Source organism: Rhizobium sp. BK591 (assembly GCF_014195045.1).
GTDB classification, from domain to species: Bacteria; Pseudomonadota; Alphaproteobacteria; order Rhizobiales; family Rhizobiaceae; genus Rhizobium; species Rhizobium anhuiense.
In genome coordinates this window covers 1-55,487 of record NZ_JACIAZ010000006.1, presented here as the reverse complement: position 1 = coordinate 55,487, position 55,487 = coordinate 1, and the positions used below count along the sequence as shown (strand labels likewise).

At 62.0% G+C, this 55,487-nt stretch carries 53 protein-coding genes, 1 tRNA gene, 1 pseudogene and 1 other annotated feature (1 of these 56 running past the window's edge); of the genes and pseudogenes, 26 read left to right on the top strand and 29 right to left on the bottom strand.

The genetic code is table 11. The features are described 5' to 3' along the window. Positions 1-2,436 carry the 5' portion of an isoleucine--tRNA ligase gene (ileS, locus tag FHX10_RS24750; RefSeq protein WP_097595302.1) on the bottom strand. 456 nt of this gene lie to the left of the window's left edge, so the window shows 2,436 of its 2,892 coding nt (coding positions 1-2,436); its start codon is at positions 2,434-2,436; its stop codon lies beyond the left edge, outside the window. A gap of 249 nt (positions 2,437-2,685) precedes the next feature. Between ileS and FHX10_RS24745 the strand changes: the two genes are divergently transcribed. Then, on the top strand, positions 2,686-3,141 hold the full coding sequence (locus tag FHX10_RS24745) for an antitoxin Xre/MbcA/ParS toxin-binding domain-containing protein (protein WP_245433284.1): 456 nt from the start codon (positions 2,686-2,688) through the stop codon (positions 3,139-3,141). A 3-nt stretch (positions 3,142-3,144) separates the two neighbouring features. Beyond that, positions 3,145-3,579: an RES family NAD+ phosphorylase gene (locus FHX10_RS24740; RefSeq protein ID WP_047615331.1), complete on the top strand. Its 435-nt coding sequence runs from the start codon at positions 3,145-3,147 to the stop codon at positions 3,577-3,579. On the opposite strand, the gene FHX10_RS24735 is transcribed toward FHX10_RS24740, so the two are convergent. Both FHX10_RS24735 and FHX10_RS24730 read right to left on the bottom strand, forming a co-directional pair. Then, entirely contained in the window at positions 3,568-4,560 is a 993-nt protein-coding gene (locus FHX10_RS24735; protein WP_047615543.1) for a bifunctional riboflavin kinase/FAD synthetase, read from the bottom strand. The two genes, FHX10_RS24740 and FHX10_RS24735, sit on opposite strands and share 12 nt — an antisense overlap. 14 nt (positions 4,561-4,574) lie before the next feature. Beyond that, entirely contained in the window at positions 4,575-5,423 is an 849-nt protein-coding gene (locus FHX10_RS24730) for a TIGR01459 family HAD-type hydrolase (RefSeq protein ID WP_047615329.1), read from the bottom strand. A gap of 395 nt (positions 5,424-5,818) precedes the next feature. Between FHX10_RS24730 and groES the strand changes: the two genes are divergently transcribed. From groES to FHX10_RS24715, 3 genes are all read left to right on the top strand, one after another. Further along, entirely contained in the window at positions 5,819-6,115 is a 297-nt protein-coding gene (gene groES, locus FHX10_RS24725) for a co-chaperone GroES (RefSeq protein ID WP_004675403.1), read from the top strand. A 72-nt stretch (positions 6,116-6,187) separates the two neighbouring features. Further along, the gene (gene groL / locus FHX10_RS24720; protein WP_008529514.1) at positions 6,188-7,825 is read left to right on the top strand and encodes a chaperonin GroEL; all 1,638 of its coding nucleotides are present in this window, start codon (positions 6,188-6,190) and stop codon (positions 7,823-7,825) included. A gap of 780 nt (positions 7,826-8,605) precedes the next feature. Further along, positions 8,606-9,052, top strand: a complete 447-nt coding sequence (locus FHX10_RS24715; RefSeq protein WP_184390449.1) for a hypothetical protein — start codon at positions 8,606-8,608, stop codon at positions 9,050-9,052. 67 nt (positions 9,053-9,119) lie between these two features. Here the strand turns inward: FHX10_RS24715 and FHX10_RS24710 are convergent, their stop codons facing one another. Further along, positions 9,120-9,830, bottom strand: coding sequence for a glutathione S-transferase family protein (locus tag FHX10_RS24710; protein ID WP_047614411.1), 711 nt, complete (start codon positions 9,828-9,830; stop codon positions 9,120-9,122). Between the two features lie 211 nt (positions 9,831-10,041). On the opposite strand from FHX10_RS24710, the gene FHX10_RS24705 reads away from it, so the two are divergent. Beyond that, the gene (locus FHX10_RS24705) at positions 10,042-10,479 is read left to right on the top strand and encodes a DoxX family protein (RefSeq protein ID WP_047613788.1); all 438 of its coding nucleotides are present in this window, start codon (positions 10,042-10,044) and stop codon (positions 10,477-10,479) included. A gap of 81 nt (positions 10,480-10,560) precedes the next feature. Here the strand turns inward: FHX10_RS24705 and hisG are convergent, their stop codons facing one another. The 3 genes from hisG to hisS form a co-directional block, all read right to left on the bottom strand. Beyond that, the gene (gene hisG, locus FHX10_RS24700; protein ID WP_047613787.1) at positions 10,561-11,256 is read right to left on the bottom strand and encodes an ATP phosphoribosyltransferase; all 696 of its coding nucleotides are present in this window, start codon (positions 11,254-11,256) and stop codon (positions 10,561-10,563) included. Then, positions 11,253-12,374, bottom strand: coding sequence for an ATP phosphoribosyltransferase regulatory subunit (locus tag FHX10_RS24695; RefSeq protein ID WP_097595307.1), 1,122 nt, complete (start codon positions 12,372-12,374; stop codon positions 11,253-11,255). Before FHX10_RS24695 ends, hisG begins: the two co-directional genes overlap by 4 nt. A gap of 180 nt (positions 12,375-12,554) precedes the next feature. Further along, on the bottom strand, positions 12,555-14,126 hold the full coding sequence (gene hisS / locus FHX10_RS24690; RefSeq protein WP_097595308.1) for a histidine--tRNA ligase: 1,572 nt from the start codon (positions 14,124-14,126) through the stop codon (positions 12,555-12,557). 129 nt (positions 14,127-14,255) lie between these two features. On the opposite strand from hisS, the gene FHX10_RS24685 reads away from it, so the two are divergent. The 3 genes from FHX10_RS24685 to FHX10_RS24675 all read left to right on the top strand — a co-directional run bounded on the left by FHX10_RS24685 (position 14,256) and on the right by FHX10_RS24675 (position 15,875). After that, entirely contained in the window at positions 14,256-15,017 is a 762-nt protein-coding gene (locus tag FHX10_RS24685) for a hypothetical protein (protein ID WP_184390446.1), read from the top strand. A 57-nt stretch (positions 15,018-15,074) separates the two neighbouring features. Further along, positions 15,075-15,440, top strand: coding sequence for a hypothetical protein (locus FHX10_RS24680; RefSeq protein WP_097542878.1), 366 nt, complete (start codon positions 15,075-15,077; stop codon positions 15,438-15,440). 75 nt (positions 15,441-15,515) lie between these two features. Next, positions 15,516-15,875 carry a DUF305 domain-containing protein gene (locus FHX10_RS24675; protein ID WP_047613783.1) on the top strand — a complete coding sequence of 120 codons (360 nt, stop codon included), beginning with the start codon at positions 15,516-15,518 and terminating at the stop codon, positions 15,873-15,875. Positions 15,876-15,940: 65 nt separating this feature from the next. Here FHX10_RS24675 and FHX10_RS24670 read toward each other — a convergent pair whose 3' ends face one another. Continuing rightward, positions 15,941-16,990 carry an aldo/keto reductase gene (locus FHX10_RS24670; RefSeq protein ID WP_184390444.1) on the bottom strand — a complete coding sequence of 350 codons (1,050 nt, stop codon included), beginning with the start codon at positions 16,988-16,990 and terminating at the stop codon, positions 15,941-15,943. 236 nt (positions 16,991-17,226) lie between these two features. On the opposite strand from FHX10_RS24670, the gene FHX10_RS24665 reads away from it, so the two are divergent. Next, positions 17,227-17,931 carry an HAD family hydrolase gene (locus tag FHX10_RS24665; RefSeq protein WP_047613781.1) on the top strand — a complete coding sequence of 235 codons (705 nt, stop codon included), beginning with the start codon at positions 17,227-17,229 and terminating at the stop codon, positions 17,929-17,931. 4 nt (positions 17,932-17,935) lie between these two features. Here FHX10_RS24665 and FHX10_RS24660 read toward each other — a convergent pair whose 3' ends face one another. Both FHX10_RS24660 and FHX10_RS24655 read right to left on the bottom strand, forming a co-directional pair. Continuing rightward, on the bottom strand, positions 17,936-18,439 hold the full coding sequence (locus FHX10_RS24660; RefSeq protein WP_047615319.1) for a hypothetical protein: 504 nt from the start codon (positions 18,437-18,439) through the stop codon (positions 17,936-17,938). Further along, positions 18,436-19,065, bottom strand: a complete 630-nt coding sequence (locus tag FHX10_RS24655) for a DNA-3-methyladenine glycosylase I (protein ID WP_184390441.1) — start codon at positions 19,063-19,065, stop codon at positions 18,436-18,438. The genes FHX10_RS24660 and FHX10_RS24655 overlap by 4 nt, the downstream gene beginning before the upstream one ends. 246 nt (positions 19,066-19,311) lie before the next feature. Here FHX10_RS24655 and FHX10_RS24650 point away from each other — a divergent pair, with 246 nt between their 5' ends. The 3 genes from FHX10_RS24650 to FHX10_RS24640 all read left to right on the top strand — a co-directional run bounded on the left by FHX10_RS24650 (position 19,312) and on the right by FHX10_RS24640 (position 21,688). Continuing rightward, a complete protein-coding gene (locus FHX10_RS24650) occupies positions 19,312-20,061 on the top strand; it encodes a L,D-transpeptidase (protein ID WP_127430560.1) in 750 nt (249 codons plus the stop codon). 136 nt (positions 20,062-20,197) lie between these two features. Next, a complete protein-coding gene (locus FHX10_RS24645) occupies positions 20,198-20,890 on the top strand; it encodes a L,D-transpeptidase (RefSeq protein WP_047613777.1) in 693 nt (230 codons plus the stop codon). A 123-nt stretch (positions 20,891-21,013) separates the two neighbouring features. Beyond that, entirely contained in the window at positions 21,014-21,688 is a 675-nt protein-coding gene (locus tag FHX10_RS24640; RefSeq protein WP_047613776.1) for an outer membrane protein, read from the top strand. Between the two features lie 142 nt (positions 21,689-21,830). Here the strand turns inward: FHX10_RS24640 and FHX10_RS24635 are convergent, their stop codons facing one another. From FHX10_RS24635 to FHX10_RS24620, 4 genes are all read right to left on the bottom strand, one after another. Then, on the bottom strand, positions 21,831-22,271 hold the full coding sequence (locus FHX10_RS24635; protein ID WP_047613775.1) for a hypothetical protein: 441 nt from the start codon (positions 22,269-22,271) through the stop codon (positions 21,831-21,833). A gap of 107 nt (positions 22,272-22,378) precedes the next feature. Beyond that, positions 22,379-23,689, bottom strand: coding sequence for a glycolate oxidase subunit GlcF (gene glcF, locus FHX10_RS24630; protein ID WP_184390438.1), 1,311 nt, complete (start codon positions 23,687-23,689; stop codon positions 22,379-22,381). Positions 23,690-23,742: 53 nt separating this feature from the next. After that, on the bottom strand, positions 23,743-24,942 hold the full coding sequence (locus tag FHX10_RS24625) for an FAD-binding protein (RefSeq protein WP_184390435.1): 1,200 nt from the start codon (positions 24,940-24,942) through the stop codon (positions 23,743-23,745). Then, positions 24,939-26,378, bottom strand: a complete 1,440-nt coding sequence (locus tag FHX10_RS24620; protein ID WP_097542881.1) for an FAD-linked oxidase C-terminal domain-containing protein — start codon at positions 26,376-26,378, stop codon at positions 24,939-24,941. The genes FHX10_RS24625 and FHX10_RS24620 overlap by 4 nt, the downstream gene beginning before the upstream one ends. 160 nt (positions 26,379-26,538) lie before the next feature. Between FHX10_RS24620 and FHX10_RS24615 the strand changes: the two genes are divergently transcribed. Then, positions 26,539-27,435, top strand: coding sequence for a LysR family transcriptional regulator (locus FHX10_RS24615; protein WP_127430565.1), 897 nt, complete (start codon positions 26,539-26,541; stop codon positions 27,433-27,435). Between the two features lie 13 nt (positions 27,436-27,448). Here FHX10_RS24615 and FHX10_RS24610 read toward each other — a convergent pair whose 3' ends face one another. After that, entirely contained in the window at positions 27,449-28,300 is an 852-nt protein-coding gene (locus FHX10_RS24610) for a LysR family transcriptional regulator (RefSeq protein ID WP_047613770.1), read from the bottom strand. A gap of 131 nt (positions 28,301-28,431) precedes the next feature. Between FHX10_RS24610 and FHX10_RS24605 the strand changes: the two genes are divergently transcribed. Then, complete coding sequence (locus FHX10_RS24605; RefSeq protein ID WP_184390433.1) at positions 28,432-29,427, top strand: zinc-dependent alcohol dehydrogenase family protein; 996 nt, start codon at positions 28,432-28,434, stop codon at positions 29,425-29,427. Positions 29,428-29,441: 14 nt separating this feature from the next. Here the strand turns inward: FHX10_RS24605 and FHX10_RS24600 are convergent, their stop codons facing one another. Both FHX10_RS24600 and FHX10_RS24595 read right to left on the bottom strand, forming a co-directional pair. After that, positions 29,442-30,599 carry an adenosylhomocysteinase gene (locus tag FHX10_RS24600; protein WP_184390431.1) on the bottom strand — a complete coding sequence of 386 codons (1,158 nt, stop codon included), beginning with the start codon at positions 30,597-30,599 and terminating at the stop codon, positions 29,442-29,444. A gap of 98 nt (positions 30,600-30,697) precedes the next feature. Continuing rightward, the gene (locus tag FHX10_RS24595; protein WP_184390428.1) at positions 30,698-31,576 is read right to left on the bottom strand and encodes a LysR substrate-binding domain-containing protein; all 879 of its coding nucleotides are present in this window, start codon (positions 31,574-31,576) and stop codon (positions 30,698-30,700) included. 264 nt (positions 31,577-31,840) lie between these two features. Between FHX10_RS24595 and FHX10_RS24590 the strand changes: the two genes are divergently transcribed. The 4 genes from FHX10_RS24590 to FHX10_RS24575 all read left to right on the top strand — a co-directional run bounded on the left by FHX10_RS24590 (position 31,841) and on the right by FHX10_RS24575 (position 36,222). Next, entirely contained in the window at positions 31,841-32,389 is a 549-nt protein-coding gene (locus tag FHX10_RS24590) for an NUDIX hydrolase (RefSeq protein ID WP_184390426.1), read from the top strand. A gap of 62 nt (positions 32,390-32,451) precedes the next feature. Continuing rightward, positions 32,452-33,948: an inorganic phosphate transporter gene (locus FHX10_RS24585; protein WP_047615309.1), complete on the top strand. Its 1,497-nt coding sequence runs from the start codon at positions 32,452-32,454 to the stop codon at positions 33,946-33,948. Between the two features lie 16 nt (positions 33,949-33,964). Next, positions 33,965-34,702, top strand: coding sequence for a 16S rRNA (uracil(1498)-N(3))-methyltransferase (locus FHX10_RS24580; RefSeq protein WP_028757085.1), 738 nt, complete (start codon positions 33,965-33,967; stop codon positions 34,700-34,702). Positions 34,703-34,848: 146 nt separating this feature from the next. After that, positions 34,849-36,222, top strand: coding sequence for a glutamate--cysteine ligase (locus FHX10_RS24575; RefSeq protein WP_028757086.1), 1,374 nt, complete (start codon positions 34,849-34,851; stop codon positions 36,220-36,222). A 31-nt stretch (positions 36,223-36,253) separates the two neighbouring features. Here FHX10_RS24575 and FHX10_RS24570 read toward each other — a convergent pair whose 3' ends face one another. Then, complete coding sequence (locus FHX10_RS24570) at positions 36,254-37,138, bottom strand: hypothetical protein (protein WP_184390423.1); 885 nt, start codon at positions 37,136-37,138, stop codon at positions 36,254-36,256. A gap of 230 nt (positions 37,139-37,368) precedes the next feature. Here FHX10_RS24570 and FHX10_RS24565 point away from each other — a divergent pair, with 230 nt between their 5' ends. Then, entirely contained in the window at positions 37,369-38,226 is an 858-nt protein-coding gene (locus tag FHX10_RS24565; RefSeq protein WP_028757088.1) for a DUF937 domain-containing protein, read from the top strand. Between the two features lie 90 nt (positions 38,227-38,316). Here the strand turns inward: FHX10_RS24565 and FHX10_RS24560 are convergent, their stop codons facing one another. Further along, positions 38,317-38,616, bottom strand: a complete 300-nt coding sequence (locus tag FHX10_RS24560; RefSeq protein ID WP_028757089.1) for a DUF1127 domain-containing protein — start codon at positions 38,614-38,616, stop codon at positions 38,317-38,319. Positions 38,617-38,872: 256 nt separating this feature from the next. On the opposite strand from FHX10_RS24560, the gene FHX10_RS24555 reads away from it, so the two are divergent. Continuing rightward, positions 38,873-39,829, top strand: coding sequence for a LysR substrate-binding domain-containing protein (locus tag FHX10_RS24555; RefSeq protein ID WP_003588350.1), 957 nt, complete (start codon positions 38,873-38,875; stop codon positions 39,827-39,829). 6 nt (positions 39,830-39,835) lie between these two features. On the opposite strand, the gene FHX10_RS24550 is transcribed toward FHX10_RS24555, so the two are convergent. From FHX10_RS24550 to FHX10_RS24535, 4 genes are all read right to left on the bottom strand, one after another. Continuing rightward, complete coding sequence (locus FHX10_RS24550; RefSeq protein WP_028757091.1) at positions 39,836-40,477, bottom strand: TetR/AcrR family transcriptional regulator; 642 nt, start codon at positions 40,475-40,477, stop codon at positions 39,836-39,838. 201 nt (positions 40,478-40,678) lie between these two features. Then, positions 40,679-43,732 carry an autotransporter domain-containing protein gene (locus FHX10_RS24545; RefSeq protein ID WP_246781255.1) on the bottom strand — a complete coding sequence of 1,018 codons (3,054 nt, stop codon included), beginning with the start codon at positions 43,730-43,732 and terminating at the stop codon, positions 40,679-40,681. Positions 43,733-44,111: 379 nt separating this feature from the next. After that, entirely contained in the window at positions 44,112-44,528 is a 417-nt protein-coding gene (locus FHX10_RS24540; RefSeq protein WP_028757093.1) for an MAPEG family protein, read from the bottom strand. A gap of 118 nt (positions 44,529-44,646) precedes the next feature. Further along, complete coding sequence (locus FHX10_RS24535) at positions 44,647-45,402, bottom strand: SDR family oxidoreductase (protein WP_028757094.1); 756 nt, start codon at positions 45,400-45,402, stop codon at positions 44,647-44,649. Positions 45,403-45,494: 92 nt separating this feature from the next. Here FHX10_RS24535 and FHX10_RS24530 point away from each other — a divergent pair, with 92 nt between their 5' ends. Beyond that, complete coding sequence (locus FHX10_RS24530) at positions 45,495-46,412, top strand: LysR family transcriptional regulator (RefSeq protein ID WP_028757095.1); 918 nt, start codon at positions 45,495-45,497, stop codon at positions 46,410-46,412. Positions 46,413-46,420: 8 nt separating this feature from the next. Here the strand turns inward: FHX10_RS24530 and FHX10_RS24525 are convergent, their stop codons facing one another. From FHX10_RS24525 to FHX10_RS24515, 3 genes are all read right to left on the bottom strand, one after another. Further along, entirely contained in the window at positions 46,421-46,975 is a 555-nt protein-coding gene (locus FHX10_RS24525; protein ID WP_028757096.1) for a hypothetical protein, read from the bottom strand. Positions 46,976-46,977: 2 nt separating this feature from the next. After that, on the bottom strand, positions 46,978-48,462 hold the full coding sequence (gene guaB / locus FHX10_RS24520) for an IMP dehydrogenase (protein WP_063476386.1): 1,485 nt from the start codon (positions 48,460-48,462) through the stop codon (positions 46,978-46,980). A gap of 278 nt (positions 48,463-48,740) precedes the next feature. Continuing rightward, complete coding sequence (locus FHX10_RS24515; RefSeq protein WP_028757700.1) at positions 48,741-49,733, bottom strand: MBL fold metallo-hydrolase; 993 nt, start codon at positions 49,731-49,733, stop codon at positions 48,741-48,743. Between the two features lie 251 nt (positions 49,734-49,984). Between FHX10_RS24515 and FHX10_RS24510 the strand changes: the two genes are divergently transcribed. Next, on the top strand, positions 49,985-51,409 hold the full coding sequence (locus FHX10_RS24510) for a DHA2 family efflux MFS transporter permease subunit (protein ID WP_063476385.1): 1,425 nt from the start codon (positions 49,985-49,987) through the stop codon (positions 51,407-51,409). 110 nt (positions 51,410-51,519) lie between these two features. Here the strand turns inward: FHX10_RS24510 and FHX10_RS24505 are convergent, their stop codons facing one another. From FHX10_RS24505 to FHX10_RS24495, 3 genes are read right to left on the bottom strand one after another with little or no spacing between them, the layout of a single operon-like run. Continuing rightward, positions 51,520-51,903 (bottom strand): VOC family protein, encoded by a 384-nt coding sequence (locus tag FHX10_RS24505; RefSeq protein WP_063476384.1) that lies wholly within the window; start codon positions 51,901-51,903, stop codon positions 51,520-51,522. Positions 51,904-51,959: 56 nt separating this feature from the next. Continuing rightward, a complete protein-coding gene (locus tag FHX10_RS24500) occupies positions 51,960-52,679 on the bottom strand; it encodes an RlmE family RNA methyltransferase (RefSeq protein WP_047613760.1) in 720 nt (239 codons plus the stop codon). Positions 52,680-52,687: 8 nt separating this feature from the next. Next, positions 52,688-54,253, bottom strand: a complete 1,566-nt coding sequence (locus tag FHX10_RS24495; RefSeq protein WP_132574217.1) for a Ppx/GppA phosphatase family protein — start codon at positions 54,251-54,253, stop codon at positions 52,688-52,690. A 244-nt stretch (positions 54,254-54,497) separates the two neighbouring features. On the opposite strand from FHX10_RS24495, the gene FHX10_RS24490 reads away from it, so the two are divergent. The 3 genes and pseudogenes from FHX10_RS24490 to FHX10_RS24485 all read left to right on the top strand — a co-directional run. Then, a tRNA-Gln gene (locus tag FHX10_RS24490) sits at positions 54,498-54,571 on the top strand. 311 nt (positions 54,572-54,882) lie between these two features. Continuing rightward, positions 54,883-55,038: a HipA family kinase gene (locus FHX10_RS35705; protein ID WP_409527298.1), complete on the top strand. Its 156-nt coding sequence runs from the start codon at positions 54,883-54,885 to the stop codon at positions 55,036-55,038. A 50-nt stretch (positions 55,039-55,088) separates the two neighbouring features. Next, positions 55,089-55,487: pseudogene (locus FHX10_RS24485) on the top strand (transposase); the annotation flags it as partial. Continuing rightward, positions 55,315-55,396 (top strand) — a sequence feature (AL1L pseudoknot). (Overlaps the previous pseudogene by 82 nt.)

Sequence of the window (55,487 nt, the reverse complement as noted above, 5' to 3'; positions counted from 1 at the left end):
GTTGCGCGACAGCCAGGCCTCCTCGGTGGTGAAGGGCAGCATCGGAGCGAGCCAGGTCACCATGCAATCGAAGATCTGCCGGATGACATGCAGGCTGGCGCGCCGGCGCAGGCTCGACGGCGCGTCGCAATAAAGCGCATCCTTGCGGACATCGAAATAGAAGGCCGAAAGCTCGACATTGGCGAAATCGATCAGCGCCCGGGCGATCTTCTTGAAGTCGAAGCTGTCATAGTTCTCGCGCACCAGCTCGTCGAGTTCGGCAAGCCGATGCAGCATCAGCTGCTCCAGCTCCGGCAGATCGGCGAGCGCGATCTCCTCGCCCTTGTCGTGGGCGAGCGTGCCGAGCATCCAGCGGATGGTGTTGCGCAGCTTGCGATAGGCGTCGACATTGGTCTGGATGATCGTCTTGCCGACGCGCAGGTCGTCGGCATAATCCGAGGTCATCACCCAGAGGCGCAGGATATCGGCGCCGGCATCCTTCATCACTTCCTGGGGTGCGGTGACGTTGCCCTTCGACTTCGACATCTTCTCGCCCTTCTCGTCCATGGTGAAACCATGGGTGAGGACGGCGTTGTAAGGCGCACGGCCGCGGGTGGCGGCCGATTCCAAGAGCGACGAATGGAACCAGCCACGATGCTGGTCGGAACCTTCGAGATAAAGGTCGGCCGGCCACTTCAGGTCCGGGCGGTCCTCGAGCGTGAAGGTGTGCGTCGAGCCGGAATCGAACCAGACGTCGAGGATATCCATGACCTGCTTCCAGCGGGAATGGTCGTGGTCATTGCCGAGGAAGCGTTCCTTGGCGCCTTCGGCAAACCAGGCGTCGGCGCCTTCATGTTCGAAGGCTTCGAGGATGCGGGCGTTGACGGCGTCATCGACCAGGACCTCGCCATGCTCGTCGGCAAAGACGGCGATCGGCACGCCCCAGGCGCGCTGACGCGAGAGCACCCAGTCCGGGCGACCTTCGATCATGGCGCGCAGGCGGTTCTGGCCGGCGGCGGGCACGAAACGGGTGTCGTCGATCGCGCTCAGCGCGCGCGACCGCAGCGTCGTGCCGTCGGCAAGGGTCTTGTCCATATAGACGAACCATTGCGGCGTGTTGCGGAAGATCACCGGCTTCTTCGAACGCCAGGAATGCGGATACTGGTGCTTCAGCCGGCCGCGGGCAAAGAGCGCGCCGCGGGCGATCAGCTCCTTGATGACGCGGTCATTGGCATCGCCCTTCTTGCCGTTGTCGTCGATGACGCGGGCGCCTTCGAAGCCGGGGGCATCCGATGTGTAGAAGCCGCCATCGTCGACCGGGAACGGGATCTTGGTCTCGATGCCGCGCGCCTCGAGCGTGCGGACAGCCGACATCCAGGCATCGAAGTCCTCGCGGCCGTGGCTGGGTGCGGTGTGCACGAAGCCGGTGCCGGCATCGTCGGTGACGTGATCGCCATCGAGTAGCGGCACATGGAATTCATAGCCGCCGTCGAGACCCTTGAAGGGATGGGCGCAGGTCATCGCTGCGAAGTCGGCCGCAGAGACATCGCTCAAGCGCTTGTACTGCAACTTGGCCTTGGCGAAGGATTCCTCGGCCAGCTTATCGGCAAAGATCAGCCTTTCGCCGGGACGCGGACCAAAGTCGTTCTCGGCCGCCGTCACTTCGTAAAGGCCATAAGAGACGCGCGCGGAAAAGGAGACCGCGCGGTTGCCGGGGATCGTCCAGGGCGTGGTCGTCCAGATGACCACGAACGCGTCCTTGAGCGCGGCCGGGCCTTCGACGACCGGGAATTTCACCCAGATCGTGTCGCTCTCATAATCCTGGTATTCGACCTCGGCCTCGGCCAGCGCCGTGCGCTCGACGACCGACCACATGATCGGCTTGGAACCGCGATAGAGCTGGCCGCTCGCGGCGATCTTCAGAAGCTCGCCGGCGATGCGCGATTCCGCGTGGAAGTTCATCGTCGTATAGGGATTGTCGAAGTCGCCCTCGATGCCGAGACGCTTGAACTCTTCCGCCTGGACCTTGATCCAGCCGGTGGCGAACTCACGGCATTCCCGGCGGAATTCGTTGACCGGGACCTCGTCCTTGTTCTTGCCCTTCTCGCGGTACTTCTCCTCGATCTTCCATTCGATCGGCAGGCCGTGGCAATCCCAGCCAGGCACGTAATTGGCGTCGTAGCCGCGCATCTGGAATGAGCGGTTGATGACGTCCTTGAGGATCTTGTTCAGCGCGTGGCCGATATGGATGTTGCCATTGGCATAGGGCGGGCCGTCGTGAAGGACGAACTTCTCGCGGCCGGCGGCAGAAGCGCGCAGCTTCTTGTAGAGACCCATCTCCTGCCAGCGCTTGACGAGTTCGGGCTCCTTCTGCGGCAGGCCGGCGCGCATGGGGAAATCGGTCTCGGGCAAATAGAGGGTCTTCGAATAGTCGATCTTTTCGGCTGTGTCGGTCATGTCTGACAATCGTTTTCTGGCAGCCCAGGAAGGGCGCAACGGGCGTGAAATAGCTGGTGACGGCAGCGCTCGTATCCAAGCGCCAAAAACCCGGACCTTCCGGCCGCTTAGCGCGCGCGGAAGGCCGGGCCGATAATTCGCATCGTCATCGCCAGCCGAAATTTCATCATCGCGCCGGTTCATAGGCGTTTTTGCCGGGAAAAGGAAGAGGCCGGCTGCCACAACGGAAGCAATTGAAGACTGAGCCAAATGCGCATATATATAGGGGCAATTGGCAAGAAGGTGTTCACGGTAATGCTCAGTTCTCTTCAGACGTCCGATCCGATGACCATACGCGAGCGCCTCGAGATCGCTTCGCACGGCTCCGTCCAGGTTTATGACGGAGCGATGGCATTGAAATTGACAGAGTTCGGCTTTTCCGTGGAGGAAATATATCGTTTCGTCGCACCGCGCCGAACTCTGGCGAGACGTAATGCGAACGGCGAGCCGCTGACGGTCGAGGAAAACGACGGCGCCTTACGTATCGTGCGGATCGCGGACATGGCTAAGCGCATTTTCGGCGACAGAGCCATCGCGTTCGATTGGCTGCGCAAGCCCAATCGCGGCATGGACGGCATCACGCCAATCGATCTCCTGGAATCGGAAACCGGCGCGCGCCTCGTCGAGCAGGCCCTGCAGCAGATCGACCACGGGATTTACGTCTAGGCGATGATCTTATGGCGTATCTCGAATTATGCCGATCTTTCCGGACGCGGCGGGCTGCTTGCACCGGGACGATGGCATCATCAGGGAATTCCCGTCGTCTATTGCTGCGATCACCCGTCGACTGCGCTCCTCGAAATTCTGGTACAGGTCGATCTGCATCAAATTCCGAGAGATTTTCAGCTCCTGAAAATCCGTTGCCCGGACGACATTGAAGCCTTCGATATCGGGATCGACCCTGCTGCGGTCAATCAGACCAGCCTGACGCGCGACCGTGGCAGCAAATTGCTGGAAGACAATGATTTCTGTCTGCTGCGCGTCCCATCGGCAATCATGCCGGAGGCCGCGAATATTCTCATCAATCCGCGTCATCCGGACGCGTCGCGGCTGACAATCGAAAAAACGATCCGCTATCCTTTCGACAGCCGGCTATTGCGCTGAGGAAAAGCACAATTTCCCATCAAGCGCACCGAGCGGCCTGACGCCCGATAGCAGCGCCCTCGCCTCCTCCTCGTCGCGTTTGATCTGGGCGACGAGCGGATCGAGGCCGTCGAATTTCAGTTCGGGTCTCAGATAGCCGAAGAAGGAGACGGAGCAGAGCTGACCGTAGAGATCGCCGCTGAAATCGAAAAGATAGGTTTCGAGCAGCGGTGCGCCGTTTTCCGTCACCGTCGGGCGGCGACCGTAGCTGGCGACGGCATCGTGGAGCGTGCCGTCTTCGAGGCGGAAGCGCACGGCATAGATGCCGGCGGCAAGATCGACCTCCGGCGGCAGGCGCATATTGGCTGTGGGAAAACCGAGCTGCCGGCCGAGCTTTTCGCCGTCGATCACTTCGGCTTCGACCGTATAACGGTAACCGAGCATGCCGGCGACTTCGCTGACATTGCCCTCCTTAAGCAGCGCGCGGATATGGCTCGACGAGACGACATCGGCGTTTTCATCGCGAAAAGCATCGATCAGGGTGACGCCGAAGCCGTAGGTATGGCCGGCATTCATCAGGAAGGCGGGACCGCCCTCGCGGCCGCGGCCGAAATGGAAATCGAAGCCGGTGACGACTTCGGAGGCGCCGAGCCAATCTTTCAGGATCGAATGGATGAAATCATCGGCCGAGCGCTGCGAGAATTCGTAGTCGAAGGGATATTCGATGACGGCGCTGAACCCCAGCGTTTCCAGGATGCGGGCCTTCAGCGGCGCCGGCGTCAGGCGGAAGACCGGCGTCTGCGGCCGGAAGACCGTGCGCGGATGCGGCTCGAAGGTCAGCACCAAAGCGGGGATACCGCGGGCCTTGGAGATTTCGAGCGCGCGGTTCAGCACCGATTGGTGGCCGCGATGCACGCCGTCGAAATTGCCGATGGCAATGACGCCGCCCTTCAGATGGGCAGGCAAGGGTTCGCGGGTTTCATTGCGGTGGAAGACGGTCATCGGCTGGCTTCTCTTCATGCAAGGCGGGGCATCCACCACTTCGGCGCGGCATTTTCCCGTTCGAGATAGGCGTGGAGGATCGCTTCGTCGGTCTCGCCGTTCAGGGTGTATTCCTTGGCGTGGATACCGCCGCTGATGTAGAGAAGGTCGAGGCCGTAATTCAAGGCGCCGCGCACATCGGTCGGCATGCCGTCGCCGATTGCCAGCACGCGCTCGACCGGGAAATCGCCGCGAAGCTCGCGAGCAGCGGCCATCGTCGCCTCGTAGATCGGCTGGTGCGGCTTGCCGGCGATGCGGGTGCTGCCGCCCAGCTGCTCGTAGTAGGCGGCCATGGCGCCGGCGCAGGGGATCATGCGATGGCCGCGCTCGACGATGAGGTCGGGATTGGCGCAGATCATCGGCACGTCGCGGGCTTTGAAGTCGAGAAGCATGTCGGTGTAATCCTCCGGCTTTTCCGTCTCGTCGTCGAAAAAGCCGGTGCAGACCAGCGATTGCGCTTCGCCAGCCGGCCGGCGCTCGACGCCAATGCCTTCGAGAAGCGCCTTGTCGCGCTCGGGGCCGAGCAGGAAGACCGTCTTCGGCCCTTCGGAGATCAGCCGGCGCGTGACGTCGCCCGAGGTAACGATCCGGTCATAGGCGCTGTCGGGAACGCCGATCTGGCGCAGCTGCTCGACCACCTGCCAGGAAAGGCGCGGCGAATTGGTGATGAGGACGACGGCGGCGCCGCTTGCGCGGGCCGCTTCAAGGGCGGCAGCCGCCTTCGGAAACGGATCGACGCCATTATGAACGACGCCCCAGACATCGCAGAGCACCACATCATAGTGACCTGTTATGTTAGAGAAGTTTTCTATCCGCTTGGCCATTCCGATTTCCCGATTTGCTTTAGTCACGGTGACATTGCAAAGGCGCAAGGCGATGGCAAGGCATTTTCTTCGCTGCCGGGCCAATGCGAAGATCGCGACCGGCAATCCGATGGCGCGGATGGGCAAAAGGTTTTGCCGACCCCATCCCGAAGCGGCAGATCGTCAAGGCAGACGGACTTCGCCAAAGCCCGGTCGCGCCATGGTTTCGCCTGCAATCTCCGACTATTCTCCGGTCTCTTCACAATTCCGGCACAAAAATTCGTGATTGCTCTCATTGACTCTTTTCGGAGCCATCCCTAAATGCTCGTCGCTAGCACTCACCGCAAGGGAGTGCTAACACCTATCCATGTGGGCCGCTCCGGTCCGCGAATGTCATTCGATCGAGGGATTAGACAATGGCAAGCACCAATTTCCGTCCGCTTCACGACCGCGTCGTCGTTCGTCGCGTCGAGTCCGAAGAAAAGACCAAGGGCGGCATCATCATTCCCGATACCGCCAAGGAAAAGCCGCAGGAAGGCGAAATCGTCGCCGTCGGTTCCGGCGCTCGTGACGAGTCCGGCAAGGTCGTTGCACTCGACGTCAAGGCTGGCGACCGCGTTCTGTTCGGCAAGTGGTCCGGCACCGAAGTCAAGATCAACGGCGAAGACCTTCTGATCATGAAGGAAGCCGACATCATGGGCATCATCGGCTGATCGGCCGACCTGCTTTCCCGAAATGGCTGACGGGCCTTTTGCCCGAACAACTCGAATTCAGGAGTCACAAACATGGCAGCTAAAGAAATCAAGTTTGGCCGCACCGCGCGCGAAAAGATGCTGCGCGGCGTCGACATTCTCGCCGATGCAGTCAAGGTCACGCTCGGCCCGAAGGGTCGTAACGTCATCATCGACAAGTCCTTCGGCGCACCGCGCATCACCAAGGACGGCGTTTCCGTCGCCAAGGAAATCGAACTCGAAGACAAGTTCGAAAACATGGGCGCCCAGATGGTCCGCGAAGTTGCTTCGAAGACCAACGACATTGCCGGCGACGGCACCACGACCGCAACCGTTCTTGCCCAGGCGATCGTTCGCGAAGGCGCCAAGGCCGTTGCTGCCGGCATGAACCCGATGGACCTGAAGCGCGGCATCGATCTCGCCGTCGCCGAAGTCGTCAAGGATCTCCAGGCCAAGGCCAAGAAGATCAACACCTCGGAAGAAGTCGCCCAGGTCGGCACGATCTCCGCTAACGGCGAACGTCAGGTCGGTCTCGACATTGCCGAGGCCATGCAGAAGGTCGGCAACGAAGGCGTCATCACCGTTGAAGAAGCCAAGACCGCCGAAACCGAACTCGAAGTCGTCGAAGGCATGCAGTTCGACCGCGGCTACCTCAGCCCCTACTTCGTGACCAACCCGGAAAAGATGATCGCCGACCTCGAAGACGTCTTCATTCTCCTCCACGAGAAGAAGCTGTCGAACCTGCAGTCGATGCTGCCGGTTCTCGAAGCCGTCGTCCAGACCGGCAAGCCGCTCCTTATCATCGCTGAAGACGTCGAAGGCGAAGCTCTTGCAACGCTCGTCGTCAACAAGCTGCGCGGCGGCCTCAAGATCGCTGCCGTCAAGGCGCCTGGCTTCGGCGACCGCCGCAAGGCCATGCTCGAAGACATCGCCATCCTGACCGGCGGCACCGTCATCTCCGAAGACCTCGGCATCAAGCTCGAATCCGTCACGCTCGACATGCTTGGCCGTGCCAAGAAGGTGTCGATCTCCAAGGAAAACACCACGATCGTCGACGGTTCGGGCGCCAAGTCCGACATCGAAGGCCGTGTTGCCCAGATCAAGGCGCAGATCGAAGAAACCACCTCCGACTACGACCGCGAGAAGCTGCAGGAGCGTCTTGCCAAGCTCGCCGGCGGCGTTGCCGTCATCCGCGTCGGCGGCTCGACGGAAGTCGAAGTGAAGGAAAAGAAGGATCGCATCGACGACGCTCTCAACGCGACGCGCGCTGCCGTTCAGGAAGGCATCGTACCGGGCGGCGGCGTTGCCCTGCTGCGTTCTTCCGTCAAGATCACCTCCAAGGGTATCAACGACGACCAGGAAGCCGGCATCAACATCGTTCGCCGTGCTCTGCAGGCTCCGGCTCGCCAGATCGCTGAAAACGCTGGCGACGAAGCTTCGATCGTCATCGGCAAGATCCTCGACAAGGATCAGGACAACTGGGGTTACAACGCCCAGACCGGCGAATATGGCGACATGATCGGCATGGGCATCATCGACCCGGTCAAGGTCGTTCGCACCGCCCTGCAGGATGCAGCTTCCGTTGCATCGCTGCTGATCACCACCGAAGCCATGATCGCCGAGCTGCCGAAGAAGGACGCTCCGGCTATGCCGGGCGGCATGGGCGGCATGGGCGGTATGGACATGATGTGATAGGCCAACGGCCTTTCACAGCATCGTTCATGAAACCACCCATCATCTAAGATGGTTCAGCGCGTCAAGCGCGCTGAACTGGCGGTATGGACATGATGTGATAGGCGAAAGCCTGCACTGACACCATTCCGGCATCCGGAACAGGAAGGGCGGCCCTTGGGTCGCCCTTTTCGTTTCCCTTACGGCACCGCCGATGTCTTTTCAGCCGCTTCCGATTTCAGGAATGATGCAGCGGCGATTCGACCACGCGGCACGCCCGATTCAGCTGATCAACCCATCTAACCAGCCGTCTATTGCCCGCCCCCGGGCCGAAGCTTGCGTGAAGCTTGCGTCGCTGCACCTTTGCAGTATGCCGACATCGGTGCGAGATCGCGGCGTTGCCGTGCCGTTTCCGGCCTCCGCATCAGGTGAAAACGCTTCCAATGCCCTCGAAGATGATCCTCCACCGCCGATTCTCCTGAAATGTCCCGGAAGCGCGGCCTCACGAGAAATGATCCCGATCCGAATACCCCTTAAAAAGCCGTTGCCGTTTGTCCAAAAGCTCCTATAAATCCGCGCTGCAATTAAAGTGCGCCCGGCGATAATTTTTCGCTAATAGACGAGGTCGGAGCGCGAAACGGCGATACGCGAATGTTCGGCTTCAACGGCTCCGCTTCCGGAGCCCCTGAACGCCATGGCGATTGCCGGATGGGCGGACATCATGTCCGCAGCGACATGATCCTGTTTCTTTGTGTTTGCCGAACGTGCGGCGGAGAAGCCGCATGCGAACGGGAGAACGCCTTGTTTAAGATCGCCAAAGCCAATGCAGCCCTGCCCCTGATGCCCGGCTCGCTTGAGGACGCCAATCAAAATCACGAGATGCTGGCGCAGTTTTCCATCTCCGAAAGCTGGATCGGAGATTTGTCGAGCGGCATGCTCCGCCTCGGCGAATGGAGCGGCATGCTGCACGGCCTCTCCGCACAGGAATGCGGGCTGTTAAGCCTGATCCGCTGCTACGATACCAAAGACCGCAGCCACATATTGGAGCTGTTCGAACAGGCGGCGACGCTCAATTCCTCCTTCTGTTTTTCGACGACGATCATCATGCGGAATGGCTTCCGCCAGCCGCTGTTCTGCATGGGCGAGTCGAACGGGCTCGAAGAGAAATACAGCGGCAGCATGTCCGGCGTCTTCATCTTCCCGCGTTTCAAGCTTGAAGGCGCAAGGCAGATCACAAGCCGCCGATAAAAACCGCCAGCGCAAAGAAAAGGCCGCTCTCAAGGGCGGCCTTCGGCATTTCCGGTCGGCCTCTCCGTTATTCCGGCTTGACGGGTATGTTGAGGCCCTTCGCACTTGCCGGACGGGCGATGCAGCGCTCCAGCCAATCCGAGACGGCGGGGAATTTCGCATATTCCAGAACCTCGCGGCCGCCATAGAAGATATCGGCGCCGCGAACCCAGGTGAAGGTGGTGATGTCGGCGATCGTATAGAGATCGCCCATGATCCACTGGCGGCCCTTCAGCCGGTCTTCGAGCACGCCGAGCAGACGTTTGGACTCGTCGCGATAACGCTCCACCGGGTAGGAATTGTTGGCGACCTTGTCGGCGGCGAATTTGTAGAAATGCCCGAACTGGCCGAACATCGGACCGATGCCCGCCATCTGGAAAAACACCCATTGGATGGTTTCGTAGCGGCCGGCAGCATCGGCAGGGATGAGCTTGCCGGTCTTTTCCGCGAGATAAAGCAGGATGGCGCCGGATTCGAAAAGGCCGATCGGCTTGCCGTCCGGGCCATTCGGATCGATGATCGCCGGGATGCGGCCGTTCGGGTTGAGAGATTCGAATTCCGGCGACTTCTGCTCGTTGGCGGCGAAGGAAACATAATGCGGCTCGTAGGCGAGACCGAGTTCTTCGAGGGCGACGGAAACCTTCACCCCGTTCGGCGTCTGCAGCGAATAGAGCTGGATGATGTCGGGATTTTTCGCCGGCCAGCGCGTGGTGATCGGAAATGCGGAAAGATCTGCCATCGGAATCTCCATGTTGGGCGCCGACCATAAAAGACCGGGCTCGGTAAAGGCAAGCCGCGGCGACCAGGAGATCGTTCCATATTGTTGAACGATCTGTCCGCTTCCGTTTATCTTTCCACAACGAAGGAAAAGAGCGACATAGAAGCATCCGAGGTCCAACCGGTGCCGGGGCACCAAGATCTCCAGAGCCAATCAAACGGAGACAACGTCCATGTCAAACAACGTCATCATCCTGATCGCCCGTATCCTTCTTTCCTTCATGTTCATCTTCGCCGGCTTCGGCAAGCTGACCGATCCGGCATCGACCGCCGGCATGATCGCCGGCGCCGGCCTGCCGGCTTCCACCGCGCTCACCTATCTCGCCGGCCTGTTCGAGCTTGCAACCGGCCTTGCCGTGCTCGTCGGCTTCCAGGTCCGCATCGTCGGCTGGCTGCTTGCCGTCTTCTGCGTCTTTACCGGCTTCGTCTTCCACTTCTCGCCGATCAACGTTCCTGATTTCCCGGCCGCCGCTAACGCCTGGCTGAGCGGCCTGAACTTCGTCAACTTCATGAAGAACATCACGCTCGCCGGCGCCTATATCATGCTCGCCACCAATGGCGCAGGCGCCTACTCGCTCGACGCCCGCCGCGGCGCCTACGCAACGGCCTGACACCAGCAGACATCCTCCCAGAAACAGAAAACCCGCCGTCATCCGACGGCGGGTTTTTCTTGTGCCGTTATGTAGCCGAGATCAGAGGGCGGCGCGCACCGCATCGATGATCGCCTGCACCGCCGGTTCGTCGGCATGGCTCTCCTTGCGGGCGCGCACGAGGCAGGCCTGCGAATGCAGGATGACGCCGTCCTGGAGCACCTTCAGGTGGTTGGCGCGCAATGTCGAGCCGGTGGAGGTGATATCGACGATGATGTCAGCCGAGCCTGCGGCGGGAGCGCCCTCGGTGGCCCCCAGGCTTTCGACGATGCGATAAAGCTGGATGCCGTGCTGGCTCGAAAAGAACTGCTGGGTCAGCCGCCAGTATTTGGTGGCGATAGCAAGCCGCCTGGAGTGGCGGGCGCGGAAATCGGCGGCGACATCGACGAGATCGGCCATGGTGTCGACATCCAGCCAGATCTCCGGCACGGCGACGACGACATCGGCATGGCCGAAACCGAGCCGGGCGCAGAATTCGACGCGCTTGTCGATCTCGGCAAAACCCTCCCGCATCAGATCCTCGCCGGTGACGCCGAAATCGACGCTGCCGTTGCCGATTTCGCGAGAGATTTCGGAAGCCGACAGGAAGGCGACTTCCACATCGTCCCAGCCTTCGACGCGGCCGCGATAGGAGCGGTCGTTACCAACAGCCGAGATCGGCATGCCGGCACGCTCGAAGATCGCCGAAGCGTCGTCCTTCATCCGGCCCTTGGAAGGAAGCGCAATGGTGATGGTCATGCGGCTGCCCTTTCGGTTTCGATACGGTCGAGCCAGAAGGAGAAGCCGACGGCCGGAATGCGGTCCGTGGCGCCGAGGAAGGTCAGCAGCCGATCGAAGCGACCGCCGCCGGCGAGCACCGCGCTCGAGCCTTCCACCGTCACCTCGAAGACGAGGCCGGTGTAATAATCGAGCGGCCGTCCGAAGGCGGCGCGGTAGTCGAGGCAGGAAAGATCGACGCCGGCATTGGCAAGGGCTGCGACCCGGCCATTGAAGCGGGCGAGCGCGTTGCCGAGTTTCAGGCCAGCAGCATCGGCGAAACCGGCAAGGGCCGCGGACGCGTTGATGAGCGGCACGTCGAGCGACAGGAACTCTTCCAGCACCTGGAAGGCCGCATCGTCGAGGCGGGTTTCGGAGAGGATCAGCTTTTCCTTGAGGCGCCGGGCGATCTCCAGGGGCGAGCGGCTGGCATTCGTCGAATAGCCGGTCTTCTGCATCTCCCGCTCGAGATGGACGACCAGCGCCTGCTCGTCGCCGGATGCGACCAGCCTGGCAATATCATCGTCCAGGCCAGTGACGAATTGCGGGCTGACGAGGCTGGCCAGCAGCGCTTCCAGCTGCGTCATGTTGCCGAAGGCATGGATCAGGCGCTTCTGCCAGCCGAGCGGCAGGCCGAGCGCCTGGACGACGGCCTCGAACACTGCCTGGTCGCCCAATGTCACCGACAGTCGCCGGCCCGGCAGCAGGCGGGCGAGGATGCCGGTGGCATCGCCGATGGCGCGGGCGTCGGCGTTTGACAGGTCGATATCGCCGAGATCCTCGATGCCGGCCTGGTAGAATTCATTGGCGCCGTCACGGCGCTGGCGGAAAACCTCGCCGAGATAGGCATAACGCTTCGGCGTACCGGTCGCCGTCTCGATGTGGCGCAGACAGACGGGAATGGTGAATTCTGGACGCAGGCAAAGGCTGGCGCCGGTTTCACTCTCCGTCATGAAGATGCGGCGGCGCAGATCCTCACCGGCGATGTCCAGGAAAGGTTCGGCCGGCTGAATGACAGGCGTATCGATGCGCTCGGCGTTGCGCGCGGTAAATTCGGCCAGCAGGTCGTTGCAGAATTCAGGGAGGTTGATCAGGGGCATCGGCTTGACTTCCCTCTTCTCCCCAGCGGGGAGAAGATGCCCGACAGGGCAGATGAAGGGGATGAGGAGTGTAAACGACGAATGTCCTGGGCGGCGAGCGAAGAACAGCTTCTACCGTGGCGCGCCCTCATCCGACCCTGCGGGCCACCTTCTCCCCGAGGGGAGAAGGGGAGATCTCTCTCAAATGTCGTCATCTGTGTCACCGGCTTGAGCGGGATCATATGAAGTTTCTAAGCCGGAGCTAGCCCTCTTCCGATCCTCAGCCTGCGCAGCAAGGATTTCCTTCACCTTGGCCACAAGGTCGGCTTCCGGCACCGTCTCCTGCGCCACGCGCGCTTCGCGCCAGCTGGCATTGTCTTCGATCTCGCCGGAGAGCCGCTTGCCTTCGATCAGATCCTTGATCTGCACGACGCCTTCGGCGCGCTCGTCGCCGCCCTGGATGATGGCGACAGGGCAGCCGCGGCGGTCGGCATATTTCAGCTGATTGCCGAACTTCTTCCAGTTGCCCTGGAACATCTCGGCGCGGATGCCGGCGGCGCGCAGTTCCTGGGTCATGCGCTGGTAGCGGCCCATCGCTTCGACATCACCGTCCATGACGGTCACCAGCACCGGCTCGATGACTTCGCTGGCGCCAAGCTTGCCGAGGTTCTTCAGCGCCGTCATCAGGCGGGAGACGCCGATCGAAAAGCCCGTCGCCGGAACCGGCTGTCCCATGAAGCGGGAGACGAGGCCATCATAACGGCCTCCGCCGCCGACCGAACCGAAGACGACCTTTTCGCCCTTTTCATTGGTGACGTCGAAGCTGAGTTCGGCCTCATAGACCGGGCCGGTATAATATTCGAGGCCGCGCACGACCGAGGGATCGATCTTGATCCGGTCGGCTTGATAGCCGGCGCTGGTGACGAGCGCTGCTATGAAATTCAGCTCCTCGACGCCTTCGCCACCCCTCGAGGTTCCCGCAACGAGCTCGGCGAGGCGTTGAGCGCTTTCGGCATAATCCTTGATGCCGACGAAAAACAGCACCTTGTCGATCTGCTCCTGATCAAGCCCGGCGCCCTTGGTGAAATCGCCGGATTCATCCTTGCGGCCGGGGCCGAGCAGCAATGCCACGCCTTCCGGGCCGAACTTGTCGAGCTTGTCGATGGCACGCAGCACGTTGAGCCGCTGGCCGGCCTTGTCGTCGCCGCCGAGGCCGATCGCCTCGAGCACGCCGTCCAAGACCTTGCGGTTGTTGACGCGGATGACATAGTCACCGCGCTTGATGCCGAGGGCCTCAAGCGTGTCGGCCATCATCATGCACATTTCGGCATCGGCCTGAACACCCGGCGCGCCGACCGTATCGGCATCGAACTGCATGAACTGGCGGAAGCGGCCGGGGCCCGGCTTCTCGTTGCGGAAGACGTAACCGGCGCGATAGGTGCGGTAGGGAAGCTGGATCTCGTTGAAATTCTCGGCGACATGACGGGCGAGCGGCGCCGTCAGGTCGTAACGCAGCGACATCCATTGCTCGTCGTCATCCTGCAGGGAGAAGACACCCTCGTTCGGCCGGTCGCTGTCGGGCAGAAACTTGCCGAGCGCATCGGTATATTCGAACAGCGGCGTTTCGAGCGGATCGAAACCATAATGCTCATAGACTTCCCGGATCTTTGCCGTCATCTCGTTGACGGCGCGGATATCGGTGGCCGTGCGGTCGACGAAGCCGCGCGGCAGGCGGGCCTTGAGCTTTTGCGGTTTCTTCTGCTTGTCGTTCATTTCCGGGAATTCCGCTGACTGTGACAGTGGCGGTTTCCTAACCGATCGGGCGGGGAGCGGCAAGGGCGAAGGGTCTTGATGCCGCAGGGAGTATCGATTGAACCGGAGGCATCCATCAGAAATGCGGATATGCTCATGATCGCTGAAGCGCTTCTCTATGCCGCGACCTTGCCGCTGACCGGCAAGCCGCATCGAAAGTTCATCCGCTATTCCGTCAATCTGTGGTCGCGGGCCGGGCGCTGTGCGGCGGATTGGGCCGAACATGAGGAAAAGAGCCGGACTGCGATCCGCGCGGCTGCGGCCGGTCTCAGTCAGAAGCGGACCGCCGTCGTGCTCGGTTCCGGTCTGTTGCGGGACGTGCCGATCGAGGAACTGGCGCGCGATTTCGATACCGTCGTGCTGGTCGATCTCGTTCACCTCGCATCGGTGCGCCTGTGGCTGTCGGCCAAGGGCTATCGCAATGTCCGACTGATCGAGCGCGACCTCTCCGGCTATGACGACCTTGCCGCCGGCCGGCAGCCCGAACCGCTCGGCTTCCTCAGGAGCGTGCCCTATCTCGATCTGGTGGTTTCGGCCAACCTCTTGTCGCAGATCGGTCGCGGTGTGAAACGGCGCTCGGAGGCCGAGGCCGGGCGAATGCCCGAAGACACGGTGGAAAGGCTGATCGCGGCGCATCTGACCGGGCTTTCGGGCCTCCCCTGCCGCGGCTGCCTGGTGACCGACATCGCCTATGCCGTCATCGACCGCAACGGCAGGACGCATGAGGAGGCCGACCTGCTGCATGGCGTATTGCCGCCGCCGGCAAAAGCTACCTGGACATGGCCGGTGGCGCCGCTCGGCGAAGAGAGCAAGGATTACCGGATCGAGCACAAGGTCATTGCCAGCTGGTGATCAGGATGTGATCGCCGGTCGGCTTGGCTTGCATCAGTCATTCGCCTATAAAACAGCATGCGCATGCTCGCCCTCATCGTGATGTTTCTCGGCTGGCTGGTCTACAGCGCCATGTCCGCATGGGCAGGCTGTCCGACCTGCGCATCGATGAATGCACCGGTTGCCGTCGAAACCGGCATGCATCACGAAATGCACGGCATGGCTATGTCCGAGGCGGCGGGCAAGACTGAACCCTCGAAAGGCCCCTGCGCCGGCGGCAATTCCGCGCATATGCCGCTTTGCGCCGCCTGCCTGCTGTTGCCACCGGCGGTGACGGTCATGGCCAGCGGTAAGTCCATTTTCGGTTATCCCGACCCCGCGCTTGCCCGCGCCCTCGACGACGACAAACCGACACCACAGTCGCCGCCTCCGCGATTGTCCTGACACCATAGCAATCCATGCCAATCGGGTGGCTCAGCCGCCCGGCAAACCTATTGTCAGACAGAGGAAGGAACTCTCATGTCTTTGAAAATCATCGCCCTCACCGCCATGCTCGCCATCATTGCCGCTCCCGTCCTTGCCGAAGACAAACCGATGGATATGAGCAAGCCGATGGGCAATCACGATGCGGCAAGCCACGCCTTCAGCGAGGCCAATGCCAAGATGCACAAGGATATGATGATCGAGTATAGCGGCGATGCCGATGCGGATTTCGTCCGCGGCATGATCCCGCACCATCAGGGCGCGATCGATATGGCCAGGATCGAGCTTCAATATGGAAAAGATCCCGATATCCGAAAGCTCGCCGAAGCCGTCATCAAGGCACAGGAAGCCGAGATCGCTGAGATGACCGCCTGGCTCAAGGCCCACGGCAAATAATCGATCGTGGATGAAAAGGGGAACGCCGGGATGTCAGGCGTTCCCCAAGACTTATGTTGGCGAGGTCAGTCCTTCGGCTCGAAATCGGCCGGGCGGCGGCCGGCGCCCTGTCGGGCCAGCATCCAGCCGGGATATTCGGGCGCAAGCGCGCTCACCTCGTCGAGCTTCTTCATATCGTCTTCATCGAGCTTCAGCTTGACGGCGGCAAGGTTCTGGTCGAGCTGGTCGACACGCTTGGCGCCGATGATGACTGTGGTGACGAAGGGCTTGGCGAGGATATAGGCGAGTGCCACGGTGGCGACGCCGACGCCGTGCTTTTCGGCGACTTCGCGCATGACGGCGACGCAGGCCCAGGCCTTGTCCTTGTCGACCGGCGGGAAATCAAAACTGGCGCGGCGGCCCTCGCCGTTGCCGGGCGCGCCGGGACCATACTTGCCGGAGAGCAGTCCGCCGGCGAGCGGCGACCAGACCATCAGGCCGAGCTTCTCCTCCTGCATCATCGGCACGATGTCGCGTTCGAGGTCACGGCCGGCGATGGAATAATAGGCCTGCACGGTTTCGAAACGGGCAAAGCTGCGGCGTTCGGACAGGCCGAGCGCCTTGGAGATGCGCCAGGCCTGCCAGTTGGAGACGCCGATGTAGCGCACCAGGCCGCGGGAGACGAGATCGTCGAAGGCGCGCAGCGTCTCATCGATCGGCGTCACCGTATCGGTCGCGTGGATCTGATAGAGGTCGATGTGATCGGTCTGCAGGCGCTCGAGGCTCGCCTCGACGGAATCCATGATGTGGCCGCGCGAGGCGCCGCGGTCGTTCGGCTTGTCGCCCATCACACCATAGACCTTGGTGGCGATGACGACGTCCTTGCGTGGGATGTCGAGGTTCTTCAGCGCCTGGCCGAGCAGCCTTTCGGACTCGCCGGCCGAATAGACATCGGCCGTGTCGATGAAATTGACGCCCGAAGCAAGCGAGCGTTCGACGATCCGGTCGGCGGCATTCTGGTCGACATCGGCGATGGCGCCCCACATGCTGCCTTGCTTGGCTTCACCGAAGGTCATGGTGCCCAAGCAGATTTCCGAGACGAAAAGTCCCGTATTTCCGAGCTGGTTGTAACGCATGGTGGAAAAATTCCTTTGTGTCTGCCGCAAGAGGGCTTGCGAACCGCTGAACTTCATTTTTTGATTATTGGCCTGCGCGCGACAGGCACAGCCGTGGCTGGCTGCAGGGTGAGGCAAAGTGCATTTAGTGCGGCAGCGGCGCTTTTCAACGCTGCGCCCAACCGTGCCGAAGACGACGCCCTTGTCTCGACACAGGCAGCCGATAGATTGCCGGCCATATTTTAAGAGGTGCGCATATGACGACGCGACCACTGACGACGATCGGCTTCGATGCCGACGATACACTCTGGCAAAACGAACAATATTACCGACTGACGGAAGCGCATTTCACCAGGCTTCTTGCCGATTTCGCCGAAGGACCGAAGATTTCCGAGCGGCTGCTGGAGGCCGAGAAACGCAATCTTCGCCACTACGGCTTCGGCATCAAGGGTTTCACGCTGTCGATGATCGAGACGGCGATCGAAATCACCGAGGGCAAGGTTCCCTCGGGCGTGATCGCCAAGATCCTTGATATCGGCCGCGAACTCCTCTCCCATCCCGTCGAAACCATGCCGCATGTGCGCGACACGCTGGAGGGGCTTGCCGGCAAGTACCTGCTTGTCATGATCACGAAGGGCGATCTCTTCGATCAGGAGCGCAAGCTTGCCCAATCCGGGCTCGGAGATTTCTTCGATGCCGTCGAGATCGTCTCCGACAAGACCGCTGTCACCTATCGGCGCATCTTCGCCAAGGTCGGCGACGGGCCGGAGCGGGCGATGATGGTCGGCAATTCGCTGAAATCGGACATCGTGCCGGCAATCGCCGCCGGCAGCTACGGCGTCTTCGTGCCGCACGAACTCACCTGGGTGCTGGAGCATGTCGATGAACCGAAAGAAGCGCCGCGTTTCCGCAAGATCGGCCATCTCGGCGAATTGCGCGAACTGATCGACCGGCTCGGCTAGAGCCTCATTGCTTGGCAGGCGCCTTCGGAAACAGCGATGGGCGTTCGGGCTCGGCCGGCGGTTGCGGCGGTTGTGGGGCGGCCGCCAAGGGCTCGATCAGGATGCTGAACGGAGCGCCGAGGCCGCGGCGCGGCGAGACCTTGGAATAATAGGGACGCAGCAGCCAGGTGGCGTCTTCCTTGACCGTCGTCTCGAAGCTCATGCCATCCTCGTCGGTGCCGAAGAAGGCCTCGTCATCCGGCTTCGACAGGTCGAAGATCGCCAGGAAGGCAAATTTGCTCTTGGTGGAAAAACTGACCTTCACGTGCTGGCCGGTGCGCACCGGCAGCGTATAGACATGGCTATTGCCGAACTTCGTCCAGCCCTTCAGCTGCATGGTGACGGCCGGGAATTGCAGCTTCTCCAGCTTCTCGCCGGGATCGAGCTGCGGTGTCTGCGCCATGGCGGAGACCGGCAGGAAAAACAGGGCAGCGGCTGTTATCAATATTCTCACGGACAGATCTTTCATGGACGGACCAGGGCGCAGCGCATCGCCTCGACCTCGGGCCGGCAGAAGCAGCCTTCCAGATGATCGTTGACGAGACCCATCGCCTGCATGAAAGCATAAACTGTGGTCGGGCCGACAAAGGTCCAGCCGCGTTTCTTCAGATCCTTCGAAATAATGACCGATGTCGGCGTCGTCGGATTGGCGACGATATGCTCGCGGTCGACCACAACAGGCCGCTCGTTATGGCCCGGCTCGTAGCGCCAGAAATAATGGGCGAGCGAGCCGAACTCGTCCCTGAGGGCGATCGCGCGCTTGGCATTGTTGATGGTCGAGACGATCTTGCCGCGATGGCGGATGATGCCGGCATCGCCAAGGCAGCGAGCGACATCCTCGTCGCCGAAGAGAGCGACCTTGTCGAAATCGAAGCCTGAAAAGGCGGCGCGGAAATTCTCGCGCTTGCGCAGGATCGTCAGCCAGGAAAGGCCGGACTGGAAGCCTTCGAGGCAGATCTTCTCGAAGAGGCGGATGTCGTCAGTGACGGGGCGGCCCCACTCCTCGTCATGATAGCGGAGGTAATCGGGCAGATTGGCGTGCCAGTGGCAGCGGCTCCTGCCGTCCTCGCCGATGATGATGCCTGTCGCGCTCATGATCCTTCATTCTGCGGGGATCCGCTTCGTTCACCGTGCATGATTCCGGCTTTACCATTTGCAAACCGTCTTTCCAAACCGAACGGTAACCCTGACGAAAAGTTTATCCGGTCGGTCGGCTTTTCATGAATCGATCTTTACCATTCGCTGGCGGATAGAGTGGCAGCGTCTTTGCGGGCGGAACATGTCCGCCCGGGCGGAGAAGTCCCGCCAGCCATTTTCGGTCATTTGTAGAGAGTTCGTCCGATGATGAAACAGCTTGTTCTTGCCGCAGCCCTCTTCGGCATTGTCTCCACGGCCGCCCTTGCAGACGACCGCTACGCCACCCGTCCGCCGGTCGTGCTCAGCCCGGATCTGACGGCGCCCTGGATCAACCAGCTCGGCGGCGGCGCGGTTCGACCCGTCGTCTATCAGCGGCCGGTCATCCGGCAGCCGCAGCGCGGAATCTTCCAGCGCCGCGCGCTGCGCCAGGCGCCGCAGGCCGCACCGCAGACCGTTTCGGCGATCAATCCCGGCATCCCGTCGATCCGCCGTCCGATCGAGCCGCAATTCCTGCCGCAGATGGTCGATTACGATACCACGGAAAAGCCCGGCACGATCGTCATCGATACCAACAACCGCTTCCTCTATCTGGTGATGGAAGGCGGCAAGGCAAGGCGCTACGGCGTCGGCGTCGGCAAGCCCGGCTTCGAATGGGCCGGCGCCCACAAGATCACCCGCAAAACGGAATGGCCGGACTGGACGCCGCCTTCCGAAATGATCAGCCGCGAAGCCGCCAAGGGCCATTACCTGCCGGCGCGCATGGACGGCGGCCCGGAAAACCCGCTCGGCGCCCGCGCCATGTATCTCGGCTCGACGCTTTACCGCATCCACGGCACCAACGCGCCCTGGTCGATCGGCAGCGCCGTCTCCTCGGGCTGCATCCGCCTGCGCAACGAAGACGTCGTCGACCTCTATGACCGCGTCAGCGTCGGAACCCGCGTCATCGTCATGTAACGACCGGACAAATACCTGGGGAGCCGTAGAGAATAGCCGGCTCCCTTCTCCAAAAGAGCTTTATCCGGCCACGCCGATCTTGAATCGGGGAGAAGTTCATGTAGCTTCGAGCGAATTTGCTTGAGGGGAATCGATCATGATCAAATTGATGCCGGGTCTGGCTGCCGCCGGACTTGTCCTGTCCTTGATGTCCACATCCGCCTTTGCTGCACCCGCCGGCTCCGCGCCGGACAATACACGAGCCCCGGCGCAGATCGTGCGCGTGGCGCAGATGCCGAAATACGTGAAGCCGCAGTTCAAGCGCAAGAAAGTGCGCCTGGTGACGACGGAAGCGGCCGGCACCGTGATCATCGATACCAACAACAAATATCTCTATCTCGTCGAAGGCAACAACCGCGCCACCCGCTACGGCATCGGCGTCGGCCGCGACGGCTTCGGCTGGTCGGGGATCGTCAAGATCGGCCGCAAGGCCGAATGGCCGAGTTGGACGCCGCCGGCCGAGATGCGCCGCCGCGAAGCCGCCAAGGGCCACATCATCCCTGCTTTCCAGGAAGGCGGCGAGGACAATCCGCTCGGCGCCCGCGCCATGTATCTCTACCAGGGCGGCCGCGACACGATCTTCCGCATCCACGGCACCAACCAGCCCTGGACGATCGGCCTCAACATGTCTTCCGGCTGCATCCGGATGATGAACGAGGATGTGACGCACCTCTACGACCGCGCGCCTGTCGGCACCAAGGTGATCGTCATCGGCCCCGGCAACCGGCAGGGCAAGGTGGCTTTCGAGGACCGAGGCATCGACGTGCTGCGCACGATGTTTGGCGGCTGAGCAACACTGACGAAAAAAACGAAAGGCGCATTTCGACGCGCCTTTTGTTTTGCTTAGACTTTGCGGCCGAAAGCTGGCACATCTGCCTAAGAGTCGACATATTTACAATATCGGGGCTATTCAATGACATATGCGCTGCGTTCCTCCGCTTCGCTACTTGCGGGCATCGCGTTTTTGACAATCTGTTCAGCAGTTTCCGCCTCGGCGGAAGATCTGCAATTCTCTGTCTATGGCGGTTATCAGACCGCACCGCACAGCGGCGTCGATCTCTCCGACGGCACGCATTTCACCGCCGGCTGGGAAGGCAAGTCCTTCGGCAGCCCGCCTTATTACGGCGGCCGCGTCACCTGGTGGCTCGAGAACTTCAACAAGCCGAACTGGGGTATTTCGCTCGATTATACCCATGACAAGGTCTATGCCGACGACGATACGCTGGCCAAGACCGGCTGGTCGCACTTCGAATTCACCGACGGCCTGAACTTGCTCACGGTGAACGGCCTCTACCGCTTCCAGGATCCGACCCGCCGCTGGACGCCCTATCTCGGCGCCGGTATCGGCGTGAACATTCCGCATGTCGAAGTGATTCGCCCCGAGGGCAAGACCTGGGCATATGAATTCGGCGGCGTGACGCTGCAGGCCCAGGCCGGCGTCGACTTCAAGGTGACCGAGCGCTGGTCGACCTTCGTCGAATACAAGGGCACCTATTCACGCATCGACGTGCCGATCGACAACGGCGTGGACCTGAAGACCAACATCTTCACGAATGCCGTCAACGTCGGCGTTTCATTCCACTGGTAAGAACAAATTTCGGCTGCGACGTGAGAGCGGTTCAGCGCATAAAAGCGCAAAACCGCTCTAACCTTTTATCGTTACGCAATTCCCGGGCAAAACCGCCTTGCGCTTTGCCTGGGAAAACCGCTTCGTACTTCCTGAAATTGCTCTATTTCGTGCCGCAGCTGACCTTGCCCTGGACGGCATAGGGCTTTTCACCGCCTGCGATCGTCAGGGAATAGGTGCCGCTGAAATTTGCCGACGGCTTGCCGCGTTCACCGGCAACCACGACGAGATCCAGCGTTGCTCCGCCGGTGTCGTCATCACCACCGTCGAGAACCTCCAGGAGCAGTTCGCCGTCACGCGACCAGTGATTGGTCAGATGCTGCGATTCGAAAACACGTTTTCCGAATACCGTCGATTGCGCCTGGTCCTTGACAACAAGTGCACCGCGGAAATGGTTGAGCTTGTGGCCGGCATCGCTTTCGAAACCGCTTTCGAGCGTGAAACGCGCTTCCTTGTCGTCGGCGGAACAGAACAAGCGACTATCAGCATGGGCGGCGCCTGCCGCTCCGAGCAGTCCCGCAAGCACGATCATTCCCCGCCACATCGCCCAACCTCCCGAGACCGGCCCGACGGGCCTGCTGCATATGCAGCAATTTAAAGTGCTACAGCGTCCTTTGCGCATCTGAAAAGACGTGCGGCGCTGTAGTAGCTTCAGCCTAGCGGCAAACCTGTTAATTTTTCCGGCACAGCGCCGCCATAAGCCCAATCGAGCAGTTCGACCGTATGCAGGATCGGCATGCCGGTGCCGGTGGCGATCTGGGTGATGCAGCCGATATTGCCGGTGGCAATGATATCGGCCTTGGTGGCCTCGATGTTTTTGACCTTGCGTGCCTTCAGCGCAGCCGAGATCTCCGGTTGCATGATGTTATAGGTGCCGGCAGAGCCGCAGCAGAGATGACCTTCCGCCGGATCGCGCACCGTAAAGCCCGCCGCTTTCAGCAATTGCTTCGGCGCGAGCGTGATGCGCTGGCCGTGCTGCATGGAACAGGCGGAATGATAGGCGACCGTGATGCCCTTCGGCATGTGGGCCGGCAGCTCGAGAGTGGCGAGATATTCGGTGATATCCTTGGCGAGCGCCGAGACCCTGGCCGCCTTTGCGGCATAGGCGGGATCGAGGCGCAGCATGTGGCCGTAATCCTTGATCGTCGTGCCACAGCCAGAGGCGGTGATGATGATCGCGTCGAGGCCCTGCCCGTCGATCTCGCGTGTCCAGACATCGACATTGGCGCGCGCGCTCGCAAGCGCCTGTTCGGCGCGGCCCATGTGATGGACCAGCGAGCCGCAGCAGACCTCGCCCTCCGGCAGTACGACCTCGACGCCGAGCCGCGTTAGCAGCCGGATCGCCGCCGCATTGATGCCGGGATCGAGCACCGGCTGGGCGCAGCCGGAAAGGATCGCCACCCGGCCGCGCCGTTCCGCCTCGGGCAAGTAGCTGCCGGGTTTTGCGAAGGCTGAAGCTGCAGGCACGCGGCGCGGCGCAAGCGCCAGCATGGCGGCGAAAGGTTTCAGTGCGCCACCCCGCATCAGGCCGACGAAGGGCCGGCCGAGACGGGCGAGATTGAGCGCCAGGCGGAAACGGCCGGGATAGGGCAGCACGGCGGCAAGGATGGCGCGCGTCAGCCGGTTCATCAACGGGCGCTTATAGGTCTTTTCGATATGGGCGCGGGCGTGATCGACCAGGTGCATGTAATCGACGCCGGAGGGGCAGGTGGTGACGCAGGCAAGGCAGGAGAGACAGCGGTCGATATGGGTGACGACCTCGGCATCGGCGGGGCGGCCGTTTTCCAGCATGTCCTTGATCAGGTAGATGCGGCCGCGCGGGCTGTCGAGCTCGTTGCCGAGCGTCACATAGGTGGGACAGGTGGCGGTACAGAAACCGCAATGGACACATTTGCGCAGAATCTGCTCGGATTCGGCGACAGCGGGATCGAGCAGCTGGCTCGGGGTGAAGTTGGTTTGCATTTAGAGGGACCTCCGCTTTTGGAGGATATCGGGGGTTGTGCTCATCTTCTCCCTCACCCCATCTTCCCCGGATTGAATATGCCGGCCGGATCGAATTTCTCCTTCACCCGCCGTGACAGCATCGCCACCGCCTCAGGCTCGGGGTGGAAGGCCGCGGTGACTGCCCTCGCCTCGGCCGATGCGCGGATCAGCGTCGCATGGCCACCACCGAGCGCCTTGATGAAGCGGCGGACCAGCTCGGCTTCAGGACCGGCCTCCATGCGCATCCAGACAAGACCGCCCTGCCAGTCATAGAAAGCGTCGACGCCGGCCTCGAGGCGCAGCGCGGCGACCAGCTGATGGCCGGTGCCGGGGGCGACCGAGACGCGCCAGACCGGCCGCGCGGTGCCGTCGGCATAGGGCAGCACGTCGCGGATTTCCTGCCAGAGCCTGCGGCTGTCGGGCTGCTCCAGCCTGGTGACCGTGGCGAAGGCCGACATTGCCGCGACAAGCTTTTCAATGCGCACGTCGACCGAACCGGCCAGGCCCTCAATGCGCAGAACCGTCGCCTCGCCCTCGGGCAATGTGCCGGCGAGGAATTTCCAGGTCACCGTCAACGGCAGATGGGCGGCACCCGAGACTTCGACCGGCAGCGCCATCGCCGCCGCCACGGCGTTGGCCGCCTCGGCATCGTTGAGGCCTGATAGAACCACCGTCTGTTCCGTCTTCGGGCGCGGCGGCACGCGGAAAGTGACTTCGGTGAGGAAAGCCAGCGTGCCATGCGAGCCGGCCACCAGCTTGACGAGATCGAGGCCGGTGACATTCTTCATCACCCGGCCGCCGGCCTTGATGATCTCGCCCTTGCCATTGACGAAGCGCACACCGAGCAGGCTGTCGCGGGCGGCACCCGTGATGAGCCGGCGCGGGCCGGAGACATTGGCGGCAAACACGCCGCCGATGGTCGGCTCGCCGGATGTCCCCATCACAGGGCGATGATCCATCGGCTCGAAGGCGAGCATCTGGCCGCTCTCAGACAGCGCCGCCTCGACCTCGGCGAGCGGCGTGCCCGCTCGAACGGTCATGACCATTTCGCCGGGATTATAGGCGACGATGCCGGAAAGCCCGGTCGAGCGCAGCCGGTCTTCGGCGACAACGGCATTGCCGAAGCCCGAGCGGCTATCGCCGCCGCAAATCGCGAGCGGCTGGCCGCTTTCCGCGTGGGCGCGGACGATTGCCGCCGCCTCTTCCTCACTCGTCGGCATCAGATCGATCATGCGGCGGGGCGCCCTTCGAGCGGAAAGACCTTCGACGGGTTGAGGAGCCAGCCGGGATCGAAGGCGGCGCGCGCCGCCATCTGCTGGGCAAGGTCAGCCTCGGAATATTGGTGGCGCATCAGGTCGCGTTTCTCGATGCCGACGCCATGTTCGCCGGTCAGGCAGCCGCCGGCATCGACGCAGAGCTTCAGGATGTCGTTGCCGGCGGCTTCCGCGCGAGCGGCATCCTCGGGATCGTTGGCGTTGAAGAGGATCAGCGGGTGCATGTTGCCGTCGCCGGCGTGGAAGACATTGGCGACGCGCAGGCCGTAATGATCGACGATTTCGGCGGTCCGCTTCAGCACATGGGAAAGCTGGCTGAGCGGCACCGTGCCGTCCATGCAGATGTAGTCGGCGATGCGGCCGGTGGCGCCGAAGGCGGATTTGCGGCCCTTCCAGATCAATGCCGCCTCGGTCGCCGACTGGCATTCGCGCACGGTCTTCACCGCGTGCCGGCGGGCGATCTCGACGATGTCCTTCAGCGTGGCGTCCATCTCCGCTTCCGACCCTTCGACCTCGACGATCAAAAGCGCGCCGACATCGAGGGGATAACCGGCATGGGCGAAGGCCTCGCAGATCTCGATTGCCGGCTTGTCCATGAATTCGATCGCAACCGGGACGATGCCGGCGGCGATGACATCGGCAACGCAGGCGCCGGCCTCCTCCGAGCTTTCGAAACCGAAGAGCACCGGGCGGGCGCCTTCCGGCTTGGCGATCAGCCGCACCGTCGCCTCGGTGACGATGCCGAGCTGGCCTTCGTGGCCGCAGACGAGGCCGAGCAGATCATACCCCGCCGCATCCAGCGCCTTGCCGCCGAGTTCGATCACCGTGCCGTCGACCAGCACCATCCTGACGCCGAGCAGGTTGTTGGTGGTGACGCCATATTTCAGGCAGTGGGCGCCGCCGGAATTCATGCCGATATTGCCGCCGATGGTGCAGGCAAGCTGCGAACTTGGATCGGGCGCATAGAAAAAGCCGTCCGCGGAGACGGATTCGGAGATGTTGAGATTGGTGACGCCGGCCTGGACCACGGCGACGCGGTTCGGCAGATCGATTTCGAGGATGCTGTTCATCTTCGACAGGCCGAGCACAACCGCATCCTCCTGCGGAATGGCGCCGCCGGAAAGCGAGGTGCCGGCGCCGCGCGGCACGACCGGAATGCCGTAGCGGTGGCAATAGCGCATGACGGCCGAAACCTCGGCTGTCGTGCGCGGCAGGGCCACGGCGAGCGGCAGACGACGGTAGGAGACGAAGGCGTCGGTCTCGAACGGCACCAGCTCGCGCGCCTCATGCACCAGGCATTCCGGCGGCAGAAGATCGGTCAGATCGGCGACGATCTGGGCTCTGCGCGCCAGGACATCGGCGCGGGGGCTGAGAAACGAAATGGCGTCGGACATGGCGTTCTCCCTGGCCCTGACGACGGGAAATGACAACGGGAAGAGGGTAGCGGAACCGGCCGCGAACCTCCCTGCCGCCGATAGACCGGCTTAGCACTTTCCCGAAAGTGGCGCAAATGCTAAGCACTTATGCCAAAAGGGGAAAAAGTCGCAAAACCTTATGACCAATCTGGGTGATCTCGAAATCTTTGCCAAGGTCGTTTCGACAGGCAGCATGTCTCTCGCCGGGCGCGCGCTCGGCTTTTCCCCGGCCGTCGTCTCCAAGCGGATCAAGCGGCTGGAGGACCGACTCGGCACCCGGCTTCTGCAACGCACGACGCGGCAGATCTCGCTGACGGAAGCCGGACAGGGTTTCTACGACCGCGTCCTCGGCATTCTCGCCGGGCTTGAGGAAGCGGAATTCTATATCTCCGGCCGCTCGGCGCAGATGCACGGCACGCTGAAGATCTCGGCGCCGACCTCCTTCGGGCGCATGCATATCGCGCCGTATCTGAAGGATTTCATGGAGGCGCATCCGGAGCTTGCGATCAACCTGGTGCTGACGGACGAATTCAGCGACATCGTCGGCGGCGGCTTCGATCTGGCGATCCGCATCGCCGAACTCACCGATTCGAGCCTCGTCGCCCGAAGGCTGGCGCCGGTGCGCCGGCTGCTCTGCGCCTCGCCGGATTACCTGGCGGCGCATGGCGCGCCTCAGCATATCGACGAACTGAAACACCACCGCTGCCTGCCGGCGCACAATAACGACACCTGGCGGCTGAACGGACCGGACGGAGCGCTGAATCTCAGGCCGGAAGGCATGCTGATCACCAATTCCAGCGAGGTGATCCGCGAGGCTGTCATCGCCGGTCTCGGAATCGCGCTGCGCTCCACCTGGGATATCGGCGAAGAGCTCAAGGCCGGCCGGCTGGTGCAGGTGCTGCCGGCCTATGAAGGCTCGCACAATGTCGCGCTGTCGGCCGTCTATCCCAGCCGGCAGTTCCTGCCGGCCAAGGTGCGGCTGTTCATCGATTATCTGGCAGAGCTTTATGGCCCCGTCCCCTATTGGGAGCGTTGATGGCAGTGCCGGTTCAGCGCGCCAGCCTCTCGATGACGAGGTCCAGCAGGGCGCGCAGCCGCGCCAGCCGCTTCATGTCGCGGTGATAGCCGACCCAGGTGTCGCGGCCGGGTGGCGGTTCACCGAGATCGACCAGTTCGACGACCGCAAGGGAATCGCCGAGCGGCCGCGGCAGAACGGCGAGCCCGGCACCGTTGGCACAGAGCGCTGCCTGCACGTCGCGGCTGTTGCTGCGCATGACGGTATCGGCCCGCGGCAACAGGCGCTGCAGCCAGCCGACATCCGGCATGTCGCTGAAAGCCTCGTCCATGGTGATGAGGCGGGCGCCCGTGCCATCGCCAGCTTCGGGGTGCGGTGCGCCGCGTCTGATGTAAAGGCCGTATTCGATATGGATCAGCTTGCGCGATATGACCTCCGCCTCCGTGAAAGGCCGGATGCGGAAGACGAGGTCGGCTTCGCGTCGCGACAGGTTGAGAAGCCGGCTGTCGGTCAGCAATTCGATCTCTACCTTCGGATGGACTTGCGAGAATTCCGCCAGTACCGGCGAAAGCACATGTGCGCCGAACCAATCGGATGAGGACAGCCTGAGAAAACCATCGAGCTGGCGACTGCCGCCGGCAAGGACGCGCTCCATGGCGAGCGCCTCCTCTTCGATGCGTTCAGCGCCGGCGAACACGGCGGTGCCCTCGTCGGTCAGCACGAAGCCATCCGTCGTGCGCTGAAAAAGCGTCTGGCCGAGAGAGGCTTCAAGAGCACGCAGCCGCCTGCCCATCGTCGGCTGCGTCAGCCCGAGGCTGCGGGCTGCTGCCCCCAGCGTGCCGAACCGCGCGATCGCCAGAAACAGCTTGAGGTCGCTCCATTCCATCGCCCGCATCCGTCAAACAAAAATGCATGGATTTCAGTCATTATCTTTCATTTTCATTCGCGCTTCAATGCACCATCTTCTTCCAGCACAAAGCCATTGCCGACGCCGCGCTGCGAACGAAGGAGAGTTCCATGCCTGTCCAATCAACGATGAAAGCACTGCTGGCGGAGACGCCGAATTCGCCGCTGCGGATCGCCGATATTGCAAAATCGTCGCTCGGCGAGGGCCAGGTTCTGGTGCGCATCAAGGCAAGTGGCGTCAACCCGCTCGACCTCAAGATCCGGGCCGGTAATGCGGTCCATGCCCGCCATCCGCTTCCCGCCATACTCGGCATCGATATGGCCGGCATCGTCGAAGAGATCGGAATTGGCGTCAGTGGTTTCCGCCGCGGCGACGCGGTCTACGGCATGACCGGCGGGGTCGGCGGCATTCAGGGATCGCTTGCCCAATTTGCAGCCATCGACGCCGCGCTGCTGGCGCCAAAGCCACAGAATCTGTCGATGCGCGAGGCAGCCGCCCTGCCGTTGATCTCGATCACCGCCTGGGAAGGGCTTGTCGACCGCGCCGGGGTCAAGGCCGGCCAGAAGGTTCTCGTACTCGGCGGCGGCGGTGTCGGCCATATCGTCGCGCAGATCGCCAAGGCTGCCGGAACCGAGGTCTATGTGGTCGACGGCGCTTCGAAAGCGGATTATCTCGCCGGCCTTGGCGCAACACCGATCGATCGTGACGTGGAAACGGTGGAAACCTATGTCGCAAGACACACCGGCGGCAAGGGTTTCGATCTGGTCTACGATACGGTCGGCGGCCAGGGGCTCGATACGGCATTCCGTGCCGTCAGTCGGTTCGGCCATGTCGTGAGCTGTCTTGGCTGGGGAAGCCACGCGCTGGCGCCGCTCTCCTTCAAGGCCGCCACCTATTCCGGCGTCTTCACGCTGCTGCCGCTTCTGACCGGCGAGGGACGCGCCCATCACGGTCAGATCATGCGGGAGATGACGAAGCTTGTCGAAGCCGGCAAGGTGATGCCCAAGCTCGACAGGCACCGCTTCACCCTTGCCGATGCCGATGAGGCGCATCGGCTGATCGAAAGCCGGCAGGCGGATGGAAAGCTCGTCGTCGAGATCGACTAATCTCGACGAGAGAATTAGCGCGCCAGATCGAGATAGGCGTTCGCCACCATCGCATCGATATCGCGGGGTACGGGGACGACGCAGGATTGGGAACCGGCCTCGCCCCTGGCGATGCGTTCCAGGCAACGGGCCTGGAGGGTGAAGCCGAGATCCATCGATTCGACCGTATTGCCGAGCGGCCGCGGACCGGCGAGATTGGCCATGTGACCGCCGCCGAGCACATGGAAGCAGCGGCCGTCGGCGAGATGGAAGGTCTCGATATGATCGGCCTCGTAGCGATCGATGCCGGTGACATCGGGATGGCGGCGAAGGGCCTCGACATCGATCTCATGCGGGAAATGGCCGCCATTCATCAGGATCGCGCCGTCCTTGACGAGCGGCAGGTCGGCTGCCGTGACGATGCCGGCAAAACCGGTGACGGTGACGACGATGTCGGCCGAGCGGATCGCCTGGTCGCGCAGCGGCGTGACGAAACCGTCGAGATGAGCTTCGAGCGTCGTCACCGGATCGATATCGACGACGCTGACGGTTGAAAAGGCATTGCGGAAGCAGGCGGCCGTGCCCTTGCCGCAGGCGCCGTAGCCGAAGACGGTCACGCGTTTGCCGTTGGTGGAGCGGTTGGTGAAGCGCAGGTAGCTTTCGAACAGGCTCTGGCCGACGGCATGCCTGTTTTCGGCGAACTGCTTGATCGGGCTGTCGTTGATGACGAGGATCGGCATCTCCAGCCGCTCGCGCAGCGGCAACAGACGGGTGCGGCCCGAAGTGGTCTCCTCGGTGCCGCCCAGGAGATCGGCATAGGGCTTTTCCGCCGCGATGGCGAAGAGATCGCCGCCATTGTCGAGCAGCAGATCCGGCTTCTCGGCGATGACCGCTTCGAGGCTCTGATGATGGGCGGCGGGATCGGTCGTCTGCGTGGCAAAGACGGTGATGCCTTGTGAACGCAGGAACTCGACCGTCGACGGCTGGGTACTGTTGAGATTGCCGGTGCAGACGAGACGCGCGCCACCGGCGCGCAGCGTCATCAACAGCGCCACCGTCTTCGGCTCGAGATGGATGCCGGTACCGATCGATAGACCCTCGAAAGGACGCGTCCGCTCGAATTCGGCGGCCGTCGCCGTGAGCAGCCGGCAGCTGCCGCCGATCCAATCGATACGGGTTGCGGTCTTTTCCATCATCTCTTTCCTATTTGCGCCTTGGTGCTGTTTTTAGCGGAGCAACAGGGCTGCGAATATGGAAGTAATTCTGGCGAAGGGGCAGAAAATCTGCCCTTTCAGGCCGACGTCCCGCAACCAAGCAGCCAGCCGGACAAAGCCGCAAAGGCCGGCCGTTTCGCATCCGGCGTGCGGCAGCAGAGGCTGTAGCCCGACGGGCGGGAGATGAAGCCGTAGGGCGCGACCAGATGCCGGCGTTCGAGATCGTCTTCGATCGAAGCACGCGGCGCAAGCGCGATGCCAAGGCCGGAGCGGGCAGCCCCCAGCGCCAGCAGCAGATCCTCGAATTCCTGGACGCGGGAAAAGACGACCGACGGCGTGCCGCTTTCGGCGAACCATTCGTCCCAGAGCCTCGGAACGCTGCGGCTGGCGAGCATCGTCAGTGCACCCATCGCTGCAGGGTCCTTGGATAGTGTCGCGGCGAGCGAAGGTGTGGCGACCGGGCCGAACTCGTCCTCCATGAATCGCAGAGCGGTGATCCCCGGGGCCGGCCGGTATTCACCGCCCATGATCACAGCGTCCAACTCCGGGTGCATCTGCAGCGGTTCGACCACGGTCATCGGCACGATCTCGACCGCCGTATCGCCGAGACTTGCCTGCATATCCGCGACGCGCGGCATCAGCCACCAGACCGCGAAGGCGGAGGGCACGCCGAGCCGAATGCGATTCTGCTCGGCGCCTTCGAGCTCCAAAACGGCGCGCTGCAGGATGTCGAAAGCCATGCCCGCTGCGGCGGCGAAAGCGCTCGCCTGCACCGTCGGAACCAGCCGGCGGCCGTCACGCGTGAAGAGCTTGCGGCCGAGGTGATTCTCCAACGTGGCGATCTGCTGACGCACGGCGCCACGCACCACATTCAGCTCTTCGGCAGCTTTCAGAATGCTGCCGTGACGGCAGACGGCCTCGAAGGCGCGGACGGCGTTGAGAGGAGGTAGACGCATGATTACCACATTCGAAAATCATAGTGCATCACTTGATCTTGCCATTGAACGAAAGGCAAGATCACGCCATATTGTACAGCTGTGCAATGTGACGCATTCGAGACAGGGCGTGACGGATTCTCCGAACCTGTCCTACCTCGATTTTCCCTATGAACGACGATCAAATGGCGTTTCGAATCGTCATGCCATTTTGGATTGCGTAAGCTTTCCGTGATATACGTATATGAGTGATTCCTAACGACGACTGTGAAGGTGACCCGACAATTGACTCTTTTCGCCCGACTTGCTTCCGATGTGCAACTGATGTTCCGGCGCCCGCCGCGACAGCAATATGGTGCGCTCTGCTACCGGGTTAAGAAGAAGAGCGGCGAGGTCGAGGTGCTGTTGATGACGAGTCGCGACACCGGCCGCTGGGTCATTCCCAAGGGTTGGCCGATGACGCGCAAATGCGCCCATGAGGTCGCGATGCAGGAGGCCTTCGAGGAAGCCGGCGTGCGCGGCGTGGTCGAGCCGGAGACGCTTGGCGCCTATACCTATCCCAAAGTGCTGCGCGATGGGGTGCAGGTGGTCTGCAAGGTGCAGGTCTATGCGCTCGAAGTCACCAATATGATGAAGAACTTCAAGGAAAAAGGCGAGCGCCGCATCGAATGGGTGTCGTTCGACGAGGCGGCCCGGCGGGTGCGTGAACCGGAGCTCCGTCACCTCTTCCTTGCTTTCAAGAAAAAGATGACCGACAGGCTTTCGGCCAACGCGGCGACGCAGATTTCAACGGACAACCAAATTCCGGCGGCCAAGCAAATTCCGGCGGAATGATTCCTGCCATCTTGCACTGCTAGAAAAGCAGCGTAGAAGCAGATTCATTCTCAGGAACAAGAATGCCGCCACGTCCCGCAGTCCTCACGAAACGCACGCTCGACAAGGACCTCGACAAGATCACCCATGCCGAGGACGTGGCGAAGCATGTTTTGCGGCGGCTGGTGGCGCCCGGTCTCGGACTGATCTTTCTCGGTCTGGCCATGCTTTTTGCCGGCGTCTACGTGTTCGACCGGCCGGGAGCGATGCTGGTGGTGGCGGCGGCGGCGCTTGCCGGCTACATGGCAATGAACATCGGCGCCAATGATGTGACCAACAATGTCGGTGCCGCGGTCGGCGCGCGCGCCATGACGATGGGCCAGGCCCTGGTCATCGCGGCGATTTTTGAGATCCTTGGCGCCACCATCGCCGGCGGCGAGGTCGTCAAGACAATTTCCTCGAACTTAGTCGACGCCGTCCAGGTGCCGCCGGCAATACTCGGCTGGATCATGATGGCGGCACTGATGGCGGCGGCCCTCTGGATCAATCTCGCGACGTGGATGAATGCGCCGGTTTCCACCACCCATGCGATCGTCGGGGCAGTGATCGGAGCCGGCATCTCAGCCGTCGGGCCGGAACCGGTGAACTGGCAGGTGATGCTGGAAATCACTTCGAGCTGGATCACCTCGCCGCTGATCGGCGGGCTAATCGCAGCCGGGCTGCTATATCTCGTCAAGACGCTGATCATCTATAGCGACGATAAGGTCGCGGCGGCCAAGCGCTGGGTGCCGGTGCTGGTCGCGGTGATGGCCGGCGGTTTCATGGCCTATATGGTGCTGCAGCTGTCGCCCACCGGCAAATATCAATCTTACACCATCATCCTCATCGGGATCGGCATCGGGCTGGTGAGCTGGCTTGCCGCCCGGCCGCTCGTTCTCGCCCAGGCGCGGGATCTCGAAAACCGCAACAGCTCGCTGCGGGTGCTGTTCCGGTTGCCGCTGATCGGCTCTGCGGCGCTGCTGTCCTTCGCGCACGGGGCCAACGACGTTTCGAATGCGGTCGGGCCACTGTCGGCGATCGTCCATTCGGTCGGCGTCGGCGGCGACGCCATCGGCCATCCGCCGCTCTGGGTGATGCTGATCGGCGCCTTCGGCATCTCGGTCGGCCTGCTGCTCTTCGGGCCGCGCCTCATCCGCCTTGTCGGCGAGGAGATCACCAAGCTCAATCCGATGCGGGCCTATTGCGTCGCGCTGTCGACCGCCTTCACCGTCATCGTCGCCTCCTGGCTCGGTCTGCCGGTCAGCACCACGCATATCGCCGTCGGCTCGGTCTTCGGCGTCGGATTCTTCCGCGAATGGTACACGCGTCATTCGAAGCGCCGCATCGCCTATATCAGGCGCAAGGCCGAGAGCTTTGATATCGACGAGCCGGAGGAGCCGAACATTCACGAGACGCGGCGGCGCTATCTCGTGCGACGGTCGCATTTCATGACGATCGTCGCTGCCTGGATCGTCACCGTGCCGGTTTCGGGGGCGCTTGCGGCAATGATTTATTGGGCTATGTTCGCGCTCTTCGTGTGAAACCCCGAGTTTTCGAATGCGCGCCAATTTCCGTATGCAACGGCTTTTCGTCGACGCGCCGCTTTCCCGCGGTGCCGTCCTCGAGGCAAATACCGACCAGTTCAACTATCTCGCCAATGTGCTGAGGATGGAGGAAGGGGCGGAGATCCTGCTCTTCAACGGCCGCGACGGCGAGTGGAAGGCGACCCTCGCTTTTCCTACGCGCAAACGCATCCTCTTGACGGCAACCGAAGAGACCCGGCCGCAGCCGCAGCCTTGCGACCTGCATTATCTCTTTGCGCCGCTCAAGGTCGGCCGCATGGATTATCTCGTGCAGAAGGCTGTGGAAATGGGAGCCGGCCTGCTGCAGCCGGTCATGACCCAGCACGTCCAGGGCAAGATCACCAATCTCGACAAGCTGCGCGCCAATGTCGTGGAGGCGGCGGAACAATGCGGCATTCTCGGCATCCCCGATGTAACCGAGCCGGTGAGGCTTCTCGACCTGCTCGACCGCTGGCCGAGCGAGCGTCGCATCATCTATTGCGACGAGGGCGACGCCGGGCAGAACCCGCTGCCGGTGCTGTCGGCGATCCGGGAAAAGCATCTTGCTCTGCTCGTCGGGCCGGAAGGCGGCTTTTCGGAAGAGGAACGGGCGCGGCTTCGAAGCCTCGATTTCGTCACCGCCATTCCGCTCGGACCGCGCATCCTCAGGGCCGATACGGCGGCCGTTGCGGCGCTGGCGGTGGTCCAGGCGGCGATCGGCGACTGGAATTAGGGCGAAAACGGGTTGACATAGAAATCGCTGCTATTTTTTTGATGCGTCGTTGAAACAATTTCACTTGCAACATGGGTGGCTTGGGTCCTAATCAGCCTTCCAACTGCCCGGCCCCCTGGGCGCCTTTTTGAATACAGGTATCCCGCATGGCCCGCGACACTACCGACCAGACACCGCTCTCTTCGGTCCAGGATCTGACCGATTACATTGCCGCCGGCAACAAGCCGCGGGAGCGCTTCCGGATCGGCACCGAACACGAGAAGTTCGCCTTCTTCCGCGCCGACAACAGTCCGGTTCCCTATTTCGGCGATGCCAGTATTTCGGCCCTTTTGACCGGCTTGCAGAAGAAAAGCGGCTGGGAGCCGATCACCGACGGCGGCAACATCATCGGCCTTGCCGAGCAGAACGGCATGGGCGCGATCTCGATCGAGCCCGGCGGCCAGTTCGAACTCTCCGGCGCACCGCTGGAGACGATCCACGAGACCTGCAAGGAATCGAACCAGCATCTGGCGACGCTGCGCGAAATCGCCGAGCCGATGGGCATCCGCTTCCTCGGCATCGGCGGCAGTCCGAAATGGACCTATGCGGAAACCCCGCAAATGCCGAAATCACGCTACGAGATCATGACCCGCTATATGCCGAAGGTCGGCACCCAGGGTCTCGACATGATGTACCGCACCTGCACGATCCAGGTGAATCTCGATTTCTCCTCGGAAGCCGACATGCGCAAAAAGATGCGCGTCTCGATGAAGCTGCAGTCACTGGCGACCGCCCTCTTCGCATCTTCGCCCTTCACTGAAGGCAAGCCGAACGGGCTGCTTTCCTGGCGCGGCGATATCTGGCGCGATGTCGATAACCAACGCGCCGGCCTGCTCGACTTCACCTTCCGCGACGATTTCGGCTTCCGCGATTATGCCGAATGGGCGCTCGACGCGCCGATGTATTTCATCGTCCGCGACGGCCACTATCACGACTGTACCCATGTCACCTTCCGCCAGTTCATGAACGGCGCGTTGAAGGGCGAGGTCGCCGATCCGGCGCCGACGATGGGGGACTGGACGAATCATCTTTCGACACTCTTCCCCGACGTGCGGCTGAAGCGTTTCCTGGAAATGCGCGGCGCCGACGGCGGCCCCTGGCGGCGCATCTGTGCGTTGCCGGCCTTCTGGGTCGGCCTGCTCTACGACGATACGGCCCTTGAGGCCGCCGACGAACTGACGAAGGATTGGAGCTTTGCCGAGATCAGCGCCCTGCGCAATGCCGTTCCCGCCGAAGGCTTGAAGGCGCAATTCCGCGGCCATCCGCTCTTCGACATGGCGCGCGAGGTGATCGGCATTTCAAAGGCCGGCCTCAAGGCGCGCGGCAAGCTCAACGGCGAAGGCCAGGACGAGACCATCTTCCTTGCGCCGCTCGACGAAGTGCTCGCCAAGAAAGCAACGCTCGCCGAGGATCTGCTGTCGCTCTATCACGGCCGCTGGAACGGTTCCGTGGAACCCGTCTTCGAGGACTATCAGTACTAAGGCGAGACTGATTCAAGGAATTCAAGTTGGTTCACGGCGCTTTCGCGCGCTTCCTGGCTTCGCGCGATCGTGCCGTACGGCGAGCCGGTCTCAGTTCCTCGATCGTCGGCAGCCACCACTCGGCGTCCTCAACCGGAGGAACTTTCGCCGGCCAGGTGCGGACGAGTTCTTCGAGTGTGGGAACCCGCCAATGTCCCCAGACGTGATCTTCGGTTACGCCGGGATAGAAGTCCGCAACGACGTCCGGTTCGACCAGTTCGCCTGAGATGTCGGTAAAGACGACGATTCCATAGGCAGTGGCCACCGGACGTCCGATCGGCGGCAAGTCATCGCTCTGAAGCGGGCAACGATGACGCTTGCGTTCCGCGGAGCGGCGCTTGCTGCGTATATCCAGTTCGGTCCCCTTGCGCTCCTCGGCGCGACGCCGTCTCTCCTCCGGTTCGTTTCTGCGCGCCGCAGCCTCGATATCAGGCCACCGGCGTCGGAGTTCCTCATAGGACCGGAAGGGAACGTGCCATATTCTGAGATCACCGTCCCACCGTGAGAACGGCACCTCGCGCAGTTCGTCAACGACAGTTTTCGAATAGGGTGTGCGAATTCGGAAACCTGCCTTGCCGAATTCGAGATAGGCACTGTCGATCGGATCGAAGACGAAGGCGTCGCGTCCCTTCGCATCGGCGTGGGCGTCGGCTTCGGCCTCCATCTCGGCAAGCCATCGTCCGATGCGGCGGGACGCCGTCCGGCCGGGAACAAACCAGGCCTTGCGGGCATCGCTCCAGCGGGCACGGGGAAAGCGTCTTCGGAATTGCTCGACGGTCATCCTGTCATAGGGAAAGGAAATATCCGCGCCGGGCTTTTCACCGTCTTCACCGGGCGGCGCGTCGTCGTGACCAGCGGGGGATTTCGTCTCGGCCATAGAAGGAAACGCCGGCGCGCAGGGATCGGTTTCGGTGAGGATAGCATATATCCCGACCAACTTGCCGTCGTTGTGGCCGCTTTTGCCTCATCAGCTCCGTTCGTTGGCGCCTCGGCCGCATGCTCCAGCAAAATTCCTCCCTAAGTTCTTATGGCAAAAAGCCGTTTGCACATTACCATTTCCGGATATAGTGACGTGACACGCGTCACGACTCGGGGAAAGGGACCTCCATGCTGCCACTCTTCGACATGATGATGCAGGCGCAGAACGGCGCGGCGATGGAAGCGATCGCCCGGCAGTTCAACCTCGCGCAGGAACAGGCGACGAAGGCGATGGCGGCGCTGATGCCGGCCTTTTCCGCCGGGCTGAAGCGCAGCACCAGCAACCCTTACGATTTCGTCGGGCTGATGCAGGCGGTCTCCTCCGGCAACTATGGGCGATATTTCGAGGATATGAGCCGGGCCTTCACGCCGGAAGGAATTTCCGACGGCAACAACATCCTTGCCCAGCTTTTCGGTTCGAAGGAAGTTTCGCGCGCGGTCGCCGCCCAGGCCGCACAGATGACCGGCATCGGCCAGGATATTTACAAGCGGATGCTGCCGGTGCTGGCCGACACGCTGATGGGCGGGCTCTTCAAGCAGACGACCGGACAGATGGCCTCGCCGGTCAACCCCTTCGTCAACACGGCGATGGGCGAGACCATCCAGAAATGGCTTGAGAGTACCGGCTTCGCGCCGAAGCCGGCCCCGGAGCCCAGCATCTTCGACAATCCCTTCACGCAGGCAATGCAGCAGATGTTTTCGGTGCCGAAGCCTGCGCCAACGCCGACGCCGAACCCCTTCCTCGACAATCCCTTCGCCAAGGCCTTCCAGGAGATGATGGGCGGGCTCGGCCAGCAGCCGGCGGCCCCGACCAAGACCAAGACCAAGACGCCGGAGGCGTCGAAGGAAGAGGCGAAGGTCAATGCCGACAGCTATACCCAGATGCTGAACGCCATGTTCGACAGTGGACTGGAAGTGCAGAAGAGCTACCAGAAGAACCTGGAGGCGATCTTCGAAACCTATCGGCCGAAGCCCTCCTCCGAATAAAAAAACCCGGAGATGGCTTGGGAAAGCCTATCACCGGGTCAAGCGGCAGGGCTATTGGCTATCACCCTGCGGGGAAACTCGACGCTCCTACTATTCGTAGGAGCGCAAAAGAGACGACAGGCGCCAGCGATTGCGCGCCGAACGCGTCAGATGTTCCGACGGGTCCTCGAAAAAGGTCGACGCCAGGAACGCGGAGGTCAGATCGGCCCGGGTAAGGCCGATATCCCTCAGCTGCGTGTCGTTCAGATCATGCAGCGCGTTGATCTCCATGCGATTGCGGAACACGCGAAAGAGAGAGGCCAACGGTGCGAGGCCTGCCGCCAGACGCTGGAAAAACGTCGGGGTCGGCTTGCCGCAGTCGAGTTCGAGTGTCCGGTCTGTCATGCGCATTGAACTCTCCTTTCTGTACAGTGCCGCACGTCTTTTAGACGCATGAAGGGCGCTGTAACGTTTTAGATCGGCGCGCAACGCAACCCACCCCTCCCGCGAGGTCGTGCGGGAAGGAGCAAGCTGAATTCCGCTTGGACAGGCAGGGTGTCTGTCCTTCACTTTGCTTTGATTTGCATCCCGAAGATGCCAAAGACCTATTGATCAGTCCAACGAATGTTTCTAATGATTATCATCAGCTATCTTTATGGGTGAAACCATGTCCGCACCTCTTGATCTCGACCAACTGCAGACTTTCATCGCCATCGTCGATTCCGGCAGCTTCACCAAGGCGGCCGACAGGGTCTACAAGACCCAATCGGCCGTCTCCATGCAGATGCGCCGCCTCGAAGAGCGCATTGGCAAGCAGCTGTTCATCAAGGATGGGCGCGGCAACCGGCTGACGGTCGAGGGTGAAAAGCTGCTCAACTATGCCCGGCGCATCATCCGCCTCAACAATGAGGCGATCGCCGCCTTCGACGACAACAGGCTGGAGGGGACGCTGCGGATCGGCACGCCGGACGATTATGCCGACCGCTACATGCCCGAAATCATCGGCCGCTTCGCCAAGACGCATCCGAATGTCGAACTCTACATCGTCTGCGAGCCTTCGGTGGATCTCGCCGAGCGCATGCACAAAGGCGAGCTCGACATCGCCCTCGTCACCCACAATCCGCGCGAGCGCATGTCCGATGTGGTGAGAACCGAGCCGCTCTGCTGGGTGGGCTCGGCCAACCATCCGATCCGCGACGACGCGCCGGTGCCGCTTGCCGTCGGCCGGCGCGACTGCCAGTGGCGCCAGCTCGCCTGCTCGGCGCTCGATGCTGTGGGACGCGAGCACCAGATCCTGTTCACCAGCTGGTCCTGCACCGTCGTTGCCGCCGCCGTGCTTGCCGGCATGGCGGTTTCGGTCATGCCGGAATCGGCATTGCGAACAGGCATGAAAGTACTGAGCCAGGCCGACGGTTTTCCGGCGCTGCCGCCGGTGCAGATCGGCATCATGAAGCGGCCGGGCGTTTCGCTCTCGCTGATGAACGCGATCACGGCGCATATCACCGCCTGCCTCGACAACATCACCCCTGCCGTCGTCGACGATACCCTCGAGGCCGATGTCAAATCCGCCCAGGCACGCCTTTATCCGCGGCTGAAAGCCGCCAATATGGTGCCGAGCTGGTAAGCCGACTCAAGCAGCAGCAGGCACGGTCGTGGTGAAAAGGGAGGCGCGGATGACGCGCTTCCATTGGTCGAGCATGCGCCGCGCCAACTCCTTGTCGCTGACGGCGGCAAGCCGGATGACGGCGCCGATCAGGTGGCTGAACAGGTAAGTGCGCGCGTACATATCCTCGTCGCAAAGGTCGGGAGTGAGATCGCGCACGGCGTTATGGAAGATACCGGCGACACGGCCGCTATGCTCGATGTTCAGCTGCAGCAGATCCTGATCGGTCTCCGTGCCCATCCAGACGCCGAGATAGACGGGATCGTCATGGTAGGAATCGTAATACCAGTCGATGATGGCGCAAACGCGGTCGAGCGCCTGGTCGAGCGACCTGACGTCGGCAAACATCGCCGCCGTCTTCGCCTGGATCGCCGAAGCGTGCTGGTCGAACAGGGCTTTGACGATCGCCGCCTTCTCGGGAAAATACTGGTAAACCGAACCGATCGGCACTTTGGCGGCGACGGCGAGTTCCGTCATCCGCATGGCGCTGACGCCCTTTTCGGCAATGATCCTGGCGGCCGCGGCAAGAATGAGATCCAGCCTCTGGATGCTGCGTTCCTGCTTCGGCTTCCTGCGCAAGCCGATCCGATCCATGCTTTCCGCGCCCATGTCGTTCCCATTTTTATTGTTCGCGGCGGAAGGCATGACATGCAGGGTGTTCATCGGCGGTAAATGGAAATGCTCGCATTTTAACGGTTGGGAAAAGCGTATGAAAAACCGGGCTCTACGGCATTATGCTGCAACCAAAAGTGTTACAATGCCCCTTGCGCGGCTGAAAGACGCGGGAGCGCTTTTTAAATCGGGCTGTTTTTAAAATTTCACCGACAGCGTCGCTTTGGCCCCATGCTGCTGCGCATTGTCTGCAATCTGGCCGGAATAAGCGATGCCGACGATGGAGCTTGGGGTGAGGTCGAAATCGAGCCCGGCGTCGAGAACGAAAGCATTCTCCGCCACCGGCACGCCGGCAACGATAAAGGCGTCGCCTCCGGCAAAAGCATGCGTCGACAAGGGCGCGATGTCGCCGGCGGCGTGCCGCCAGCCCGACATGCCGCGCAGGGTGGCCTTCGTCTCGCCCAGGCGGATCTGCATCTCAGCATGCAGGCCAAGCGTGGTGATGGTGGTGTTGGTCATGCGACGGGCGCTGTCGAGTGCTGCCGCCCCGCCCTCTTCTGTGAAGCCTGCCGTTCGAATGCCGACATGGGCGAGATTGACGAAGGGCTCGAAAGAGGCGGCCTCCATCTCGAACCGATAGCCCAGTTCCGCAAAGGCCTGCAGCGTGCCGGCCCCATAGCTTGCTTCCAATCTATCCTCGAAGCTTCCGACGGTGACCCTGCGGCTGGTCTCGATCTCGTGCCACGTGTGAGCGATGCCGGAACGGAAGGCGAGACCGTCCCACTGCGTGCCGGCGTAAAGGCCGAGGTGATAATCGTCGCTCGATCCCGACGAGCTCCGGTGCCGCGGATCGAAGCCGGAATTGCTGTAACCGGCCATCAGGCCGAACCTGACATCATCGAACGTGGCGTCGACGCCGGCAAGAAACCCGCCCACCTGATGGTTCAGTGTGGCGGCATTGCCGTCCGTGCGCGTCTCGCTTGCGCCTCCAAAAGCCGTGCTCCAGAAGACCGGCGCGTCTGAAGGATCGGCGGCGATGAGTTCCGGGCCACCCGGCCAGAACGCCTGTATCGGGATCACGCCGGCATCGGCGTCGCCGAATGCGGAACGCAGGCGCGCGTTGGCGGCCTCGCGGACAAAGAGGCTCTGGGCGATCAGCACCGTTTTGATCGAGGCATGGATTTCACCGGACAGCGTGTCGAAACTTGCCTGGATCAGCGGCTCGTCGTCGGGCAATGTGACGATGGCATCATAGACGTCATTGCCAGCGCCAAGATTCTCGGCAGCGTCGGCCGAGGCAATCTGGTTGCGCGTCAGGGCCATTTCGCTGAAACTCACGTCGTTGCGCTCGACCTCCAGATAGACGTTGTTCAGATCATAGGAGAGATCAGCCGCCAGGAAGGCATAATTGGAGGTGACGGCGCCGAATGTCCCGTTGATCCCGCCGGTGGCGGTGAGGATCGTATAGGTGGCGAAAGGCTTGTAGTGGCCATCCATCCCCACATGGGCAACGCTAGCGCCGTTGAGGAACGCGGTCCCCGAGACCGAGATCAAATCGCTGGCGGTGCCAGCCGCATCGACCTCAACCTCATAGGTGCTATCAGGATCGAGAGTGAGATCGCCGCCGACAGTCAATGTTCCAATGGAGTTGCCCGGTGCGATGGTGACGCCGGCACCAGCGTTCAGCACACCGACATGACCCGATCCGGCCAGCCTGCCGCCCGTCATCTCCAGGACGCCGCCAAGGCTGCCATTGACGATCAGCCGGCCACCTGAAACCGTGGTTGTCCCGGCAAAGCCCGAACTGTTGCCGGTCAGGCGCAGGGTGCCGCTGCCCAGCATCGTGAAGTCGCCGCTGCCGGAGAATATGCCGTCATAGGTCGTGCTGTTTGCCTGATCGAGCGTCAGGTCGGCGCTGCCGATCGCGATCTCACCGCCGCTTCCCGAAAGCTCTCCCATGGTCAGGTCGAAGCCGCCGAGATCGAGTGTGCCGCCATTGACCGCATAGGCGCCGTTCTGCACGAAAGCGCCGGCGTTGCCCGCCTGCAACGAGCCGGCCTCGACCGTCGTCACACCGGCGTAGCTGTTGGTGCCCGACAGGGTCAGCGTGCCGGCGCCCTGCTTCGTTAAGCCGCCTGCGCCTTGCAGATCCGTAGCAATGCCGACGGCAAAGCCGTTCGTGTCGATAAGGGCGCCGCCGGTGTCGATCGTGATCTCGCCAGCACTGAAGCCGCGCAGGAAATTCGCTTCATTGCCGGTTGCCCGCAGAATGCCGCCGTCGAAAACGAGGTCCGCATTGCCGGCGCCTCTCTCGACATAGCCGGCCTCCAGGACGCCGCGCCCGTTTGCGGCGCTGCCTGCAATTTCCACCGTTCCCGTGGCGCCCGCATCATCGGCGATGACGACCTCGGAAGCGGAAACCACGCCGCCATCGTCGATCGTCACAGTGCCCGAACCGAATTCGCCCACGAACAGCGCGCCGGAATTGATCCAGCTCGACCCCGAACCGGTCACGCTCACCACGCCGTTGCCGTCCGTACTAAAGCCGATATAGCCTTCACTCGCGGTGACCGAGCCGCCATTCGAAATGGTCAGCGTTCCCGCACCCGCCTCGCCGACCGAGATATAGCTGGAATTGCTCCAGATCGAATTCGCGCCTGTGACGACGACCTCGCCAATAGCGGCTGTGTCGTTGCTGATAAGGCCGGCAGCGCTGCTGACCGTCGCGCCATTCGAAATGATGAGCGTGCCGGCGCCGCTGTCGCCGACGTAGAGATCCTGGGCATTGGTCCAGGTCGAGCCACTCCCGGTGACCGTCACCGTGCCGCTCGCGCCGCCGAAATAGCCGATATAACCGTATACATTGTCGACCGCAGCTCCGTCTTCGATGGTGAGCGTGCCGGTGCCTTGATGGCCGATATAGAGGTCGTCTGAATTGCTCCAGGTCGAGCCTGCTCCCGTGACCGTTACCGTGCCGCTCGCACCCGGGTCGACGCCGAGCACGCCGATGTCATTGCTGACGTCGCCACCATTGCGGATGATAAGGGCCGCATCGTCGCCATTCTGGTCGCCGACGATGAGGTCGTTGTTGATTGTCCACGGGCTCGGCTGCGTGCCGGGGCCGGTTCCGCTAGGGTCGTTACCATCGACAATCTCGGTATCATTGCCGCTGATGACCTGCGCCCATCCCGGCCCCGCGGCCAGAAACAGCGCCAGCACCGCCGTACTCGCCGATCCCGCCAGTCGCAGCATGGCCGTCTCATGGATTGCCGCTTCGCATATCCTTTCGCCCATATTCGCTCGCAAATCGTCCCCGCCACTATTCGCTCGCGTAGAAATAGACCAATCAATTTAAATTTTAGTAATCATGTTACTGAAATTATTTATCGGCGACGGGAGCAACAGCCATAGCACCATGCGCTTTGACTGGCTCCTCGATCGCTTCACTTTGGTGAAAACAATATCGTCGGGAATGACTGCATCGTCTGGCAACTATATCGCCGCCAATACCGGCGTCCTGCGTCACCGGCCGCGCGTCTTTTCAGACGCGCAAAGGACACTGTATCACTTTGAATTGCTGCATCATTTGATCCTGAGATCGACGCCGCTGGGGCGAACTCGCACGCGCGCCTCAGCTCATCGCCATCCATGCGGCGAGCCATACCCACATGGCGGCGAGTATGATGTAACCTGCGGCGAAGATCGGGCTGCGGTAGCGCATATCGTTGCTGGTGACGTGAATGGCGGCATGGGCGTAGCGCAGGGCGACGAAGGCCCAGGCGAGGACGACAGAGATGAGATTGTCGGCCTCGGTGATATAGAGAAGAATTGAGCAGGCGTAGAACAGCACGGGCAGTTCGAACTGATTGGCGAGGCAGTTCTTGACGATGAGGCTTTCGGCCGGCTCGCTGCGATTTTCGCGATAATCCGATTTGGCGATGCTGCCGGCGCGGACCATTTTCGCGCGCCGCATGCCGAGCAGCGCATAAAGACCGTAGACCAGGGTCACATGGGCGAGGAGTGGCCAGAAGATTTGATAGCCGGTCATATGTTGCCGTTTCCTTTCCGCTTCTGCTTCCGCTTTCAACGCGAGCATTAGTCGAAAGACGATCGGGATACCAGCGTCGGCGGCCCGCCATCCAACATTGGCGGGCCGCCGGATTTCGTCACACCTGCGCGGCGCCGCCGTCGGCGAAGAGTTCGATACCGGTGACGAAGCTCGAATCGTCGGAAGCGAGGAAGAGTGCGGCGGCGGCGATCTCTTCGGCGCGGCCGACGCGCCCCATTGGCACCTGGGTTGCGAGATAATCGAGCAAGCCCTGCTGTTGCGCCTCATTTTTGCCGGCGAGTTCGACGAGACCAGTTGTCTTTGTAGGACCGGGGCTCAGCGTATTGATACGAATGCCGCGATCCTTGAGATCAAGGATCCAGTTGCGAGCAAAGCTTCGTAACGCGGCCTTCGAGGCGGCGTAAACACTGAAGGCGGGTGTGCCGGTCGAGCCCGCCGTCGATCCCGTCAGGATAACCGATGAGCCCGGACCGAGCAGCGGCAAAGCCTTCTGCACGGTGAAAAGAACACCTTTCACATTTCTGTCGAACGTGTCGTCATACTGCTCTTCGGTAATTTCGCCGAGCGCCAGCATCGAACCACCGCCGGCATTGACGAACAGCACATCTATCCGGCCGGCTTCGGCTTTCACGCGTTCATAGAGCCGATCAAGGTCTGCAAGCTCTGCCGAGTCCGCCTGGATGCCGACAACCTTACCCCCTATTTCCGCAACCGCCGCGTCGAGCACGTCCTTGCGCCGGCCGGTCACGAAAAGCTGGGCGCCTTCGGCGGCGAAACGCTTGGCAGTGGCAAGGCCAATGCCCGATGTCGCGCCGGTAATCACTGCGATCTTTCCACTCAATCTCTGTGTCATTGTCGTCTCCTGTTGTTCGACCGAGACTGAGATATGGACGCGGGAAACGTTTCGAAATAGAAAGAAATGAAAGCTATCGTTACAGGAATGAAATGACGAACTTTCCGGATTTCGAAGGCCTGGCCATGTTCGCCAAGGTGGCCGAAGAGCGTTCTTTCGCTCGCGCCGCTAGGACGCTCGGTGTATCGGTGCCTACCGTTTCGCGGGCCGTCAGCCGGCTGGAGGAGAGACTTGGCGCACGGCTTTTCAACCGCACCTCGCGGCAACTGGCGCTGACCGATTTCGGCTTGCGATTGGTCGACCGTGCCTCGCGGCTCTATGCGGAGGCAGAGGCTGCGGAAAATGCAGCGCGCGAGCTGTCCAGCCGACCGCGAGGGCTTATCCGGCTTGCCGCGCCGATGGCCTTCGGCACACGCTGGCTGGCGCCGATCCTGCCCGATTTTTTCGACCTCTATCCCGATATTTCTATCGACCTGCATATGAGCGACGCCGTCGTCGACCTGGTGGGAGACGGATTCGATGCTGCCCTGAGAATTGCCGTTCTGCCGGATTCCTCATTGGTCGCCCGGAGGCTGGCAGCGGTCGCTCCCTTCATTCTCGCTGCACCTGCGTACCTCGATCGATACGGCACGCCGCGACATCCGCGCGAGCTTAAGGCCGATCATTGTCTAGGATACGCCTATCGGCCGCGCCAGGACGTCTGGCGCTTTCGCAATAAGGCAGGCGAAGAGGAAGTTGTCGTGCCGGCCGGTCCGTTGCGCTCCACCAATTCGCAAGCCTTGATTCCAATGGCGTTGCACGGCCTTGGGGTTGTAGAGCTGCCGGAATTCATGGCGCACGAATATCTCGCCGATGGCAGGTTGAAAGCGATCCTACCCGACTGGACGCTGCCGAGCGGAGCGCTCTATTTCGTCACGCCCTCTGCCCGGGCTCGACCTGCGAAGGTGGAGGTGCTCTCGGATTTCATGGTGGCGCGGCTTTCAAATCCGACGTGGCGGTGGACAGGCTGATGGCACCCTCAATCTTCACGCGGCGCAAGCCAGCGGCCGATGGCAAGCCGGACAATGAGGATGAAGCAGATGGCGAGGCTTGCGAATTTCAGCCGCGTCATCCACGGCAGCAGCTGCGTTGCAAGCGTTGAGGGCGCACCATTACCGAAGGCGATGAGGCTCGAGATGTTCTCGCCATAATCGGCGATGCCGTAGATGAACGGCAGCAGATAAATCGCCCTGCCGACAGGCGGATGCACCGATCGGCCAAACCACGCACCGGCAGGACCGAGCTTGAGGAAGGCGAGGAACAGCAGCGCCGTCAGCAGTGCCGGAAAGATCAGCTCCGGCCCGAAATACATGGCGCGCAGCAACCTGGTCGCCGTCTCGTTCTCATCGAGCAGCTTTTGCATGTGGAAGACCGCCGACTCATCGTAACCGGCGAAATAGGTATCGAGCACCGCCTGCCCGGTTTCGTGCTTGAACGGAACGACGAAACCGAAGGTTGTCCAGGCGAGCACGGCAAGGCAGAGGGCTGCGAGCAGCGCGACGATCCAGAGAGGAATCCCGCTGCCCGCCTTCATGATCAGAGGCCGGCGCCCGGATAGTTCGGGCTCTCGCGGGTGATCGTCACGTCATGGGCATGGCTTTCGCGAAGACCGGCACCGGAGATGCGCACGAAGGTGGCCCGCTCCTGGAAATCCTTGAGGTCCTTGCCGCCGACATAACCCATGGCCGCCTTGAGGCCGCCGGCGAGCTGGTGGATGACGCCCGAGACCGGCCCCTTGTAAGGCACCTGGCCCTCAATGCCCTCCGGCACGAGCTTCAGCGTGTCGCGCACCTCGGCCTGGAAGTAGCGGTCGGCCGAGCCGCGGGCCATGGCGCCGACGGAGCCCATGCCGCGATAGGCCTTGAAGGAGCGTCCCTGGTAGAGATAGACCTCGCCCGGGCTCTCATCGGTGCCGGCCAGCAGCGAGCCGATCATGACGGCGGAAGCGCCGGCGGCGATCGCCTTGGCCAGATCGCCGGAGAACTTGATGCCGCCATCGGCGATGACGGGCACGTCCTGATCATTCGCGGCCTGCACCGCCGACATGATGGCGGCGAGCTGCGGCACGCCGACGCCGGCGACGATGCGCGTCGTGCAGATCGAACCCGGACCGATACCGACCTTGACCGCATCCGCTCCGGCATCGATCAGCGCCCTGGTGCCGTCATAAGTGGCGACGTTGCCGGCCATGATGCGCACCGAGTTGGAAAGCTTCTTGACCCGGGTGACGGCATCGAGGACGCGTTGCGAATGACCATGGGCGGTGTCGACGACCAGAAGATCGACGCCGGCCTCGATCAGCCGTTCGGCGCGCTCGAAGCCGTCATCGCCGACGCTGATGGCGGCCGCAGCCCGAAGTCTGCCCTGCGCATCCTTGGAAGCGTTCGGGTTCAACTGCGACTTCTCGATATCCTTGACGGTGATGAGGCCGACGCAGCGGCCTTCGGCATCGACCACCAGCAGCTTCTCGATGCGATGCGAATGCAGCAGGCGCTTGGCCTCCTGCTGATCGACGTTTTCCTTGACGGTGACCAGTTTGTCCTTGGTCATCAGTTCATGGATCTTCTGTTCCTGATCGGTAGCGAAGCGGACGTCGCGGTTGGTCAGGATGCCGACGAGGCGGCCGGACTTCTCCACGACAGGAATGCCGGAAATGCTGTAGGATTTCATCAGCCCGAGTGCATCGGCAAGCATGGCATCGGGGCCGATCGTCACCGGATTGACGACCATGCCGCTTTCAAACTTCTTCACTTGCCGGACCTGCTCGGCCTGCTCGATCGGCGTCAGGTTGCGGTGAATGACGCCGAGGCCGCCGGCCTGGGCCATGGCGATCGCCAGGCGGCTCTCGGTGACCGTATCCATGGCGGATGAGATGATCGGGATGTTGAGTTCGAAATCCCGAGCGATGCGCGTGGAGATATTCGTCTGGCCGGGCATGACCTCGGAATGTCCCGGCTGCAGCAGCACGTCGTCAAAGGTAAGCGCGTCCGCGCCGGTTGCCGTTTCTATGATGCGTGCCATGGCCAAATTCCTTCATTTAAGAAAAATGCAACCCGGCCCGGAAACGAATCGTCCGCCCCGGCGGTGTGCATGAGTTGCTTGGAAGTTGGCGAGGGCTGGTAACACGTCTATGACAGGAAGGAAATAGCAAAAAGCCCGACGCGTCCGCCGGGCTCGTCATGGGTGCCATGCGTCCAAAGCGCATCGCGATCTTTCAGATTCGCCGCTCGCGCTTCAGATCCTTCTTTTTACGCATTCCCGGGAAAGTCGCTGCGCGTTTTTGCTGGAATTGCTCCGGATCAGATGTCGAACTGGTAGGTCTTCGGCACGAAGCGATAACCGCCATCCTGCCTCTCGACGAAGCCGACCGCCGGGAACGGCATGTGGTAGCCGAGGAAGGCGATCTTGTCGGTCGCGATCATCTCGAAAACCTTGCGGCGCGTGGCCGCCGCCTGCGCCTTGTCCATGTCGAAGCGCACCTCCCAATCCGGCCGCAGCAGCGACAGGATATAATGATTGGCCGTATCGCCGGTCAGCACCAGGCGCTTGCCCTCGGATTCGACGTGGAACACCATGTGCCCCGGCGAGTGGCCGGCCGCCAGCATCGCCGTCATGCCCGGCGCGACGCTATCGCCGTCCTTGATGAAGGTGGTCTTTTCGGCGAGCGGTGCGACATTGGCGAGCACCGCCTTGTGACTGCCTTCGGTCGGCGTGCCCTCGCGTGCCTTGTCCGACCAGAAATCATATTCCGCCTGGCCGACGACATAGCGGGCATTCTTGAAGGCAGCCGTGCCGTTTTCCATCAGGCCGCCGATATGATCGCCGTGCAGATGGGTCAGCGCCACCAGCGTGACGTCGTCGGCCGAATATCCTGCCGCTTTCAGGCCTTCGGTCAGTTGGCCGGCGCCGCGAGCGCGGCCGGCAGCGCCGAAGCCGGTATCGACGAGGATGACATCCGAACCGGTATCGATGAGAGCCGGCGTGTAGAAGCTCATGAACCTGTCGACCGGCAGGAAGTTTGCGGTCAGCAACGCCTGGACCGTTTCGGGGTTCTGATTGGTGCCGAAGGTTTCATAGGGCTTTTCGACGATGCTGGTGCCGTCACGGACCACGGTGAACTTATAGGAACCGAGCTTGAATTGATTGATCTCGGGCAAAAGCGTTCCATCCATATGATTGCTTTCTCCAGTTGCGGCCGCTTCGGCCCTCTCTTTGAAAATTGCCGGCGCCGCGAGCATGCCAAAGCCTGCGGCAAAAAGGGTGCGCCGCTTTATTCCCGATGAAATTGCCATATGTCCATCCTCTTATGACGTGCGATGCGTCACCGCACGGCCCGCGGTGTCGATCCCAGCCGGATTTCTTGCTCCGGCCAAGTAAACATATGTCAATCTTGACTGCCGACGTTGATGCGCAAGTCGTCTCACGCAGACGTGAAGCGAACGCGTCAACGACCCGGATTTGGGGATTGGCACGGCTGGGAACTGGGACTAAACAGCACTGGCCTTCCCAGCTTCAATCCGCTGCCCCATCAAGGCTCCCGCCTATGAATCGTATCGTCCCGCTGATCCTCGCCGTCGCCCTCTTCATGGAACAGATGGATTCGACTGTCATTGCGACGGCGCTGCCGGCGATCGCTAGTGATTTGCATGTCGGGCCGATCACGCTGAAGCTGGCGCTGACCTCCTACATGGTGGCGCTTGCGGTGTTCATCCCCGTGAGCGGCTGGATGGCCGACCGGTTCGGCGCCAAGAAGATCTTCCGGCTTGCCATATCAGTCTTCGTCATCGGCTCGATCTTCTGCGCCATCTCCTCCAACCTCGTCGAATTCGTTTTCGCCCGCTTCCTGCAGGGCATGGGCGGCGCGATGATGACCCCGGTCGGTCGCCTGGTGCTGGTGCGCACGACGAAGCGCAGCGATCTGGTCTCGGCCATGGCGCTGCTCACCATCCCGGCGCTCGTCGGCCCGCTCACCGGACCGCCGCTCGGCGGCTTCATCACCACCTATTTCAGCTGGCACTGGATCTTCCTGATCAACGTGCCGGTCGGCATCATCGGCATCTGGCTGGCGACGATCTTCCTGCCGGAAGTGGAGGCGACGGCGCCGCCGAAGCTGGATTTCACCGGTTTCGTGCTCACCTCGCTTTCAGCCGCGGGCGTCGTCTTCGGCCTGTCGGTGGTGAGCCTGCCGGCCCTGCCCCCGATTATCGGCGTCACCGCCACTCTAATCGGCCTTGCCTGCGGCTTTCTCTATGTGCGCCACGCCAAGCGCCATCCGGCCCCGATCCTCAACCTCAACCTGTTCAAGAACCCGACCTTCCGGGCCTCCACCTTGGGCGGCACGCTGTTTCGCATCTGCGTCGGCGCCATGCCCTTCCTGACGCCGCTGATGCTGCAGCTCGGATTCGGGCTGACGCCGTTCCAATCCGGCCTCATCACGTTTGTGGGAGCCATCGGGGCGATCACCACCAAATTCATGGCGAAGCGCGTCTTCGCCGCCGCCGGCTTCCGCACGACGCTGCTTGCCGCCGCCATGGTGACGACGCTGGTGACTGTCGTCACCGGCCTGTTCACGCCGTCGACACCGCACCTCGTCATCATCGGCGTGCTGCTACTCGGCGGCTTCTCCCGCTCCTTCATGTTCACCGGCGTCAATGCGCTCGCCTTCGCCGACATCAATGATGCCGAAGCCAGCCAGGCGACCTCGATGAGCTCGGTGATGCAGCAGATCAGCCTGGCGCTCGGCGTCGCGGTCGCCGCCGCGATCCTGGAGAGCTCGATCTATATCAGCGGCGAGGAATTGCAGGTCGCCGATTTCCACCTCGCCTTCTACATCATCGCCGGACTGACTGTTATTGCGACCATTCCCTTCATCCGGATGGACCGCAATGCCGGCGCGCTCGTTTCCGGCCACCGCTCGAAGACGATGGCGGTAGCAACTGTTGAAGCCGAGCAGCACGCGGTGAAATAAGGCAGCCTAAAGCGTGTCGCGATCATTCAGATTCGCTTGCCACGCTTCAGATCTTTAGTTTTTCGCATGTCTATAGCGCAAAACCGCTGCACACTTTTGCGCGACATGCTCTATTCGGGGCTTTCGCAGACGGCACAGAGCTTGTTGCCGTCGAGATCGCGCACATAGGCGGCATAGAAATGGGCATGGTAGGAGCGCAGGCCCGGCCCGCCCTCATCGACGGCGCCCGCCGCAATCGCCGCCGCATGGAAAGCATCGACATCCGCCCGGCGCTCGGCCGCAAAGGCCACCATGACGCCATTGCCCGACGTCGCCCGACGGTGATTGAAGGGCGTCACCACCCAGAAGCGGCAGCGCGTATCGCCATCCGCGGCATAGCCGATTTCCTCCTCCGAACCGCGCTGGCGGCGATAACCGAGCACGGGCAGCACGGCATCATAAAAATGCCCTGCGCGATAAAGGTCGTTGGTTCCGAGCGTGACGTAAAGAAGCATGGGGATCAGCGGTTCCAATCTTAGGGCCGCATCATCGGACAGGACCGGCCCTGAGATCAAGCTTGCTCTGCTTCACCTTCCGCCTTGCGCCCCTTGAAGCCCTTGGCGAGCAGGAACATCTCGACCGATTCGGCGCGCGACGAGTTCGGCTTGACATGCACGACCTGGCGGAAGTTCTGCTTCAGCATGGCGAGCAGCTCACGCTCGGTGCCGCCCTGGAAGGTCTTGGTCAGGAAGTGCCCGCCTTCCTGAAGCACCTCGACGGCGAAATGGGCCGCCACTTCGCAGAGATGCATGGTGCGCAGATGATCGGTGCGGTGATGGCCGGTGGTGGGTGCGGCCATGTCCGATATGACGAGATCGGGTGTGCCGCCGACCGCCTCCAGCAGCTTTTCCGGCGCAGTGGGATCGAGAAAGTCGAGCTGCAGGATCTTGACGCCGGGCAGCTGGGTCATTTCGAGGAAATCGATCGCGGCCACACGGATGTCCTCATCCGTCGAGCCGGTAACCTTGGCGGCAATCTGCGACCAACTGCCCGGTGCAGCGCCGAGATCGATGATACGCCTGGCGCCGCGCAGGATATGGTGTTTCTCGTCGATCTCCAGCAGCTTGAAGGCGGCACGGGCGCGATAACCTTCGAGCTGGGCGCGCTGCACATAGGGATCGTTGATATGGCGCTCCAGCCATTGGCGCGAGGAGGCCTTCATCTTCTTGTTCTTGACGCGCTGGCCGAGCTTGCGGCCGGTGCGGTTTCCCGCGATCGGTGCCTTGGTCATGCCTTCCTCTATCTCGCTCTCTGGCCGCGTCGGTTGCGGTGGCGCCGCCAAACGCCGTCATCGGCCATCATGTCTGTCAGCAGGCCTTCCCTCAAGCCGCGATCGGCAACGCGCATGCGCGGGCTCGGCCAGCGGCGGCGGATCGCCTCGAGGATGGCGCAGCCGGCCAGCACCAGATCGGCCCGATCCGGCCCGATGCAGGGATTGGCGGCGCGGCTTTCGAAATCCCAGGAGAGAAGCTTTGCCTGCATGGCGGAAACCTCGTCATCGGACAGCCAGATGCCATCGACCTTGCGCCGGTCATAACGCGGCAGGTCGAGATGGACGCCGGCAAGCGTCGTCACCGTGCCCGATGTGCCGATCAGGTGGAAGTCGCCGGTCTGGGCGACCTCGATCTCCGGGCAATCGAAGCCTCCGAGCATGCCTTCGACTTCGCGCACCATGCCCTCGAAAGCCTCCGGCGTGACGTCGTGCCCGCCATGGCGCTCCGACAGCGTCACCACGCCGACCGGCAGCGAGGTCCAGTGGGTGATGTGGTTGGCGAGGCGGCTGAAGCGATTGTCGCCGATGCGGATGACGGCGATCTCCGACGAGCCGCCGCCGATATCGAACAGCACGACGGAGCGCGTTTCGCGACCGACCAGCGAGGAGCAGCCGGAGACGGCAAGCCGCGCTTCGGTTTCGCGATCGATGATCTCGAGCGTCAGGCCGGTTTCGGCAACGACCCGGCTGAGGAATTCCTCACCGTTGACCGCCTGGCGGCAGGCTTCGGTGGCGATCAGCCGCATGCGGCGGATCTCCCGGTTCCTGAGCTTGGAGGCGCAGATCCGCAGCGCCTCGATCGCCCGCTCCATCGCCTCATCGGAGAGACGGCCGCTTGCCGCAAGGCCTTCGCCGAGGCGCACGATGCGGGAAAAGGCATCGACGACGCGGAACTGACCCGGGCGGGTCGGCTGGGCAATGAGGAGACGGCAATTGTTGGTGCCGAGATCGAGAGCGGCATAGAGTTCTTCCGGCCAGGCATGGTCGCCGGCCTGGCGATCCCCCTGAAAACCGGGATTGACAGGGCCATCCTGGCGGCCCTTGCGGTTGGCGGCCGCGCCGTTCTGCGTTTCGCGCGGAACCGATATGCGCGCCGTCTCTTCCACGCGGCTTTCCTGTTGCGGAGCACTGGAAGGCTTTGCCGATGTCAGCGGCCGGCCCTGCAGACCGCGCTTGCCGCGATGCTTGCGGCGATTGCGCCGGCTCGGCGCCGAATCACCGTCGGACCGGGCGGCATGCTCTGCCGCTGCGGCCTGTTCCATCACAGGAGGTTGAGGTGAACCGTTCTGCGCAACACCATGGCCGCCACGACGACGGCGCTTGCGCTTGCGGGCCGGATTGCCGGCTGCATCTTCCATCGGGCGCGCAGGCTGTCCGGCACCGCCGGAAGGCTCATGCGAAGCGGGATGAGCCGCGTTGCGGGATTGCCCGCCACGTTTGCCCTTGCGGCGCCTGGACTTCTTGCCGTCCTTGCGCCCTGCCGCCGACGCCCCGTCAAATTGCGGCTTAACGCCGCCTTCGGGGTCTTCCACGTTCTTTTTCCATCGCGCCGCGCAAGTCCCTGAGGTATGCAGCAGGCGCTCATTCGATTTTTGCGTTGCCGCAAGAATATCAGCGCCCGCCGAAATCGCCAAATTCTTTTTTGGACAGGGGATTTGCAGCTGGTTTCACGTCCTCCGCACGGCACCGAATTTTTTCAAAACGGGTATTTGCAATCCGCCCGCTTTTGGTTATAAGCGCCGCACAGCAGCCAAGCCATGCTTCGGCGGCAACTGCTGGGGAATAGTTCAATGGTAGAACGACGGACTCTGACTCCGTTAATCTTGGTTCGAATCCAGGTTCCCCAGCCAATCTCTATTTCCCGTTATTTTTCAAATGCTTGCATAGATGAGCATTGAGGCAACCGGAACAGTTGTCCGCCTCATTTATCCGGACCACCTCTCGGGCAACTGCAGCGACTTTGACGGACACCTTAGGCAAGAAAGAAGAAATGCCGGCGTGCGCTCTTCGCACAAACGCCGCTCCCTTCGCCTCCCGTCGTTTTTGCATCAATAGAGCCACGGCCGTCACCCTCACGCCGCCATCCTCCGGCTCTGGTATTGGACTCTATTTTCTGGTGTGCTCTAAAGGTGTCAAGTTATCACCTTGGGCGTGTGGATAAATGCCGATTGAAATTGAGGAAGTGCTTCGGCGATCTGACCAGGGAGTGACGAGGCCCTACATCTGCCGCGGCGCTGACGGCAAACTTTATTATGTTAAGGGCAAAGATGCAGGCTACGAGTCCCTTGTGAAGGAGTGGATTGCTGGCACGCTTTGAACCGCACCGGGTTTGCCGGAGGCTCCAACTTCTGAGAAAGTGGAGCCGATATGAGCAAGACAACAAACAAATTTTCACCTGAAGTCCGCGCCCGAGCAGTACGGATGGTTTTGGATCACCAAGGCGAATATTCCTCGCGATGGGCAGCGGTTTCCTCGATTGCCGCCAAGATCGGCTGCACCGCGCAGACGCTCAATGAATGGGTGAAGAAGGCGGAAGTGGACGATGGTTCCCGGCCCGGGCTCCCAAGCGACGTCGCCGAGAAGATGAAGGCTCTGAAGCGATGATCTCCTTCATCGACGAACACCGCTCGGTATTCGGGGTCGAGCCGATCTGCAGACTGCTGCCGATTGCCCTATCAACCTACTACGAGAACGTTGCCAAACGTGAGGACGTGGACCGCCTGTCGGTCCGCGCCCGCAGCGACATCGCCTGGAAGATCGAGATAC

Bases quoted from the DNA above. Each gene is read 5' to 3' on its own strand.
- FHX10_RS24745 (WP_245433284.1), top strand. From the start codon at position 2,686: ATGCGCATATATATAGGGGCAATTGGCAAGAAGGTGTTCACGGTAATG.
- FHX10_RS24740 (WP_047615331.1), top strand. From the start codon at position 3,145: ATGATCTTATGGCGTATCTCGAATTATGCCGATCTTTCCGGACGCGGC.
- FHX10_RS24735 (WP_047615543.1), bottom strand. From the start codon at position 4,560: ATGACCGTCTTCCACCGCAATGAAACCCGCGAACCCTTGCCTGCCCAT.
- FHX10_RS24730 (WP_047615329.1), bottom strand. From the start codon at position 5,423: ATGGCCAAGCGGATAGAAAACTTCTCTAACATAACAGGTCACTATGAT.
- groES (WP_004675403.1), top strand. From the start codon at position 5,819: ATGGCAAGCACCAATTTCCGTCCGCTTCACGACCGCGTCGTCGTTCGT.
- groL (WP_008529514.1), top strand. From the start codon at position 6,188: ATGGCAGCTAAAGAAATCAAGTTTGGCCGCACCGCGCGCGAAAAGATG.
- FHX10_RS24710 (WP_047614411.1), bottom strand. From the start codon at position 9,830: ATGGCAGATCTTTCCGCATTTCCGATCACCACGCGCTGGCCGGCGAAA.
- FHX10_RS24705 (WP_047613788.1), top strand. From the start codon at position 10,042: ATGTCAAACAACGTCATCATCCTGATCGCCCGTATCCTTCTTTCCTTC.
- hisG (WP_047613787.1), bottom strand. From the start codon at position 11,256: ATGACCATCACCATTGCGCTTCCTTCCAAGGGCCGGATGAAGGACGAC.
- FHX10_RS24695 (WP_097595307.1), bottom strand. From the start codon at position 12,374: ATGCCCCTGATCAACCTCCCTGAATTCTGCAACGACCTGCTGGCCGAA.
- hisS (WP_097595308.1), bottom strand. From the start codon at position 14,126: ATGAACGACAAGCAGAAGAAACCGCAAAAGCTCAAGGCCCGCCTGCCG.
- FHX10_RS24685 (WP_184390446.1), top strand. From the start codon at position 14,256: ATGCTCATGATCGCTGAAGCGCTTCTCTATGCCGCGACCTTGCCGCTG.
- FHX10_RS24680 (WP_097542878.1), top strand. From the start codon at position 15,075: ATGCGCATGCTCGCCCTCATCGTGATGTTTCTCGGCTGGCTGGTCTAC.
- FHX10_RS24675 (WP_047613783.1), top strand. From the start codon at position 15,516: ATGTCTTTGAAAATCATCGCCCTCACCGCCATGCTCGCCATCATTGCC.
- FHX10_RS24670 (WP_184390444.1), bottom strand. From the start codon at position 16,990: ATGCGTTACAACCAGCTCGGAAATACGGGACTTTTCGTCTCGGAAATC.
- FHX10_RS24665 (WP_047613781.1), top strand. From the start codon at position 17,227: ATGACGACGCGACCACTGACGACGATCGGCTTCGATGCCGACGATACA.
- FHX10_RS24660 (WP_047615319.1), bottom strand. From the start codon at position 18,439: ATGAAAGATCTGTCCGTGAGAATATTGATAACAGCCGCTGCCCTGTTT.
- FHX10_RS24655 (WP_184390441.1), bottom strand. From the start codon at position 19,065: ATGAGCGCGACAGGCATCATCATCGGCGAGGACGGCAGGAGCCGCTGC.
- FHX10_RS24650 (WP_127430560.1), top strand. From the start codon at position 19,312: ATGATGAAACAGCTTGTTCTTGCCGCAGCCCTCTTCGGCATTGTCTCC.
- FHX10_RS24645 (WP_047613777.1), top strand. From the start codon at position 20,198: ATGATCAAATTGATGCCGGGTCTGGCTGCCGCCGGACTTGTCCTGTCC.
- FHX10_RS24640 (WP_047613776.1), top strand. From the start codon at position 21,014: ATGACATATGCGCTGCGTTCCTCCGCTTCGCTACTTGCGGGCATCGCG.
- FHX10_RS24635 (WP_047613775.1), bottom strand. From the start codon at position 22,271: ATGTGGCGGGGAATGATCGTGCTTGCGGGACTGCTCGGAGCGGCAGGC.
- glcF (WP_184390438.1), bottom strand. From the start codon at position 23,689: ATGCAAACCAACTTCACCCCGAGCCAGCTGCTCGATCCCGCTGTCGCC.
- FHX10_RS24625 (WP_184390435.1), bottom strand. From the start codon at position 24,942: ATGATCGATCTGATGCCGACGAGTGAGGAAGAGGCGGCGGCAATCGTC.
- FHX10_RS24620 (WP_097542881.1), bottom strand. From the start codon at position 26,378: ATGTCCGACGCCATTTCGTTTCTCAGCCCCCGCGCCGATGTCCTGGCG.
- FHX10_RS24615 (WP_127430565.1), top strand. From the start codon at position 26,539: ATGACCAATCTGGGTGATCTCGAAATCTTTGCCAAGGTCGTTTCGACA.
- FHX10_RS24610 (WP_047613770.1), bottom strand. From the start codon at position 28,300: ATGGAATGGAGCGACCTCAAGCTGTTTCTGGCGATCGCGCGGTTCGGC.
- FHX10_RS24605 (WP_184390433.1), top strand. From the start codon at position 28,432: ATGCCTGTCCAATCAACGATGAAAGCACTGCTGGCGGAGACGCCGAAT.
- FHX10_RS24600 (WP_184390431.1), bottom strand. From the start codon at position 30,599: ATGGAAAAGACCGCAACCCGTATCGATTGGATCGGCGGCAGCTGCCGG.
- FHX10_RS24595 (WP_184390428.1), bottom strand. From the start codon at position 31,576: ATGCGTCTACCTCCTCTCAACGCCGTCCGCGCCTTCGAGGCCGTCTGC.
- FHX10_RS24585 (WP_047615309.1), top strand. From the start codon at position 32,452: ATGCCGCCACGTCCCGCAGTCCTCACGAAACGCACGCTCGACAAGGAC.
- FHX10_RS24580 (WP_028757085.1), top strand. From the start codon at position 33,965: ATGCGCGCCAATTTCCGTATGCAACGGCTTTTCGTCGACGCGCCGCTT.
- FHX10_RS24575 (WP_028757086.1), top strand. From the start codon at position 34,849: ATGGCCCGCGACACTACCGACCAGACACCGCTCTCTTCGGTCCAGGAT.
- FHX10_RS24570 (WP_184390423.1), bottom strand. From the start codon at position 37,138: ATGGCCGAGACGAAATCCCCCGCTGGTCACGACGACGCGCCGCCCGGT.
- FHX10_RS24565 (WP_028757088.1), top strand. From the start codon at position 37,369: ATGCTGCCACTCTTCGACATGATGATGCAGGCGCAGAACGGCGCGGCG.
- FHX10_RS24560 (WP_028757089.1), bottom strand. From the start codon at position 38,616: ATGCGCATGACAGACCGGACACTCGAACTCGACTGCGGCAAGCCGACC.
- FHX10_RS24555 (WP_003588350.1), top strand. From the start codon at position 38,873: ATGTCCGCACCTCTTGATCTCGACCAACTGCAGACTTTCATCGCCATC.
- FHX10_RS24550 (WP_028757091.1), bottom strand. From the start codon at position 40,477: ATGGGCGCGGAAAGCATGGATCGGATCGGCTTGCGCAGGAAGCCGAAG.
- FHX10_RS24545 (WP_246781255.1), bottom strand. From the start codon at position 43,732: ATGCTGCGACTGGCGGGATCGGCGAGTACGGCGGTGCTGGCGCTGTTT.
- FHX10_RS24540 (WP_028757093.1), bottom strand. From the start codon at position 44,528: ATGACCGGCTATCAAATCTTCTGGCCACTCCTCGCCCATGTGACCCTG.
- FHX10_RS24535 (WP_028757094.1), bottom strand. From the start codon at position 45,402: ATGACACAGAGATTGAGTGGAAAGATCGCAGTGATTACCGGCGCGACA.
- FHX10_RS24530 (WP_028757095.1), top strand. From the start codon at position 45,495: ATGACGAACTTTCCGGATTTCGAAGGCCTGGCCATGTTCGCCAAGGTG.
- FHX10_RS24525 (WP_028757096.1), bottom strand. From the start codon at position 46,975: ATGAAGGCGGGCAGCGGGATTCCTCTCTGGATCGTCGCGCTGCTCGCA.
- guaB (WP_063476386.1), bottom strand. From the start codon at position 48,462: ATGGCACGCATCATAGAAACGGCAACCGGCGCGGACGCGCTTACCTTT.
- FHX10_RS24515 (WP_028757700.1), bottom strand. From the start codon at position 49,733: ATGGCAATTTCATCGGGAATAAAGCGGCGCACCCTTTTTGCCGCAGGC.
- FHX10_RS24510 (WP_063476385.1), top strand. From the start codon at position 49,985: ATGAATCGTATCGTCCCGCTGATCCTCGCCGTCGCCCTCTTCATGGAA.
- FHX10_RS24505 (WP_063476384.1), bottom strand. From the start codon at position 51,903: ATGCTTCTTTACGTCACGCTCGGAACCAACGACCTTTATCGCGCAGGG.
- FHX10_RS24500 (WP_047613760.1), bottom strand. From the start codon at position 52,679: ATGACCAAGGCACCGATCGCGGGAAACCGCACCGGCCGCAAGCTCGGC.
- FHX10_RS35705 (WP_409527298.1), top strand. From the start codon at position 54,883: ATGCCGATTGAAATTGAGGAAGTGCTTCGGCGATCTGACCAGGGAGTG.